This window comes from Enterococcus sp. 5B3_DIV0040 (genome assembly GCF_002140755.1).
Lineage (GTDB): Bacteria > Bacillota > Bacilli > Lactobacillales > Enterococcaceae > Enterococcus_D > Enterococcus_D casseliflavus.
The window spans coordinates 106,300-163,970 of sequence record NZ_NGLC01000002.1; the positions used below are offsets into that span (position 1 = coordinate 106,300).

Annotated in this window: 54 protein-coding genes (1 of these 54 running past the window's edge); 21 read left to right on the top strand and 33 right to left on the bottom strand. The window is 40.9% G+C overall.

The genetic code is table 11. From position 1 onward, the window contains the following. A partial coding sequence (locus tag A5883_RS19535) for a bacterial Ig-like domain-containing protein (RefSeq protein ID WP_254907864.1) occupies window positions 1-1,847 on the bottom strand: 1,847 nt, incomplete at its 3' end. A 1,104-nt stretch (window positions 1,848-2,951) separates the two neighbouring features. Between A5883_RS19535 and A5883_RS12825 the strand changes: the two genes are divergently transcribed. Beyond that, window positions 2,952-3,683 carry a MerR family transcriptional regulator gene (locus A5883_RS12825; RefSeq protein ID WP_086338789.1) on the top strand — a complete coding sequence of 244 codons (732 nt, stop codon included), beginning with the start codon at window positions 2,952-2,954 and terminating at the stop codon, window positions 3,681-3,683. Window positions 3,684-3,698: 15 nt separating this feature from the next. Beyond that, on the top strand, window positions 3,699-4,025 hold the full coding sequence (locus A5883_RS12830) for a YbjQ family protein (protein ID WP_086338790.1): 327 nt from the start codon (window positions 3,699-3,701) through the stop codon (window positions 4,023-4,025). A gap of 161 nt (window positions 4,026-4,186) precedes the next feature. On the opposite strand, the gene A5883_RS12835 is transcribed toward A5883_RS12830, so the two are convergent. From A5883_RS12835 to A5883_RS12895, 12 genes are all read right to left on the bottom strand, one after another. Further along, window positions 4,187-4,579: a hypothetical protein gene (locus A5883_RS12835; protein ID WP_086338791.1), complete on the bottom strand. Its 393-nt coding sequence runs from the start codon at window positions 4,577-4,579 to the stop codon at window positions 4,187-4,189. A 13-nt stretch (window positions 4,580-4,592) separates the two neighbouring features. Next, complete coding sequence (locus A5883_RS12840) at window positions 4,593-4,886, bottom strand: hypothetical protein (protein WP_086338792.1); 294 nt, start codon at window positions 4,884-4,886, stop codon at window positions 4,593-4,595. 175 nt (window positions 4,887-5,061) lie between these two features. Next, complete coding sequence (locus A5883_RS12850) at window positions 5,062-5,268, bottom strand: hypothetical protein (RefSeq protein ID WP_005230526.1); 207 nt, start codon at window positions 5,266-5,268, stop codon at window positions 5,062-5,064. A 113-nt stretch (window positions 5,269-5,381) separates the two neighbouring features. After that, window positions 5,382-5,873, bottom strand: coding sequence for a helix-turn-helix domain-containing protein (locus A5883_RS12855; protein WP_016608533.1), 492 nt, complete (start codon window positions 5,871-5,873; stop codon window positions 5,382-5,384). Between the two features lie 310 nt (window positions 5,874-6,183). After that, a complete protein-coding gene (locus tag A5883_RS12860) occupies window positions 6,184-8,745 on the bottom strand; it encodes a cation-translocating P-type ATPase (RefSeq protein ID WP_086338793.1) in 2,562 nt (853 codons plus the stop codon). 256 nt (window positions 8,746-9,001) lie between these two features. Continuing rightward, window positions 9,002-9,700 (bottom strand): B3/B4 domain-containing protein, encoded by a 699-nt coding sequence (locus A5883_RS12865; RefSeq protein ID WP_016608535.1) that lies wholly within the window; start codon window positions 9,698-9,700, stop codon window positions 9,002-9,004. 97 nt (window positions 9,701-9,797) lie between these two features. Beyond that, window positions 9,798-10,316, bottom strand: coding sequence for a GNAT family N-acetyltransferase (locus tag A5883_RS12870; RefSeq protein ID WP_034858711.1), 519 nt, complete (start codon window positions 10,314-10,316; stop codon window positions 9,798-9,800). A 13-nt stretch (window positions 10,317-10,329) separates the two neighbouring features. Further along, window positions 10,330-10,782 carry a MarR family winged helix-turn-helix transcriptional regulator gene (locus A5883_RS12875; protein ID WP_016608537.1) on the bottom strand — a complete coding sequence of 151 codons (453 nt, stop codon included), beginning with the start codon at window positions 10,780-10,782 and terminating at the stop codon, window positions 10,330-10,332. A gap of 310 nt (window positions 10,783-11,092) precedes the next feature. Next, on the bottom strand, window positions 11,093-12,562 hold the full coding sequence (locus A5883_RS12880) for a glycoside hydrolase family 1 protein (protein WP_086338794.1): 1,470 nt from the start codon (window positions 12,560-12,562) through the stop codon (window positions 11,093-11,095). A 63-nt stretch (window positions 12,563-12,625) separates the two neighbouring features. Further along, complete coding sequence (locus A5883_RS12885) at window positions 12,626-13,918, bottom strand: PTS sugar transporter subunit IIC (RefSeq protein ID WP_016608539.1); 1,293 nt, start codon at window positions 13,916-13,918, stop codon at window positions 12,626-12,628. Next, window positions 13,915-14,226: a PTS sugar transporter subunit IIB gene (locus A5883_RS12890; RefSeq protein WP_005233157.1), complete on the bottom strand. Its 312-nt coding sequence runs from the start codon at window positions 14,224-14,226 to the stop codon at window positions 13,915-13,917. Before A5883_RS12890 ends, A5883_RS12885 begins: the two co-directional genes overlap by 4 nt. Continuing rightward, a complete protein-coding gene (locus tag A5883_RS12895) occupies window positions 14,223-14,618 on the bottom strand; it encodes a PTS lactose/cellobiose transporter subunit IIA (protein ID WP_270288130.1) in 396 nt (131 codons plus the stop codon). Before A5883_RS12895 ends, A5883_RS12890 begins: the two co-directional genes overlap by 4 nt. 36 nt (window positions 14,619-14,654) lie before the next feature. On the opposite strand from A5883_RS12895, the gene A5883_RS19540 reads away from it, so the two are divergent. Next, window positions 14,655-14,783 carry a hypothetical protein gene (locus A5883_RS19540; protein WP_016608541.1) on the top strand — a complete coding sequence of 43 codons (129 nt, stop codon included), beginning with the start codon at window positions 14,655-14,657 and terminating at the stop codon, window positions 14,781-14,783. 1,361 nt (window positions 14,784-16,144) lie between these two features. Next, window positions 16,145-16,474, top strand: coding sequence for a hypothetical protein (locus A5883_RS12900; RefSeq protein WP_010748124.1), 330 nt, complete (start codon window positions 16,145-16,147; stop codon window positions 16,472-16,474). A 385-nt stretch (window positions 16,475-16,859) separates the two neighbouring features. Here A5883_RS12900 and A5883_RS12905 read toward each other — a convergent pair whose 3' ends face one another. Further along, on the bottom strand, window positions 16,860-17,063 hold the full coding sequence (locus tag A5883_RS12905; protein WP_086338795.1) for a hypothetical protein: 204 nt from the start codon (window positions 17,061-17,063) through the stop codon (window positions 16,860-16,862). 271 nt (window positions 17,064-17,334) lie between these two features. After that, complete coding sequence (locus tag A5883_RS12910) at window positions 17,335-18,231, bottom strand: LysR family transcriptional regulator (protein ID WP_086338796.1); 897 nt, start codon at window positions 18,229-18,231, stop codon at window positions 17,335-17,337. 116 nt (window positions 18,232-18,347) lie between these two features. On the opposite strand from A5883_RS12910, the gene A5883_RS12915 reads away from it, so the two are divergent. Both A5883_RS12915 and A5883_RS12920 read left to right on the top strand, forming a co-directional pair. Further along, window positions 18,348-20,009, top strand: a complete 1,662-nt coding sequence (locus tag A5883_RS12915) for a malolactic enzyme (protein WP_276525021.1) — start codon at window positions 18,348-18,350, stop codon at window positions 20,007-20,009. A 13-nt stretch (window positions 20,010-20,022) separates the two neighbouring features. Continuing rightward, complete coding sequence (locus A5883_RS12920; protein ID WP_005230514.1) at window positions 20,023-21,303, top strand: 2-hydroxycarboxylate transporter family protein; 1,281 nt, start codon at window positions 20,023-20,025, stop codon at window positions 21,301-21,303. A gap of 182 nt (window positions 21,304-21,485) precedes the next feature. Here A5883_RS12920 and A5883_RS12930 read toward each other — a convergent pair whose 3' ends face one another. Together A5883_RS12930 and A5883_RS12935 are read right to left on the bottom strand one after the other, a co-directional pair. Continuing rightward, a complete protein-coding gene (locus tag A5883_RS12930; RefSeq protein ID WP_034858718.1) occupies window positions 21,486-22,868 on the bottom strand; it encodes a lytic polysaccharide monooxygenase in 1,383 nt (460 codons plus the stop codon). Window positions 22,869-23,145: 277 nt separating this feature from the next. After that, window positions 23,146-24,669, bottom strand: coding sequence for a flavocytochrome c (locus A5883_RS12935; RefSeq protein ID WP_010748911.1), 1,524 nt, complete (start codon window positions 24,667-24,669; stop codon window positions 23,146-23,148). A gap of 478 nt (window positions 24,670-25,147) precedes the next feature. Here A5883_RS12935 and A5883_RS12940 point away from each other — a divergent pair, with 478 nt between their 5' ends. Next, entirely contained in the window at window positions 25,148-25,567 is a 420-nt protein-coding gene (locus tag A5883_RS12940; protein ID WP_074934197.1) for a phosphate-starvation-inducible PsiE family protein, read from the top strand. A gap of 15 nt (window positions 25,568-25,582) precedes the next feature. Here A5883_RS12940 and A5883_RS12945 read toward each other — a convergent pair whose 3' ends face one another. After that, on the bottom strand, window positions 25,583-27,388 hold the full coding sequence (locus tag A5883_RS12945; RefSeq protein WP_086338797.1) for a sensor histidine kinase: 1,806 nt from the start codon (window positions 27,386-27,388) through the stop codon (window positions 25,583-25,585). Window positions 27,389-27,441: 53 nt separating this feature from the next. On the opposite strand from A5883_RS12945, the gene A5883_RS12950 reads away from it, so the two are divergent. Beyond that, window positions 27,442-28,158: a response regulator transcription factor gene (locus tag A5883_RS12950; protein ID WP_005230498.1), complete on the top strand. Its 717-nt coding sequence runs from the start codon at window positions 27,442-27,444 to the stop codon at window positions 28,156-28,158. Here the strand turns inward: A5883_RS12950 and citG are convergent. From citG to A5883_RS12965, 3 genes are all read right to left on the bottom strand, one after another. Beyond that, a complete protein-coding gene (gene citG, locus A5883_RS12955) occupies window positions 28,135-28,998 on the bottom strand; it encodes a triphosphoribosyl-dephospho-CoA synthase CitG (protein ID WP_254907865.1) in 864 nt (287 codons plus the stop codon). The genes A5883_RS12950 and citG overlap by 24 nt on opposite strands. Continuing rightward, complete coding sequence (locus A5883_RS12960; protein ID WP_005230494.1) at window positions 28,991-29,686, bottom strand: GntR family transcriptional regulator; 696 nt, start codon at window positions 29,684-29,686, stop codon at window positions 28,991-28,993. Before A5883_RS12960 ends, citG begins: the two co-directional genes overlap by 8 nt. A gap of 116 nt (window positions 29,687-29,802) precedes the next feature. After that, complete coding sequence (locus tag A5883_RS12965) at window positions 29,803-31,149, bottom strand: CitMHS family transporter (RefSeq protein WP_010748906.1); 1,347 nt, start codon at window positions 31,147-31,149, stop codon at window positions 29,803-29,805. Between the two features lie 430 nt (window positions 31,150-31,579). Between A5883_RS12965 and A5883_RS12970 the strand changes: the two genes are divergently transcribed. From A5883_RS12970 to A5883_RS13025, 11 genes are all read left to right on the top strand, one after another. Beyond that, a complete protein-coding gene (locus A5883_RS12970; protein WP_254907866.1) occupies window positions 31,580-31,927 on the top strand; it encodes a hypothetical protein in 348 nt (115 codons plus the stop codon). Window positions 31,928-31,936: 9 nt separating this feature from the next. Beyond that, window positions 31,937-32,350, top strand: coding sequence for an acetyl-CoA carboxylase biotin carboxyl carrier protein subunit (locus A5883_RS12975; protein WP_086338800.1), 414 nt, complete (start codon window positions 31,937-31,939; stop codon window positions 32,348-32,350). A gap of 23 nt (window positions 32,351-32,373) precedes the next feature. Then, a complete protein-coding gene (locus A5883_RS12980) occupies window positions 32,374-33,489 on the top strand; it encodes a sodium ion-translocating decarboxylase subunit beta (protein ID WP_005230469.1) in 1,116 nt (371 codons plus the stop codon). Window positions 33,490-33,513: 24 nt separating this feature from the next. Then, window positions 33,514-33,639, top strand: a complete 126-nt coding sequence (locus A5883_RS19545) for an OadG-related small transporter subunit (RefSeq protein ID WP_008381833.1) — start codon at window positions 33,514-33,516, stop codon at window positions 33,637-33,639. 12 nt (window positions 33,640-33,651) lie between these two features. Further along, window positions 33,652-34,647 (top strand): [citrate (pro-3S)-lyase] ligase, encoded by a 996-nt coding sequence (gene citC, locus A5883_RS12990; protein WP_074934203.1) that lies wholly within the window; start codon window positions 33,652-33,654, stop codon window positions 34,645-34,647. Window positions 34,648-34,659: 12 nt separating this feature from the next. Further along, window positions 34,660-34,968, top strand: a complete 309-nt coding sequence (gene citD, locus A5883_RS12995; RefSeq protein ID WP_005230465.1) for a citrate lyase acyl carrier protein — start codon at window positions 34,660-34,662, stop codon at window positions 34,966-34,968. Beyond that, window positions 34,956-35,843 carry a citrate (pro-3S)-lyase subunit beta gene (gene citE / locus A5883_RS13000; protein ID WP_005230463.1) on the top strand — a complete coding sequence of 296 codons (888 nt, stop codon included), beginning with the start codon at window positions 34,956-34,958 and terminating at the stop codon, window positions 35,841-35,843. The genes citD and citE overlap by 13 nt, the downstream gene beginning before the upstream one ends. A 2-nt stretch (window positions 35,844-35,845) precedes the next feature. Then, window positions 35,846-37,378, top strand: coding sequence for a citrate lyase subunit alpha (gene citF / locus A5883_RS13005; RefSeq protein WP_086338801.1), 1,533 nt, complete (start codon window positions 35,846-35,848; stop codon window positions 37,376-37,378). Beyond that, window positions 37,359-37,913, top strand: a complete 555-nt coding sequence (citX, locus tag A5883_RS13010) for a citrate lyase holo-[acyl-carrier protein] synthase (protein ID WP_086338802.1) — start codon at window positions 37,359-37,361, stop codon at window positions 37,911-37,913. The genes citF and citX overlap by 20 nt, the downstream gene beginning before the upstream one ends. Continuing rightward, window positions 37,910-39,301, top strand: coding sequence for an oxaloacetate decarboxylase subunit alpha (locus A5883_RS13015; RefSeq protein WP_086338803.1), 1,392 nt, complete (start codon window positions 37,910-37,912; stop codon window positions 39,299-39,301). The genes citX and A5883_RS13015 overlap by 4 nt, the downstream gene beginning before the upstream one ends. Window positions 39,302-39,575: 274 nt before the next feature. After that, window positions 39,576-40,115: a DUF1697 domain-containing protein gene (locus A5883_RS13025; protein WP_086338805.1), complete on the top strand. Its 540-nt coding sequence runs from the start codon at window positions 39,576-39,578 to the stop codon at window positions 40,113-40,115. Between the two features lie 433 nt (window positions 40,116-40,548). Here A5883_RS13025 and A5883_RS13030 read toward each other — a convergent pair whose 3' ends face one another. The 7 genes from A5883_RS13030 to A5883_RS13060 all read right to left on the bottom strand — a co-directional run bounded on the left by A5883_RS13030 (window position 40,549) and on the right by A5883_RS13060 (window position 49,725). Further along, complete coding sequence (locus tag A5883_RS13030; RefSeq protein WP_086338806.1) at window positions 40,549-41,418, bottom strand: ROK family protein; 870 nt, start codon at window positions 41,416-41,418, stop codon at window positions 40,549-40,551. A 51-nt stretch (window positions 41,419-41,469) separates the two neighbouring features. After that, complete coding sequence (locus A5883_RS13035) at window positions 41,470-42,462, bottom strand: LacI family DNA-binding transcriptional regulator (RefSeq protein WP_002323463.1); 993 nt, start codon at window positions 42,460-42,462, stop codon at window positions 41,470-41,472. Between the two features lie 176 nt (window positions 42,463-42,638). Further along, window positions 42,639-44,123 carry a glycoside hydrolase family 32 protein gene (locus tag A5883_RS13040; RefSeq protein ID WP_086338807.1) on the bottom strand — a complete coding sequence of 495 codons (1,485 nt, stop codon included), beginning with the start codon at window positions 44,121-44,123 and terminating at the stop codon, window positions 42,639-42,641. Further along, complete coding sequence (locus A5883_RS13045; protein ID WP_002323465.1) at window positions 44,124-45,731, bottom strand: ABC transporter substrate-binding protein; 1,608 nt, start codon at window positions 45,729-45,731, stop codon at window positions 44,124-44,126. Window positions 45,732-45,779: 48 nt separating this feature from the next. Beyond that, window positions 45,780-46,664, bottom strand: coding sequence for a carbohydrate ABC transporter permease (locus tag A5883_RS13050; protein WP_010748894.1), 885 nt, complete (start codon window positions 46,662-46,664; stop codon window positions 45,780-45,782). 15 nt (window positions 46,665-46,679) lie between these two features. Further along, window positions 46,680-47,672, bottom strand: coding sequence for an ABC transporter permease (locus A5883_RS13055; RefSeq protein WP_086338808.1), 993 nt, complete (start codon window positions 47,670-47,672; stop codon window positions 46,680-46,682). A gap of 865 nt (window positions 47,673-48,537) precedes the next feature. Next, window positions 48,538-49,725: an MFS transporter gene (locus A5883_RS13060; protein WP_086338809.1), complete on the bottom strand. Its 1,188-nt coding sequence runs from the start codon at window positions 49,723-49,725 to the stop codon at window positions 48,538-48,540. Between the two features lie 208 nt (window positions 49,726-49,933). On the opposite strand from A5883_RS13060, the gene A5883_RS13065 reads away from it, so the two are divergent. Continuing rightward, window positions 49,934-50,782 (top strand): helix-turn-helix transcriptional regulator, encoded by an 849-nt coding sequence (locus A5883_RS13065; protein WP_254907867.1) that lies wholly within the window; start codon window positions 49,934-49,936, stop codon window positions 50,780-50,782. 876 nt (window positions 50,783-51,658) lie between these two features. On the opposite strand, the gene A5883_RS13070 is transcribed toward A5883_RS13065, so the two are convergent. The 5 genes from A5883_RS13070 to A5883_RS13090 form a co-directional block, all read right to left on the bottom strand. Next, window positions 51,659-52,969: an alpha-glucosidase/alpha-galactosidase gene (locus A5883_RS13070; RefSeq protein WP_086338811.1), complete on the bottom strand. Its 1,311-nt coding sequence runs from the start codon at window positions 52,967-52,969 to the stop codon at window positions 51,659-51,661. 70 nt (window positions 52,970-53,039) lie between these two features. After that, entirely contained in the window at window positions 53,040-53,651 is a 612-nt protein-coding gene (locus A5883_RS13075) for a YesL family protein (RefSeq protein WP_086338812.1), read from the bottom strand. A gap of 21 nt (window positions 53,652-53,672) precedes the next feature. Further along, the gene (locus tag A5883_RS13080; protein WP_005233037.1) at window positions 53,673-54,506 is read right to left on the bottom strand and encodes a carbohydrate ABC transporter permease; all 834 of its coding nucleotides are present in this window, start codon (window positions 54,504-54,506) and stop codon (window positions 53,673-53,675) included. Next, window positions 54,496-55,365, bottom strand: a complete 870-nt coding sequence (locus A5883_RS13085) for a carbohydrate ABC transporter permease (RefSeq protein WP_005233036.1) — start codon at window positions 55,363-55,365, stop codon at window positions 54,496-54,498. Before A5883_RS13085 ends, A5883_RS13080 begins: the two co-directional genes overlap by 11 nt. Before the next feature lie 29 nt (window positions 55,366-55,394). Further along, on the bottom strand, window positions 55,395-56,702 hold the full coding sequence (locus A5883_RS13090; RefSeq protein ID WP_086338813.1) for an ABC transporter substrate-binding protein: 1,308 nt from the start codon (window positions 56,700-56,702) through the stop codon (window positions 55,395-55,397). 558 nt (window positions 56,703-57,260) lie between these two features. On the opposite strand from A5883_RS13090, the gene A5883_RS13095 reads away from it, so the two are divergent. Beyond that, window positions 57,261-57,671 carry the 5' portion of a helix-turn-helix domain-containing protein gene (locus tag A5883_RS13095; protein WP_254907868.1) on the top strand. It continues 33 nt past the right edge of the window, so only the first 411 of its 444 coding nucleotides appear in the window; it begins with the start codon at window positions 57,261-57,263; its stop codon lies off the right edge, out of view.

Genomic DNA, 57,671 nt, shown 5'->3' on the forward strand with positions numbered 1-57,671 from the left:
GTATCTGCTTGACTAGCATCGACAATCAGATCTTGGAAATCTACTGAATTCCCATCCTTGTCTAATGCGCTATCGAAATTATCTTTCGCTTCCCAGTTATCTCCCACGTAGATCGTAGAATCATGAACATTAACGGCTGTCATTTTCTCTTTGACCGTGATAGTCGCTGTACTCGTTTCACCATCATACGTATACGTGACTTTAAAGCTGCCTGCTTTACTCGTATCTGCTTTACTGGCATCGACCGTCAGATCTGAAAGTGCAACATCGTTGCCATCTTTATCTAACGCACTGTCGAAGTTATCTTCTGCTTCCCAATTATCTCCCACATAAATCGTAGAATCATGGACGTTGACGGCTGTCATTTTTTCTTTAACTGTGACAATCGCTGTACTCGTTACACCATCATACGTATAGGTAACTTTAAAGCTGCCTGCTTTACTCGTGTCGGCTTTACTAGCATCGACCGTTAAAGCTGAAAAATCAACATCGTTGCCATCTTTGTCTAACGCACTATCGAAATTATCTTCTGCTTCCCAGTTATCCCCCACGTAGATCGTGGAATCGTGGACATTGACGGCTGTCATTTTTTCTTTGACTGTAACAATCGCTGTACTCGTTACACCATCATACGTGTACTTGACTTCAAAGGTCCCTGCTTTACTTGTGTCGGCTTTACTAGCATCGACCGTCAGATCTGAAAGTGCAACGTCGTTACCATCTTTATCTAACGCACTATCGAAATTATCTTCTGCTTGCCATGAATCACCCACATAAATCGTGGAATCATGGACGTTGACGGCTGTCATTTTTTCTTTGACCGTAATGATCGCTGTACTCGTTACACCATCGTACGTATAGGTGACTTCAAAAGTACCTGCTTTATTTGTTTCTGCTTTACTAGCATCGACCGTCAGTTCTTGGAAATCTATCGGATTACCATCTTTATCCAACGCACTATCGAAGTTATCCTCTGCTTCCCAGCTATCCCCCACGTAGATCGTTGAATCATGGACGTTCACCGCAGTTTGTTTTTCTTTGACCGTAACAATCGCTGTACTGGTTACACCATCGTACGTATACGTGACGTCAAAACTGCCGGCTTTACTCGTATCTGCTTTACTGGCATCGACCGTTAGGGCTGAAAAATCAACATCGTTGCCATCTTTGTCTAATGCACTCTCAAAATTATCCTCTGCTTCCCATGGATCACCCACATAGATTGTTGAGTCAGAGACATTTATGGCGGTCAGCCGAGGCTTAACAACTATTGTTGCATCCTTGGTTAGATTATTGAGAGTATAACGAACCGTATAAGTACCCGCTGTCTGTGTGTCTACTGTACCAGAGACAATCCCGCCGTTTGCCAAAAATTCCTCATAAGTTAGCTGTTTCCCTTCTTTTGATGAAGCCTCGATAAAGTTATCGATCGGTGACCATGTGTCCTGTGTATGAATAGTACTATCTTTAATCAAAATATCGGTATAATCAATTTGCACTTTCTGATAAACATAGGTAACAGTAAATTCACCACGTTGAAATACTCCAATAGCATTAGAAGGCAACTTACTTGTGTCTAGCTCATATCCTGGAATTTGTGGAATATAGTCGCTAGTTGAAACGTTATAGGGCTGATTTCTACTATCATCAATTCGACGTGAAGGGTAGATTTCATGACCTGATTCATCTACATACTGAATAGTTAAGTGGCTGTTTGTAAAACGGATATTGTATGCAGCTGTAAATAGGTCATTCCCGTTAGCATCTTTGTAAGGAATAACCACAGTAAACCCAAAATATTCATAATCATCAGGGCTCCAACCTTGAGTGAAATTACTCCATGACATTTGTAAAGTGTTCACTCCTATTACTGGATTGCTATGTGATGAACCTGTCATGAAATATTGCTGATCCGATTTGTACTCGTAAAAATTTCCGTCATCTCCACCTAACAGAAGACGAAAATATAGTTCATCCTGTATATATTTTTCAGGAATGGGTAAATCGATTACCAAAGATTTAAACTTAAGAGGATCATATTCGACTGTTAAATCATAAGTGAACGTTTCTGAAGCTTCCATTGGAGCCATAAGCATCTTTGAGTCTTTTTTATGTATTTGATTCTGGTCAGCATTATCTTTCATACTTTCACTCGTATTGGATTCAGATGACTGGCTTTCAGATAGTTCTTTACTGTTATCCGATTGCTCCTCATTCATAGCAGCATCATCTTCTAGACTGCTTGACGTTTCATTCTCCAAAAGGTTTTCATTAGCTTCACTTTCAGAAAATACATCTTTGTTATCAGGCGACGGTTCCTGATTTTCACTTTTTTCAAAGCTGTTCAAAGGTTCCGATAAAAGATTGGCAGCTTCTTGTTCCTGAGCGGGTGCTATTCCGAGCGTATCTGTCAATGCTTGTACTGGATTCATTACAATTGACCCAAACAATAATCCAACTAAAAAAAGGTGCATATGTTTATTTTTCATTTTTTCTCCTCATTTCGATTTAACAAACGGCATCTTAGCATTAAACTACGGCATTTTAATTTATTAAAAAAAAGCACCTAACAACGGTTATTACATAAAATTATTTGCTAAATGCTATGATTTATAATGTCTATATCACAAGTGCGTAACCTACAATTCAAGGGAGGCTTACTATCTATTATTTCTTCATCTTAACCATCTCATCCTTATAATTATATAATCCAAAACTATAAACGTACTTTTTCTATTATCCTTTTTTTTTGTGCATAGGAATTTCTATTTTTTTCATGGAACTAAAATATTAGAACTGCAGACTTTGGATGCTTCTCACTAGAGAACTGACATTTTGGTATAACAGTGTACGAGAATTGTGTTTTAGAAGAAGATATATTCCATATTTTTTCATAAGCTATTGACTGTGTGGTTACCCGACACGATATACTTATCCTCAGGAGGCTACTTATGAAATTACTTACAACAAGTGAACTAGCATCATTGTTTTCTATTTCGAAACACACCATTCGACACTATATTGATATCGAATTGCTCACACCAAAGGAACGGAATGAAAACGGGTATTTTTTCTTTGATGAAGAAAATGTCTACAAACTCTATCAGATTCTCGTTTTTAAAAATATTGGTTACTCGCTTCGTTCCATCAAAACCATTTTGACCCAATCAAACATGGCACCTTTTTTTACTGAAGCCGAACAAACGATCCAAAAAAAGATCGATGAATTGCTGGCTATAAAAAATACCGTACACGCCGTTATCGAAGCCCAAAATTCCTACAAGTTAAACGAAATAAGTTTCTTCGAGAGGTCCGATCGTTATTTTCATTCTTTTCCAGAATCAGTTGTGGAAAATGGCGAGGTGGATTTGATAAAAGCCAATAATATGAATCTATCCTCTCTCGATCAAATTTTTTATGTTCATCGTGAAAATGAAGATATCCCTTGTCTTGAAAGTAAAAAGGAAGAAGGGGAATTTGCTTTTACTAAAGGGACTTATGCAAGTATGAGTTTTATCGTGGAGACGGAAGATTGTATCAAACAAAATATCGACCTTTTTTTAACGGACAAACTGCTGTCTGTCAGAGATATTTCTCAAAATCAACTCTTATTTTTTGAAAACGTCTATTGCTCATTAGCCTATAACAACACCACTATTTTTACTGTAGAAATGAAATTGTGAAAGAAGGAATCTATTATGTATTTAGTAACAACCGAGACCATTGCAGACCAAAAAATCAGTGAAGTAAAAGGAGCTATTTTTAATGAACAAGTGATTTCCGTGAACATCGTAATGGATGCCATAAGTGGGATAAAAGGGATATTTGGTGGAAAATCTACTACCTATTCTGATGAATATTCTAAAGGAAGAAAGTTAGCTCTCGTGGAATTGAAAGAACAAGCGCATCGCTTATCGGCAAACGCCATAGTCAATACGCGTATCAGCTACAATCAATTTGTAAATTCAGATATTATGTTAATTGTGGTGACAGCCAGCGGAACAGCCGTTGTTGTTGAAGACTAGAGAATTCTGTATGTTTCTATAAAAAGCGGTTCAAAATAAAGAAAGCACGGTGCGGATCACCGTGATCTGATTTATTTTCATTGCGCTTAAAAGATCATTTATTTCATTAAAAAAGCGACCGCATAAAAACGGTCACTTCTGAGGTCAAATGAAAAATTCTACTAAGCCTTTTGTTTTTTCCGATTTAAACGATGCTCATTTACTACAAAACCAACTATCCCTAGCAATATAGCTACAACAGAAACGATTAAATCATAGACAGTCAAGTCATGAAATCTAAGAACCGGCGCTACCAAAGTAACGAGGCTAAACAAAAACACCCGTTCACTTTTATGAAGATTTGGTTCATAAGTCATACTTGTCCAAGTGACACCAATAACGTTGTGACGAAGCAAAGACCCCCATAAAATGACCAGTACGAGGAAAGTGAGAATGATCATAAGTATCGCCGTTATGCCATAGTACTTCACTTGTCGTATAAGTGAGGACACTATAGCCAAAAGTAAATAAAGACCCACCAATCCTAACCGCCGCTTCTTTTTGATAGTATTCATAGTCACACCCCCTCTAGACAAGATTTAAATAAATAACCAGAAAAATGACGAAACAAGTGACGGTCAGTTCGATTATATTTTCTGTACGTCTCGTACGGTTCTTTAAAAAAATACCCGGAGCAGTCGAAGAAAATTGGGAGCGATATTTTTGGGGGATAAAAAATCCTACTAATATTCCTACTAGGACCAAGTAGAAGGGCCAGTTCGGTGAGATCCCGCGATTAAGAAAAGCCATGGCGAATGCAATCACGTAAATCACTACCTGAATAACCGTAATACTGTAAACCTTTTTTAAATCTTTCGACATCGTTGTGCCCTCCAGTAGAAGAAAAAAATCTTGATTGTAATAGAAGTGCTACGGCGTAACCGAGTTTTATAAAACTAACTGACCAGATTACAACATCCTTTTCAACCGCATAAGCTGTCAATGAAGCGAATCTGCCTCGCATTTGAAAGGCTGTTGTTGGCTGATCACCTATCCGCTATCTCTCGGTTAACTCATCCCTGAATTTCAGGAATAGCTCTTTCGCTTGTCCTGTGCTCATGTTTGTCAGATCTTTGATTTTCTTGACCATGCCAATATCATTTTCGTTTTTTGAAAGCATTTGTCGTGCCATTTCTTCTTTGATTTCTGCTTCTTCTTCCTTCGTTAAATTTCTGACTTCTTTCTTTTTACCAAATAGTCCCATCCTGCTCTCTCCTTCTTGTAAAATTTATGCGCTTTTCACACCAGCCAGACTGAGTACTCTTTTTTATCTAAAATGCTGTTTTTCTGTCCATGACTTGATTCCTATAATCTAATCTACCATTTCCGTCGAAATCGAGGAAATGGTTCGTTCTCTTTTTTATTTTTAGGGAAGATATAAAAATAAAACACGGAGCCAATGATAATCGCTGGCGGCACAGAGATACTCAATAGTTTTAAAGCGGTGGTTAACAATACACCAAATTTTTCTTGAATAGAAAGATTCATAATCGTGCTGAAGTCTTGATTGAACGAAGTTATGATCATCGTGGCAAAAAAGATCAAGCAAAAACTAATCACCCCATACTTGATACTTACTTTTAAATCATCATTGTCTTTCTTAGTTTCTTCCAAAAGTAATGTTTCTAATGAGATATCCAATTCTTCGGCTATTTTGATCATATTTTTTTTGCTAGGGTACGTAGCACCTAACTCCCATTTTGAGATCGTCTTGTCACTTACTTCTAATAATTCTGCGAGCATACTTTGCGTTAGCTTGTTTTTTTCTCTATATTCTTTCAGCTTCATTGCTAATATCGTTTCTTTCATTCCAACCACTCCTCATCCATTTCTACCCTTCATTTTGACATAAAACCTATCATTTAACAGGAATTCTTGAAAAAGAGAGTAGAATAGAGGGGATTTTATGGCTATTTCTGGCGATTTGCCTGAAACATACTACCGAATCCTTCCTTACAACAATAGTTGCTGTGCATTCTGATATCTTCTAAATACTATCAAGCCAGAAATTATAAGCATCTGTAAATAATTAAAGGAGCAGCAAAAATTTCCGAGTTTTTGCCCTCCCTCATTTCTCAAGAAAATTTGTTAATAGAAGATTTTCTATCTATCATTCTTATTAGAAGAAACCAAAGTATTTTTTCACTTCAATATACACTAAAGGAAAAATGGATAATCCGATTACCCATAGCCAGTCAACTGCACGAAGAGAGACAAAGCCAAAAATGGTTTGCGTGAATGGAATCGTTACTAACAAGATAATGATCAATGCACCTATGAAGGTTGTCATTACTAACAACGGATTGCTCAAAAAACGCAGCTTCAGGATAGATTCTTTACTTCTACAATTAAACATGTGCACAATAGTTGATAATCCCAATACAATAAATGTCATTGTCTGCGAAACCTCTATCGATTCTAGACGTCCAATTAGAATCGCGCCTAATGTGACGACTGTAAAAACAATTGAGATTTCTACAATTTTTACCAATAATCCTTGCGCAAAAATGCTTGTGTATTTAGTGATAGGGGCTTCCTTCATTGCTTTTTTGTCGACTGGTTCAATGCTAAGACTCATTCCTGGGATTCCATCTGCAACTACTTTTATGATTAACAATTGAACCGCTGTAACAGGTGCTCCCCACCCAACGAGCAAGGAAATTAAAACGATCGTCAGTGCAGAAATATTGCAACCAAGCATCGCATATAATGATTTTCTGATATTGCTGTATACCCGTCGTCCTTCTTCAACCGCCTGCACAATCGTCGCAAAATTATCGTCTACTAAAACCATATCAGAGGCTTCCTTTGCTACTTCTGTGCCACCTCCCATTGCGATCCCTACATCAGCTGCTTTTAATGCAGGTGCATCATTGACACCATCGCCAGTCATAGCGACAATCTCATCGTTTTTTTGGAATGCTTTTACGATTCGAATTTTATCTTCTGGGGAAGTACGAGCAAAGACTCGATAGTCATCAATCACACGAGCTAATTTTTCATCGCTCATTTCATGTAAATCCGCTCCGGTCATTGCTTTTTTCCCATCGGTGAGAATTCCTACATCCTCTGCGATTTTCTTTGCTGTCAGTAAGTGATCCCCTGTGATCATTACGGTTTGAATCCCTGCTTGTTTTGCAATAGAAACAGCCGTATAGCTTTCGGGTCGAGCCGGGTCGATAATCCCGACAAATCCTGCAAACTCTAGCTGACTTTCAAGAATTTCTTCAGTAAGACGTGTAGGTTTTTCATCGTATCTTTTATAAGCAACGCCCAAAACACGGTATGCTTGATTGGCCAACTCATCATGCTTGTTCACGTAGGTGGGGTTGTTCGCATCAATGAGATCCAAGCGATCAAAAGCCCCTTTTGTGACAGAAACATACTGGTTGTTTACTTTATATAAGACAGTCATTCTTTTTCGTTTTGAATCAAAGGGAACTTCATGAATCTGTTCAAAGGTTGAAGCGATTTTACCTAGTTCCTCTTTAGTGAAGATCGATGCCAGTTTTTTTCTGATCGCCAACTCTGTTGGATTACTAGTTACTGTTGTATTTTCTTCCATCGAACTAGCAAGATAGAAGAGAAATAAGAGATTTTTTTCCTTCTCTTCTGTTATTTCTAAGCAAGAAGTCAGTTTATCCTTCATCGTGGCAACTTCTTTCACGGTCATCTTATTTTCCGTAATCGTTCCAGTTTTATCTGAGCAGATGATTGAAACACCTCCAACGGTTTCCACTGTTGAAGGAGTCCTAACGATGGTTTTCTTCAGTGCCGTATTCCTCATCCCAACTGCTAGAGAGATTGTTACTACGACTGGCAAAACCTCTGGAATAGCAGCAACAGCCATGGATATTGCGGTCATGATACTGGTCTCTAAAGACAATCCTTTGCTGATTCCTATAGCAATCGCTAGAAAGCCAGAGAGAATAGCGATTAGTCCTAGAACTTTCCCAAGTTTTTGCATTTTTATTTGTAGAGGTGCTACGGTTGTTTCTTCCTTGCTTAATAAGCTCGATATTTTACCAATTTCCGTATTCATTCCTGTCTTTTCAACTCGAACGTTTGCTTTTCCTGTGACGACCAATGAGCCAGAAAAAACCAAGTCTTTTCTGTCCCCTAAAGAATCTTCACTAGAAGAAATATAGGTGGGATCTTTTTCACTTGGTTCACTTTCACCAGTTAGAAACGATTCATCAACAAAGAAATTACTACTCGTTAAAAGCGTAGCATCTGCTGGAATACGGTCCCCTAACGCCAACTGAACAATATCACCAGGAACAATGTTCAAACTTTCAATCTCTTTTAACACCCCATCTCTGAATACTTTACTTACGGGAACACTCATCTTATTTAATTCACTCATTGATTTTTCCGCATTTTTTTGCTGTCGAATCGACAAATATAGATTAAGAATGACAATTGAAAAGATGACTATCGGTTCCGTAAAATCATCCGGATGGTTTTGAAAAGCAACATAACAAGATAAGAGCGTTGCAACGATTAAAATCAAGATGGTAATATCCTTCATCGACTCTTTCAAATAGTCATAAAAGTGCTTCTCATCTTTGCTTTCTATAGAATTAAATCCATATTTTTCTAGCTTCATTTCTGCTTCTTTACTGGAAAGTCCCGACTGGTTAGGGCCCTTTCCGTATTCTTTCAATTGTTCTTTTAACATCTGCCTATACCTCCTAAAACAAAAAAGAAGTCAGACAAACTAACCATAAAAGCCTAAGGTTAGTTTTTCTGACTTCAATAAGATTTATTCCGGCGAACAAATCTAATGTCATTATTTAAATTCCACCTAATTATTGCACATCCGAGTATTTGGGTCAAGATTTTCACGATGACCGAGCAATCAAAATGAGAGAATCGTATGCAAAATCGAGAAAAAGTAGGTGCACAGCCTGATCCAAGAGACAAGAAGCTCGCCTCTACAAAATGATTTCAGGACTTTCTTTACTTAGCACATAATCATCACCTGTTACGTTAAAATATTCTTGAATCAACAGACTTAACTCTTTGATTGCTTCATTTGCACGAGCCCGTTGCGTTTCATTGATCGACTCGATGAATAAAACAGCACGGGTGGTCTCTTCTGTTAGCATCGTACGTTGGGCTTCCCGCCAATTCAAGCATCGACAAATTGCACCTTTCTCATCATAGTAAATGACTTCATTTTCTAAAGCTGGGGAATCAGTATCTGCACCTAAGGGAAAGAAAGATTCGCCACCTTTTGCAACGCCTAAATGAAGGTCGCCAACGATTGTATCGAGGTCTTCTCCGCCTAAAGGGACACCATATTTCAAGGAAATACTATTATAGATATCTACTAAGGGATTGATGGGATAAAATTCTCTCTCTTGATTCACCCGTTTCAACAGTGCTTCGATGGAAGAGCGTACCCCTTTTTTCGTTTTAAATTGCTGAAAAGCACTTCGCCATTCTTGGATCACCTGGTTTTCACTGAAGGTGTCGGTCGTTAAGTAGCGCTTTGCTTGCTCTTTACTACTTTTTAGCAAGTTAGTAAAAAACGTCTCTTGTGCGGCATCGGCAACATTGTTTATATTTTTTACAACAAGGCAGTTGATTTGGGCTTCTGGAAATAGCGCCCAAAATTCTTGATCGATCATTATTTTCTTCACTTTCTCTACACTCCTACTTAGTTTATTTGAACAAATTCATGTCCTTTATTTTTCAGGATATCTGTTTTTTCAGCAGCCATCATCGCTATATCCTTTTTAACAAAATATCATCTACCTGTGCTTCTTTTCCCATGTAGAATGAATGTTGCCCTACTTTGTGAAAGCCCATGTGCTCGTAAAAAGAACGTGCGTTGAAGTTCTTTTCCCACACACCTAACCATATGTATGATTTGTTCCATTTTTTTCCTATAGATTCAGCTAACTGGATGAGGTATTTTCCATATCCGCTTCTTTGGAATTTCGATCGAATGTAAATCCGCTCAACTTCCATAGCGTTCTCTTTCATGCTTTCTGTTTGAGCATTGCCCACGTTTAGCTTTAAATAGCCAATGGTTTCTTCCGATTTTTCTATCAAATAAAAATGGCTTTCATCCTCAGTGATCTCTTCCCTTAACTTTTCTGTTGTATAGCTTGAATTGATGTAGTCCATCAAATTTTCTTCTTTATTTTGATCTTTAAATGTATCCGTAAACGTTTCAATACTTACCTGTTTCAGAATATCAATGTCACGTTCTGTGCATTCAACCAAGTGTAAGCTTTCCATCTGCCTTCTCCCTTCAATAGTCTCTTTTGATCCCATTCTTGACGTTGACCCAATCAACTTCTACCGAAGATTTTATTTTTGCCAGCATTTCCGCAAGATTTTTTCTTTCTAAAGCAGATAACTGTTGAATCGCTACTTTATTTGAATAGTTATTTTCTCTTATGATTAATTGAACTGCCTGTTTTCCTTTGGAAGTTGTGTATAAGTGTTTGATTTTTTTATTTTCTTTATCTGACTCTTTTAGGATAAAACCATTTTCCTCTAACTTTTTTACCGCCCGTGACAAAGTTGTGCGATCAACTTTGATCCGTTCGGCTAATCGTTCAGGAATAATTCCTTCATTTTCAAATATACGAACTAAGTAAATGTATTGCCCTTTACTGAGTTGAAGCTCTTTAAATTCAATATTAGCAATTGATTCCAACATTCTACTGATCGAACCTATCTCACGAAGTATATCCTCCACGAACTATCCCCTCCCTATCTAGCACTATAATAGCCCATTATTGTTGCATATGCAACAATAATGGGCTTGATTTACTTTTTTACTCACTCTTAGAAAATGGGTGCATGGCATAAGCTTGTTGTTTCTGTTCTCAAAAAAAGCAGGAGAATACCGAGAAAAACTTCTCTGTACTCTCCTTTTACAATCATTCCAAGTAGAAATACTATCCGAATTTCTCCTAATTTCAAAACCAAATTCATAAAGACTGATTGCTTAGACCAACAGAGAAAGAAAGGAAGGTTTCCTAGCCTGCGAAATTCGTCTTAACCCCCTATGCCAAATCACTCCCATTTGACGCAATCACCTTTTTATACCAATCAAAGGATTTCTTTTTCTTCCGATCGTAGGTGCCATTTCCTTCATCATCAGCATCAACATAGATAAAGCCATAGCGTTTACTCATTTGCGAAGTCGAGGCACTGACGATATCAATGCAGCCCCATGAGGTATAACCCATCAGTTCAACGCCTTCTTTTAGAGCTAAATTGATTTGTTCAAAGTGGGCTTTGAAATAATCAATGCGATATTGATCATTGATTTCTCCCTTTTCATCGATTTCATCTGCTGCGCCCACGCCGTTTTCTACAATAAACAAAGGGATCCGATAGCGATCATAGAGAGAAAGCAATGAGATTCGGAGTCCGACTGGGTCAATTTGCCAGCCCCATTCTGTCATCGGTAAGTAGGGATTTTTCACCCCTGTCGCAATGTTGCCACTGACTTTTTCTCGCTGTTCGGCATCTTTTGAAACTACTAGGGACATGTAATAACTGAAGGAAAGAAAATCTACTGTGTATTCCTTGATTGTTGCCAAATCCCAGTTTTCCATCGCCACTTCAATGCCTTTTTCCTGCCATTCTCGCAAAAGCCATTTCGGATATTCTCCCCAGACTTGTACATCAGAATACAGATGATTTTCTCGGTTGGCTTTTTCTGCTAAAGCGATATTCTCGGGATGACAATCTTCTGGATAGGTCATGAGCTTGGTAACCATCGCCCCGATTTTTGCTTGTGGGTTTGATAAACGCCCATACTTAGTTGCCAACGAACTTGCCACAAATTGATGATGCAAGGCTTGGTAGATGGCGGCTTCTGCGGCTTGTTTTGTTTCATAACGCTCTTCGACTACGCCCACGGTCGTAAACGGATGACGAAAAACACTATCGATCTCATTGAATGTCAACCAATAGGTCACTAGATCTTTGTATTCGGCAAAAACGACCTTGCAAAATTTGACAAAGAAATCAACGACTTCTCGAGAGACCCACCCTTGATAATCGGTGACTAGATGCAGCGGCATTTCATAGTGAGAAAGCGTCACTAATGGTTCAATACCATTCTCTTTCAGCTCAGTTAAAAGGTCTCGATAGTATGCTAATCCTACTTGATTTGGTTTTGCTTCGTCGCCCCGAGGAAAAATCCGCGTCCATGCGATCGACACTCGCAGTACCTTAAAGCCCATTTCTTTAAACAGTGCGATATCTTCTTTATATCGGTGATAAAAATCAATGCCCCGACGTTTTGCATAATTACCGGTTCCTTTTTCGGCAATCGCTTCAGCAATGGCTTGTTCATCGACATGCCACTGCTTCTTATAGTCTTCTACAGAAACGTCAGGCTTGTATAGTGCTACATCTGCAACTGACATGCCTTTGCCGTCAACATCCCATGCCCCTTCTGCTTGATTGGCTGCGATCGCACCGCCCCATAGAAATCCTTCTGGAAAATAACTTTTTGTCATGAAACTCCTCCTTCGTTCTATTCCCTTGTATTCTTAAACAGACTCATCTTGAGAATCCTCTTACTATTCAGCTAACTCACTTTGGCGATTGCTCAAGAAAATAAATGGTAAATAAATGAACACCCCGACTACAATAATCAGCAATTGTAAAATGACTCCATTGATTCCCCATCCAAGAAAGGCACCGACAATGATCGGTAAGCCGAAAGGTACATCCACAATGTTCGAGCCAATTAGTCCAAACTGATTGGCAGCTAATAACATCGCCGCCGGGAGTCCACTTCCTAGAACAAAGGGAATCGCAAAAATCGGGTTCAATACTAGCGGCAAACCGAACACAACGGGTTCACTGATACCAAATAAAGAAGGAACTAAGCCAATTTTGGCGACGGCTCGCAGGTCATCTTTTTTCGAAAACATCAGTAATCCGATATTGAGAGAAAGAATCAATCCCGCACCGCCGGCTACTAAGAATGTTACCCAAGAGCCCATCGTGATGACTTGATCTGGCGTTTGTCCTGATTCAAAGGCAGCAATATTGGCGGCTAGTGCTGCAATCAAAATTGGGTTTCGAATCGGAGAAATAACGAGTCCGCCATGGATTCCGACTAACCAAAAAACTTGGGAAATAATCACTAAACCAATAATCCCAGCTGGATGCTGCAAAATCCCTTCCAACGGGGCTTGCAAGAAGCGGTACAATGCTTCGTTGATATAGAGACCTGACGCCAATTCAAACAATCTTCCAGCAATAGCGATGACAAACAGCGTGATGAAAATTGGTATCAGCACACTAAAAGACTTACTGATGGCGCTAGGAACACTCGGTGGCATTTTGATTTGCAGACGCTCGATCTTATTCAGCTTGCAAAAGAATTCTACGGTAACCATCGTCAAAATCATACCAATGAACAGTCCGCCAGCATTCAAAGTATCTACTGGCAGACCTGCAGCCATTCCTGCCACTCCATCAACGACCGTTTCAAGCCCTTGGGGTACGACTGAAACATAGGCACTCAAGGAGACCACCGCACACATGATACCGTTCTCATTGTTTCGCTCACCTAAAATCCACCCCAAAATGACGATCACGGCTAATGTCATGGTATTCATCGTCGCAAAGTTGATGGCGGTAAAGGCTGGTTCCATAACGGCTAAAAAGCTTAGGGCAGAAAACTGTGCCAGCCCTGTGGTTTCGCTCGTTAACAATGAATTACCCAATGTTGCAAAAGAGCCTACGATAATGAAGGGCATCAAAACTGTAAAGGTATTTTTTACGACACCTAAATATTTGTTATCATCTACTTTTTCTGCAATGATACTGACCCCGTCAGCGAATTTGTCGAAAGCACTCATCCTTGTCCTCCGTTTACCAACTCTTCCGCATGCTTCAAGACAGCTGCTCCATTGCCCCGACCGTAGTCGACTGCTTTGATGACTGCTACTGGCACTGTATCATTGACGATCTTTTTCACTTTACGCATCGTATGTTGTACTTGTGGTCCTAAAAGCAAGACATCGAAGTTACCTAATTCTCGTTCAATCAAACTTTGATCAATCGCCCAAATTTTGTAGTCTTTTCCTTGTTCTTTTGCGGCTTCCTCCATTTTGGCAACTAAAATACTAGTGGACATTCCCGCTGCACAAGCTAACATAATTCTCATGATGAAACTCCTCCTTGCAATTCAGAAATTTTTTGGTATAAGTAAAGCCATTCTGCTGCTTGTTCTGTGGCAGTCATTGCCATTGCTAAATGATCTTGAGCATGTATCAATATAATAGATAATTCCGTTTTTTCTCCTCTAGCTTCCGCTTGCACCAAATCGGTTTGACATTGATGGGCTTGCTGAAGCTCATTTTTGGCTTCTTCTAATAAACGTTGTGCTTCTTCAAAGGTTCCTTCGCGTGCTGCCTCAATCGCCATCATGGCAGCTGATTTTGCATTTCCCGCGTGTAGAATCAGGGTAAAACTCACTTCGTAGTTATCCATATTCTCTCCTTTAGCTGTTTTGACTTTTTTGTGAGAAGATTGTTCACACTTACGAATAGAAATCAAAAATTTCCTTTTTTATCTAGAATAAAAGGCTGACCCATGAACGCTTATTTTGACCATTATTGGCAATGGTATTTCTTTTTCTCCATTCAACGTCGTTCTTCGCCTAAAGAATCAACTATGACTGCCTATTTTTCTGCCAACTTCTGGTCGTTGTCCTCGTATTAGCTAGATACTTAGACTTAGGGAGCGGAAATGGTACTGCGCAGGTACCATTTTGTGGAACCGATAGTTTTTAGGAATACGCTCCCTTGCGCTCGCCTAGTACTGTTCATCATCTACTCTGTCTCACTCCGTGAGTCAATCGTAGTGATTCACAGCAAAAAGGCATTGGACGGATTTGTCCAATGCCTGTGAGATAGCTAAATAAGCGTTAGGCTTCTTGTGTTTTTATCGAAAAAAATGCATACTCCTACTAGAAATGAAGGCGTTTTTTCGGTACAATAAACACGTTGATGCCTACGGGTATCAACTATGGCAACTTGATTGGTCATCCGTGTAAAGATTGTGACTGATCAGGGCTTCGTATTGGTGCTACCAACACCGATACGAAGTGCCTATTTTTTTGATTTCTATTCGCCTTCTAGTTTATAGAAAGCGGTTTACTTTTGCAAGGGGAACTAAATTATAAATGAATGAATACGCATGAATATCATAATTTTGTATATTAAATCAATAAAATAATCGATAAGATTTATACTTTTTCTTCTTTTGTCATTTTTATGATATAGACGTGCCTCAGGGAGATGAAACTAAGACTCAAGTTGTCTTCTTCAATTTTTGAAAAAACATATTTGAATAGTTTATGTTATGTAAACTAAAAAAAGGAATTACAATCATTTAGCACACATTAGATATGCATGTCTAAACTGTCGTAAAGTCCCTTTTTTAGTTGTGAATTTAGTTAGAAACTAAACTCGATATTGTTACTGACACTATTTTTATGATAGAGTCTGAAATACTTCCCCAAGTAGTCATTCTAGAATCTCTTCAAACATTCATGCACGTTACCTAACACATTATGCTATAAAATGCATTTATGCAAGTGATTCATATAGAAAACAATACGAATTTATCGTGACTTAGGTATTAAAAATCTATAGATTCAGTTCAAATCCTTAGCAATTCTTTATAATTTATGACTGTTTTTTCTGAGGTATCAGTCACTGCTGCAGTCGATATTGGGGATGTTCTTCATTTCCTCTTTTTTTAACACATACGTTCTCACCTCTATCGATTTTGAGAAGGTCTTAGACTACCTTTTGTCAACTTAATTCATTGGTTATAAATAATTTAATGTTTAACAGGTCGTTCTAATAAAACGTTTTATTTTAATTGTATACATCATTTTTATTATTGAAAAACGTATTAATTTTGCTTCAAACACTATTTTCATGACACTTAGTATTTACCTAAAGAAGCAATATCCGTTTTTATCTCACTGTGTAAATTGATTCATCCTCATGATATTGAAATCTCTTTCGTTAATTTAAATTTAGCGTTATACTATAAAAAAAGGAGATTAAACTATGACGAAAATATGTTTTATGCTAACTTCCAATTCTGGTATAGGAACGACTACAATATTTGCTACCCACGCTAAACGTAATATAGATGATTTATTAGCTTATTTTTCTAATTATTATAATGTAACAGCAAATTACCCAGAAGATAAAGATACTGTCGATATACTTGTTATCCCAGATTCCTTTGGCGCATTCATTAATGAACGTAATCTACCTGTTATTAAGGTACCTACAATTTTATTTTTAGAGAGAAACTTTGAGAAAATCAAGGTTTATATTGATAATTATTTTTTGGAAATTTCAAAAAACAAAATTCAGATAGACAAAATATAATTCATTATTTAACAGTAACTCTATTTCATGTCTCAGCATTTTCCATTGTTCACTCAGTTTCTTCATGCGCATGAAAGGTATTTCAAGTACCTGATGGATTAAGAATACCGAGAAAATGGATGGTTAAATTTCGGAACAATGGTGGTACTTAGACCTTTTTTAAGAAAGAAAAGCGATCTTTTTTGCCCTCCACGACTTAGGAGGGCAAAAAATAAGACGTGCAAGGCACGTCTGTAGCGTCAATGTTTGATATCTTACCGAAATCTTGCTATAATTACTATGTAAAGAGGAGTTGCGTCAACAACTCCCCTACAGCACCGTTTAAAACGGTGGCCAGTTTTAATTAATTGTTAAAAAATAATCGTCGCCTGGCCAAAGAGGACGGTTATTTTTTTGCACTCTTTTTTCGTTTCTTCTTGCTTTTACGCTTAGAAGAACGAGTGTTTATAATCGTATCTGCTAGTTTCACACATGCTTCGATTAAACCAATAAAGGCTAATAAAACAGGCGCTATTGCTAACAAAATGCCGATTATATCTACACCTTGCAAAAGACTGCTCCTTTCTTCAGATTTCGATAGTACATTCATAATGCACCACCTCACTTTCAAAAAAAGCGCCACCGTCACAAACTTTACTGTCCTACTATTATACCAAAAATCCACGCTAAAAACCGATATTTATCAAGGTTTTTAGCGTTTTTCATGCGATAAAAAGGGCTAAAATAAATGAAGATTTTTCTCGTTTCATCGTTTAAAGGAACCATTCACTCGTTTTATCTACTTTGAAAGATTTTTCTTACCTCAAGAACACATGCCGACACCATTTTTCTCTGACCTTACCGCCAGAAATCCCCATTCCTCACCCTTCCTCCTCCCAAGACAGCTCATCCAAGATCCTAATCAACTTTTGGACCTCTTGATTCAACAACGCACTCTTTAGATAGGCATATTGAATATAAAAAATTTCCTTATCTTCAGGGACTAGCGGTATTTTCATTAAGCCTTCCATTTCTTGAAACACGGGAAATTCCGTCATCAAGGTAATGCCGATATTGGAACTGACCAGCTGACCAATCGTCTGGACGTCTGAAAAATAAAAGGGGACTTCTGGCTTCTTCTTTGATTTCTCACTTAAATTCTGAAAGGCGCGCATATGGGTATAGCCTTTCTCCAGTAAGATAAAGGGATATTCGGCAGCTTCTTCAAACGAGATTTCCTTTTTTCCTGCCAATGGGTTTTCTTTTGACACAAAGATAAAAAACTCTTGCTGATGCAGCAACTTCACCTGTAGATTCGGGTGGACGAGGGGATTGACGCTGCCCAGCAAGCTAAAATCGATTTTTCCTGATAATAGTTTTGAAAGCAATTCATTGGATCCCCCAGATACTAAGTGAAACTTCGAAATAAAGCGGATGATCTCTTTTTCATCTAAGAGTTTCGAAAAGACTTTGGAACGAATGATTGGCGGCAAACCGATGTGGGTCCGATTGTTTTTAGCATGGTCGATGGCTCGGTCCAAGGTCACAAATTCATCTAAGATATACTGTGCATGAGCCTTCAAAATTTCCCCCTCCGTGGTCAATGAAATGGAGCGATGAGAGGCTTCTCGAGCGATCAAATCACAGCCATAATGCTCTTCCAAGCGTTTGACAGCGTAGCTGACGGTTGGTTGACTGACCGCAAATTTATGCGCCACTTGCGTAAAAGAAAGCATATCTGCCAAAGCGTTAAAGTATTCTAAATCTCGTATATTCATCGTCTGATTCCTCCCTTAACCGGTTTAAACTAGCAGCGGTTTTGTTATAAATAATTTTTATTATACCACCGATAGTTGACTATAATTCTGTCCGAGGATTAAAGTAGCTAATGGAAATGAACGAGTACTCAAAATATATCCATTGGAGGAACATAATGAAAGCACATGACATTTTAAATAACCCATTTTTAAACAAAGGAACCGCGTTTACGCAAGAAGAACGAAAAGAACTAGGGTTGATCGGTTTATTGCCCCCTCACGTACAAACGATCGAAGAACAAGCAGAACAAGCCTATTTACAATATGTCACCAAAGAATCCGACATTGAAAAACGTCACTTTTTAATGGAGATCTTTAATACCAATCGGACATTGTTCTACTATTTGTTCAACCAACATATCGTTGAATTCAATCCGATCGTCTATGATCCAACGATTGCTGACACCATTGAAAATTACAGCCGCCTATTTGTGGATCCTCAATATGCAGCGTACTTAGATATCAATCATCCAGAGAATATCGAAGAAACGTTGAAAAATGCCGCTGGCGATCGGGACATTCGCTTGATCGTAGCCACTGACGCTGAAGGGATTCTTGGGATTGGTGACTGGGGTGTCCAAGGTGTCGATATTTCTGTCGGTAAATTGATGATTTATACAGCTGCTGCTGGGATCGACCCTGCTTCTGTTTTACCAATCGTGATCGATGCCGGTACCAACCGTAAAGAATTGTTAGAGGATCATTTGTATCTAGGCAATCGTCAAGAACGTGTCTACGGTGATGCCTACTACCAATTCATCGATCAATTTGTTCAAACGGCAGAATCATTGTTCCCTAAACTTTACTTGCATTGGGAAGACTTTGGCCGTTCAAATGCTGCAACGATTTTGGACAAATACAAACAAACAATTCCAACTTTTAACGATGACATCCAAGGAACGGGAATCGTTGTGCTGGGCGGTATCTTCGGTGCACTGGATATTACAGGTGAAAAATTAACGGATCAAGTCTACTTATGTTATGGCGGTGGTTCCGCTGGTGCCGGGATTGCCAGCCGTGTCCATGCGGAAATGGTCAGCGAAGGTCTTTCAGAAGAAGAAGCCTACAATCATTTCTTTATGGTTGACAAACAAGGGCTTTTGTTCGATGATATGTCCGATTTGACTCCTGCACAAAAACCATTTGCCAAAAAACGAGCTGACTTTGCCAATGCTGGCGATATGACGCAATTGATCAATGTCATTAAAGTCGCAAAACCAACGATTTTGGTCGGTACTTCAACCAATGCGGGTGCCTTTACCAAAGAAGTTGTGGAAGCGATGTGTGAAAACACTGCTCGTCCAGTGATTTTCCCTATCTCGAATCCAACCAAAAAATTAGAAGCAACGGCTGAACAAGTAATCGAATGGTCTGATGGAAAAGCCTTTGTAGCAACCGGTGTCCCTTCAGGAACGATCCAATACAAAGGGGTCGACTACCAAATCGGTCAAGCAAACAACGCCTTGATCTATCCTGGTCTAGGATTAGGTATGTTGGCTTCAGAAGCCTCTCTCTTGACCGACGAAATGATTGGTGCCGCTGCTCACTCATTAAGTGGTTTGGTTGATTTGAGCCAACCTGGTGCACCAGTTCTTCCACCATTTGAATACGTTGCGGACGTTTCTATCAAAGTGGCTGAAGCAGTTGCCAACAAAGCCAAAGAACAAGGGTTAGCCCAAGCGCAAGAAACCGATATGGCAAAAGCTGTCCAAAATCTTAAATGGTATCCAACATACTAGGAAGGTCTGAAAAATGAATAAATTAAAAACGATGACGATTTCGGGAATTAGTCTTCCCTTGTATCTCTTTTTCATGGTTGTCATATTCAGTGCGATTGCCTTAGACAAATTACCATTAAATATGGTTGGGATCACCATTTTACTGGTTGCCTTAGGACACCTGCTGTATTTCATTGGGGAAAAACTCCCGATCATGAATTCTTATCTTGGCGGCGGGTCAGTTTTTACCCTGCTTGGTGCCACCCTTTTAGCCTCCTTCCATCTCGTACCCACGAAAGTCATTGACGCGGTCAGTGACTTCATGGGGGGCGGTTTTGGCTTTCTTGATTTCTATATTGCCGCTTTGATTTGCGGCTCGATTTTAGGTATGAACCGTAATTTGTTGGTGAAAGCTTCTACGAAATTCATTCCCGTTGCTTTGATCACTATGGTAGTAGGCTTTTTCTCCGTCGGCCTTGTCGGTATGCTGCTAGGCAATGGCTTTGCTGATTCGGTGATGTATGTCTCTCTACCAATGATGTCTGGCGGGATGGGAGCGGGAATCACCCCACTTTCACAAATTTATGCCGATGGCTTGGCAAACGGCAATCAAGCTGCCATCTTTTCTCAATTAGCGCCAGCAGTTACTTTCGGGAATATTCTTGCCATTATTGGTGCTTTATTTATCGCCAAAGCTTTTGCTAAAACCAAATACAATGGCCATGGCACCTTGATCAATGCCACGAAAGAAGAATTAGAAAAACCAAAAATTACGCTTGATGCCCAACAAATCGGGGTCGGGATGCTCTTTTCCTTCTCACTGTTGGTCGTTGGTGCGATTTTAAGTGACTTTTTCCCTAAAATTCACGAGTATGCCTTTATGATCGTGATTGTCTTTATTCTGAAAGCCTTGAACATTGTCCCTAAGAAACTCGAAGATTCTGTGGTGATGTTCAACAATGTTGTGATGACGAATTTGACCCATGCGGTCTTAGCGGGGATTGGTTTGGCATTGATTGATCTGTCAACATTGGCATCTGCCTTTACTTGGCAATTTGTCGTGCTTTGCCTAACCAGTGTCGTATCTATGGGGGCTGCCAGCTGGTTCTTCGGGATGGTATTGGGGATGTACCCCGTTGAAACCGCAATTGGCGCCGGTATGATCAACAACTCCATGGGGGGAACAGGCAATATCGCTGTATTGTCTGCCTCTGATAGAATGGAAATGATTGCTTTTGCCCAAATGGCCAACCGTTTATGTGGTGCGATCGTGCTGATTTTAGGTGGGATCTTGATCCGTTTCTTCTATTCTTGATCTAAAACAAAAAAACAGGTGCTGCTGCGCATGACGCATAGCAGCACTTTTTTGCATTCCTCAAACGAATTCGTCCAATTGGTTGCACGAATCAAACAAAGGTTCAATCATTTCCTCCTCATAAAAGAGTCAAAAAGAGCAGTGCCACCGCACTGCTCTTGCGTTACTGATTCATTCAAGGGTTACAGCTTCTGAAACAAGGTTGGTGCTTGATCAGGAGACCATGTTGTGTCCCCGTAATTTGAGTGGGTGTTGATCACGACATAGTTGCTGCCTTTATGGCTCACGATTTCACCGCTTGTATACACTTCTGGTGCAGAGAAAGTTCCTAGTTTCCACACACGGTATTCTGACTCCCCGCCTCCAGGTGTTTCCGTTTCTTCTTTGGCATTGGTTTTCACGCTCAGCTGGTTACTAAAGGCGGATTGTTCGCCCGTTTTACTGATTGCTTTGATTTGGTAATTGTAGGTTGTATCCGCTGCTAGATTCGTGTCTTCATAGGTTGTTCCTTTGGCTGTAGCGATTTTGACGCCATTGCGGTAAACGTCATATCCAGCGATCCCATTTGTATGAGTCGATGCTTGCCACATTAAGGACACGCTGCTGTCTGTCACGCTCATTTGGTGTAGGTTGCCTGGTGTCGAAGGGGTTTCGACTTGATTGTCTGCTGAGGTAGTCACTTTCACTGCAGCACTTTTTTCTGAAACTAACGCCGTAAAGCCGACTGCTTCTACTTGATAGTTATAGGTTGTGTTGGCTTTTAATTGCGTGTCGGTAAAGGTTGGCTCAGTAGTCGTTGCCACTAAGGCACCATCACGATACACGTTGTATTCTTTCGCATCGGTTTGACCGTTCCATGCTAAAGCCACCGTGCTGCTAGTCACTCGTTCTGAGCGGACATTTGCTGGTGCTGCTGGTTTTTCAGGAATGACCGTTGAACCAGAAACGTTAACGTCGATCACGTTATAAAAGGCATTTGGCGTATCGGCAACATCCCAGACCGCTAAAATGACATGGTAACCAAGACGATTTTCTGGAATGGTAATGGTATGGCTTGGACTATTGCTGGCAGCCGAACCATCGTGATTTACAGTGGCGATCAATTCCAAGCTATCTCTTGAAAGTGGCGCGTTTTGATCCCATCCTGGTTTCGTGATATAGTAATGCCATTTTGTGGTCTTATGCGGCGCTGTATAATGCCAGTTGACCCGCAATGGTCCTTGATTGATGTCTTGTTTGGTCCAACGACTGGTTCCTTGTTCATCAAGAACAAAGTCCCCGATTTGTCCGAGTCCACCATCTGCTGAAGCGATACGACCATCTACTGGTCCTGCTTCTGGAAAGCCTTTTTTGGTTTCCAATGATTGTGGGTTTGAAATGACATTGCCATATTTTTCAAACGCAGCGCTCCACCCTAACGTATTGCGATCCAAAGACCCTTGATAGCCCCGACTGACAGGTGATTCCACATAACCATGAGCAAATACTTGTTTTCCCGTGAAGAACAAGGTCCCTCCAAGTAAGATTGCCACCCCGACCGACCATTTTACCAATGCGTTTTTCATACTCTGCCTCCTAAAATTTTTTATCATCGAATAAACCAATCTTATCCGTTTATTCCTTGATTCCGATTCATTGAAAAGCAAACCCTACTGACAAAAACATTTTGTTTATATGTGAATTATAAATTATCAAATCATTATAAGATTATAATGACTAGTTTCCCGTCCTTTCAGTGAGAAATACAAAAAAACTTGAAACGATTCTCCTCCTAATCGCTTAAGAGGATTCGTTCCAAGTTTCTTTCTTTATATACGGTCTTTTTTAGGAAAAAACAGCCGCTTATTTCCCGTTTTCTTTCACATAGTCAGAGGATTGCGCGCCTGCTTGGCGACCAAAGACCATAATGTCGGCTACAGCATTGCCGCCGATTCGATTTTGTCCGTGGATACCGCCGGTCACTTCACCTGCTGCATACAAGCCAGTGATTGGTGTGCCATCTTCTTTCAATACTTGGGTCTTCGTATTGATTTTGACGCCGCCCATTGTGTGGTGGATCCCAGGTGCGATTTGAATCGCATAGAATGGCCCTTCCGTCAGATCATAGTCCATCGCCGTTTCACGACCGAAATCTTTGTCGGCTTTGTCTGCCACTGCTTGGTTCCATGTATCTAAGGTTTTCTTCAAGGTTGCTGGATCGACATCGATTTTTTCAGCTAAGGCTTCGATGGTGTCGGCTTCTACAACTACGCCTTGTTCTTTGTAGTAATCGACTTGTTTGGCTCTGCCTGCTAACGCATTGTCAAAAATCAAATAGGCATAGCTTTCTGGCAGATCCGTGATAGCAGCTGAAACATTGTCGCGGGTTTCTAATTCATTGTAGAAACGTTCCCCTTGTTGGTTCACCAAGATGGCGCCTTCTCCACGAACGGTTTCACTGATCAACATGCCTGTATCTTGAACCACGGTTGGATGGACTTGGATTTGATCCATATCAACCGTTGCGCCGCCTAATTCTTCGATCATCTTGATGCCATCGCCTGTACTTCCTTCAGAAGTCGTGCTGACATAGCCTTTCAGATCTGGACGGTATTTTTCGATCAGTTCTTTGTTGGAGCCAAAACCACCCGTAGTAACAACCACCGCATCACCAGCGATTTCTTTTTCTTCGCCATTGATTTTCACGTTGACGCCAGTGACTTTGCCGTCTGTTTCATTGATTTTTGTCACATCAGCATTTACAAACAAAGGAATTTCTTGCTCATGAATGTTTCTCAACAAACCATCCACCAAGTACGTACCGACTGCTGAACCGTCGTGAGGACGATGGATCCGTTTTACACTGGCACCACCGCTATAGCTGATATTGTCTAAAGTGATCCCCATTGAATCCAACCAATCAATCGCTGAAGCAGAGTTATCTACTAAATAATGCAGCAATTCTTGATCGTTGGTTCCTTTACCGCCTTTTAGGGTATCTTCAAAAAATAGTTCATTGGAATCTTCAATGCCTTGGGCTTCTTGGAACTTGGTTTCTGATGCGTTCATTCCGCCAGAAGATTTCAAGGTATTTCCGCCTGCGATCGGCATTTTTTCTAAAATGACTGGATTCATTCCAGCATCTTTAGCCGACAAGGCTGCTGCCATCCCTGCACCGCCAGCACCAACGATGACGATATCATATTGATCTTTTAACTCTGCTGGATCGGTATACTCTTGTTGGGAAGCACCTGAAGTGACTTCACTTTCTGAAGAAGAGCTTGCCGCACTGCTGCTGGCTTTTGTTCCGCCATCGGCACCACATGCACTAAGCAACAATAATGAGGCTGCCCCAATCACCCATTTTGACCATCCACTTTTTTTCATTTGTTTCCCTCCGTTTTTCTTGCTCTTTTCTCCTCACTGATCCCCGTCATATACGATAAGAAAAGCAGCATTTTTCTTGCGAACTCCGCCCAACTTGTTACTTTATTAACAATGATAAACATCTTGCGATCGGACTATTTTTCTATTCGATAGCGATAAAAACATTGTTTAAGCAACATTCCAACAGCGTTCTATTTTATTTAACCATTGTAACAAAAAAAGAAACTAAGTGTCTCGTAATAATTTGTGTATATTTTAACTATCCATTCTCATCTTATTCTAATTTTTTCGAAAAAAGATAATATATTTTTCTCGCTACTTTCTGCTATTGAAAGCTATCACAAAAGACACGCTCATAGAAGGACCGTTAAGCTTGTGGTCAAAAAGATATGGCCGCGATTGTTCTTTCTCTGTTCTTTTACCTTTGTTCTGCGTCTTCTTTTGTATAATAAAAGAAAAAGCAGAAATGGAGTGGCGAATGGAAAAATTGACCCGAATGTTCGAGCGAGTGATCAGTATTTGCATTGATAGCATGTTGGCGATCTTAGTCGTTGTCGTCTTGATTTTTATGGGAAAAGCGATTTTTATGATCAGCACGACGCTCTTTCCCTTAAGTGAAGCGCCCCACCTGTCCTTTTTGATTGAAGAAATTGCCACGTTATTCATTTTATTAGAAATCATTTTGATGTTGCTGCGGTATATGAAGGACGGACACCATATTCCCGTCCGTTACTTGATTCTGATCAGCATTACTGCGATTTTGCGCGAGTTATTGTTGACGCAAGGTATGGCGAACGATGCCCTATTTTTTGCTTTAGCGATCTTTGTTTTGGTACTCGTCTTGCTAGTCCTGCAAAAAATCAATGCCTTCCAACATACCCAAGAAAAAGACCACTGAAACCACCCCATTGGATCAGTTGGTTTCAGCGGCTTTTTCGGGATCAGTTAGAGGGATACCAATATAGAAGGTGGTTCCTTTAGGCGTACTTGTAACATCAATCAGCCAATCGTTTTTTTCCACGATCGAAGAGACAGTGAAGAGTCCTAGACCAGTACCGCCAGTGGCACTCTTGGTCGTGAAAAAGCGGGTAAAGATTTTTTCTTGGATCGCTTCTGGTATGCCTGGACCGTTGTCGGCGATTTCGATCAAAGCAAACTCCTGTTGCGCGGAGAAAGCTTGCTTACGAAACAGAAAGGTGGCGCTTTCTGTCGAAGTGCGGCTCAATCGAATGCTGCAGTCGGCATTTGCTTGGTATACATTCATCAACAAGTTGTAAATAATGACTTGCAGATCGATCTTCTCGTAGACAGCATATCCTACTTCTTGGATATCATACGTAAGGGAAAAGGCTTTTGGCAACAGTGCGCGCATAGTAGCGATGGCCTCTGTCAAGGTGGCGGCGATCGACTGCACAGTTTTATCGGCACTTTCGAGTTTTGAAAAACGCAGCACATTGCTAGATAACTCTTTGCCTTTTTCTGCTGCTTTGCAGACTTCTTGCAAGTCCTCCATCAAGACTTCATCGTGTTGGTTTTCCTCAATCAGCAATTGCAGATGACCAATCATGGGCGTCAAAAAGTTGTTTAGGTCATGAACGATCGAGGTCGTTAATAAGCCAATGGTTTCCAGTTTTGATTCTTGCAAAATGTTTTTTTCGATTTCGTGCTTTTCTTTTAACAGCCGTTGTCGTTCTTTCAATGCTTGGTTTTCGACATAGGCTTGATTGCGTTTCATGTAGTTTTTGATCAGGACCGTCAATAAAATCATAATGACAAACAACAAACCTAGTAGGCCGATCAAAATCAAGTTGTCTTGTAAAAAGAGACCGCTTTGCTCCAAAAAATCAGCATTGCTGGCGACGATCAGGCGACTGTCGCCGATGGTGATCCATTGATAAGCAGCCAATTTCAGCACTTTTTGCAGTGTTTCTTCGTTCCACCAATAAGAATAATAGACGGAGGTGCCCTCTTCATTGTCGCTTTGTTCTTGCTCCAAGCGCTCAAGATCGGTGAAATCCAGCTCTGGAAATTCTTTTTTGCGGCTTTCAACGATGGAAAAACCAATTTGTTCGTCCGATGGGTGCATAACGATCCGCATCTCGGCGTTTTTGACCATCGTATAGCCGGAGACATTGCGATCGGTGGTAAATTCATGTTGATACATGCGCTGTAGATTCAAAGGCATCACAAGAATCGCTTCTTTGTCGTCAAGGGTTAAGGACTGATACACATTTAGATAGGCCTGCTTGCCATCAAAATAGACTTGCCCATTTTGTACCTGCCGTCCTGCCAATACCTTGTCTAAGGATGGGTCTTTGAATAACAATTCTTGCACCGGCGGGTCTTCTGGTTTATTGACCGCCGTTGCAGTATTTTGAGCGATGACCTGACCTTGTTGGTCGATCAAAAACAATCCGACCATGGCATTGTTCGCAGAATTGATCACTGGTAACGTTAAGGGGCGCTGCAAATCAGCTAAGGCGGCGCCTTCGAGGCGGTCATCGGCATAATTGGTAAGAGCCATGTGGTACGATTCGATACTGCGGCTGATCAGCTTGATCGCCGCTTGATTGACCGTTTCCAACTGCCGCAACCCGACGGTTTCAGCTTGTCTTTGTGCGCTTTTATAACTTGTAAAGGTAAAAATAAGCCCAATCAGTGTAATGAATAAGGTAGCGACCACACTTAAATACAGCCAAAACTTTGATGGCGGTTTCATTGTAAACCCCTTTCATATTTACTATAATACTATTGATACAGGAGGCGGATATTTTGCGAGATGAAAAAATTTTAATCGTTGATGATGACCCTGCCATTCGGCGGCTGATTTGGAAATCTTTACAGTCGACGGGTATTTTGATCTACCAGACCGATTCCGTTGAAAAAACGATTGCGATCAACTCTCGTGTCAGCTTTGATCTTTTTTTACTGGATATCAGTTTAGAGCATGAAAATGACGGCTATCATTTGGCACAACTGATTCGGGAAGAAAACCCCACGGTGCCGATCGTTTTTTTGAGCGGAAAAAGTGACGAAAAAGACATGATCAACGGCTATGAGATTGGCGCCGATCACTACATTACGAAGCCTTTTTCACCGGCACTCTTAAAAGCACAAATCGTTTCGATTCTTGATCGCCGCAACGTGCTGCGAGAAAAAGGGATCGCCAAACCGGAAGGCGATCTGTGCAGCGGCATGTTTCGTTTTGACCAAAAACGCTATCAGTTTTTCAAAAATGATCAGCCCATCAAGTTGTCTTCAAAAGAAATCATGCTAATGCGCTTTTTCATGGAAAATCCAGATCAAGTGTTCTCGAAAGAACAGATTTACAGCAATGTCTGGCAAGATGGCCAATTCGATGCCAATACCGTGATGGTTTTTATCAATCATCTGCGAAACAAAATTGAAGATGAGCCGAAGCACGCCCGCTTTTTAAAAACCGTTTGGGGGATCGGCTATACCTTTTTACCAGAAGGAGACGCCTTCTAGCTGCAAGAAATAAAGCGCCAATGCTAAAAGATCCGCCGATCCGCCGGGACTCAAATGGCGCGCGATCAATACTTGATCATAGATCGTTAATTCACGAAGCAAGTCTGTATCTGACAGATTGGCTTGGTGAATTTTTTGCATCTCCTGCTGCACGGTCTTCATCGCATCGTAACCTCCTCGATGGACGAGGTTGCTGTCTTCGGTTTCACTCATTAGATAGACTAACCCGCGCAACAAGGAAACGGAGGTTTTTTGCGGTTGCTGCCGCAAGTACTCCAGCAGTTTTTTGACCGTTGGATACCCAGCTGCAGCTTCTCCACGAATCCCCATCGTGCCGTAGGTCAAATAATTTTTTTCTCCATAAGACAATTGGTCTTTGTGGGTGATTTGCTGCAGGTCTTGCTTGACCAAATGCTGGCAGATATCAGCGGCAAGCTGCAGGATCTGATTGGTATCTTCAGCCGTCAGCTCCGCCTTGCCATTTTGTTGATAATAGACTCCTGTCGCCCCCAACAAAACTGCAAAGGAAAAATTTGCCCCTTTGTGGGTATTGATGCCTTTGGTTGCCCGAAGCATCGCTTCTTCTGCTTCTTGACCGATCCCTCGTAACTGGTCAAACAGCTGGATCAGCGAGCCTGTATGGGCAAAGCCCGCTTGGCTATAGCGCTGAAAAAAAGGCGCCAAACAAGTGATACTGTTGATAAAGGTAAACACATTCATGTCCTGATGCGCACCAGAGGAGCAAGGATCTACTAAACCAGGCTTGGGTGCTAACGCTACCTCATAATGCAGCGCATTGACTGCATAGCTGCTGGCGGTAAAAAGACGGGAATCAGTCAATTTTTCTTCGCTCCATTTCAGCAAGAATAAATTGCAGGGAGTGATCCAAATGTTCATGAGTCAACAACGTGATCTGTTCCGTGTCATTGGTTCTCATGCCGCGATAAATCAGCCAATGTTCCGCCAATGCCGCATCCCTTCTTCTAGAAGAGCGAATCGCAATGTCACGAAAATACACGAGGTACGCTTGCAGATCTAGCACGATACTTTTTAACCGCAGCATTTGACTTTTTTCGTAAATAAACGCATTGAAGTCCGAAAAGTTTTTCAAGACCCCATCCACATCATCCTCACGATTCAGCTGTTCGCCATGTTCTAACAAGCAGCGCATCTCCTGGAAATCTTCCTCAGTCATCAAGTCCATCGCTTTGATGGTCGCTAACGTATCCAATGATTTGCGGATATCGTAAATCTCATAAGCATCTTTGATACTGATCCCTTTTACGACGATGCCGATTTTTGGCACATGCTCCACCAGTTTTTCAGCCACGAGCTGAGTCATGGCGTAACGAATCGGGGTTCGGCTGATATTTAGCGTATCGGAAAATTCTTTCTCATTGATGCGAGAGCCTGCGGGAATATCTCCTAAAATGATGGTTTTTTTGAATGCTTCATAGATCAGATCTTTTAATGGTTTATTTTTGGTCAGATCCAGATTTTTATTTACTGCATCAATAATTGGATTCATGATTTACTCCTATCATACTAAAAACAAATGAGATTTTTGGGAAAAAATAAGCTTATCGATAAACAAGGAAAACTACCGAGCAAAATGGCAGCCTGCTCGATAGTTTCTGTATGAAATTACTGTGGAATATAAAACGGCATGTGACCTAATAGCACGATCGTAACGACGAAGATCACGAAAATCCCCAGTGCGTATTTCGCAGCTTCTTTTTGCCATTGTCCCATATCTAAGCCCGTCAAGCGCAACAGCAAGTAGATAAAGGCAACCAATGGACTTAGCAAGTGGAACGCTTGGCCCATTAAAGAGGCTAAGGCCATCTGCATATTGGTGAAGCCATACGAACGACCTGCTTCTGCTAAGACTGGCAGGACCCCAAAGTAAAACCCGTCATTGGAAATAAAGAAGGTCCCAGGTGCAGAAATCAGGGCGATGACTAAGCCCCAGAAACCAGCCAATTGTTTAGGGATGATTTGCGTGAAGCTATTCGCCAAAGCCGTTGCCATCCCTGAGCCTTGGAACAAGCCCATGAAGACGCCTGCTGCAAAAACTAAAATTACGACTTGCACAGCGTCGCCGCCGTTGGCACCGATCCGTGACGACTGGTCTTTCAAGATTGGGTAGTTGACCATCAATGCGATACACGTACCTACTAGGAATAACAAGATTGGTGGTAAAGCGATACTAGAGATAAAGGAACTTGCTACTAACCAGCCAATCAAGACGATCGTTAAGATACCGTTGAAGACAAAGTTTTTCGGACGGCGGATCGCTAATGTATCAGGATCAGTCACAGTTGTCATTTCTAAAATCTCATCATTCGTCAGCTCGGTAACTCCTAAACGTTTCCGTTCTTGGATCCCCATTCTGCGAGCTACAAAGAAAACCACATAGAGCAGAGACAAAATCATTCCTGGCAGCAGATAAGAAAGAATATCCGCATCGACTTCCAGCACGGCCATTGCCCGAGCAGTCGGTCCGCCCCATGGCAACAAGTTCATGATGGTGTTTTGCAAAATGATCAAGACACCAAGGTTCATCATTTTCATATTCAACTTCTTATAAATGGGAATAAACGCAGAACAACAGATCAAGGTCGTGGTCGTTCCATCACCGTTCAAAGAGACTGCAGCGGCAACGACTGCCGTTGCCATCAAGACTTTCATCGGATCGCCTTTAGCAAAATAAATCATTTTTTTCGTGATTGGATCAAACAATCCCGCATCCAACATAATGGAAAAGTACAAAATCGCAAACAGCAACATGATCCCTGTGTTGGCTGTGGTGGAGATTCCCTCAAGGACAAAATCACCGATATTGCCTTTTTCTGAAACACCAGCAACCATCGCAACGAGGGTAAATAGTAATGGGATAATTACTAAGGATGTAAAGGGTGACATTTTTTTCTTCATGATGACGAACATGAAGACAATAATCATAGCATAGGATAAAATCGTTAAGAACATTTTCTTCTTCCTTTCATGCATCGAAATGTGTAAGCGTTATCAAAAAACATTTTAAAAAATTACAGGCCCGTAATTTGTTAGCGACAAGCGTCACTAGTTTGTGAATATTTTTCTTTTCTTAAAGGAAATAATGTTATTGAATGCTTTACACGTCTAAGAATAAACAATCAAGAAATAGAAAAAAAGACCCGTTTAAAAAAAGAACAGCAAAAAAACAATTTCTCTTTTCAAATCTTATTTTTCGTTTAAAAAGTTCTTAATAGAATATTAACGCAAGAAAAACCTTGATAAATCAACGTTTACCAAGGTTTTTCGCTCTTTTTTCAAAAAAGGAACACTGAAAAAACAATTTTTAGCCGAAATAAATCTCGCTGATTGAACGGGAATTTCTATAATGAAAGGGAACGAATCATTGAGAAAGGAGAAACCCATGAATCTTATTAAAAGATTGTTCAAAAAAACGCATGATGAACCTGATGCGCCTGTCAGCTCCCCTTTGAAGCCCGAGGAAATGATAACGGATCCACCCGCGTCTGATTGGCAAGAAGTGTTGAGCTATCAGCCAGCGCCTGCAGAAGATTATCCATTAGTCAGTCTGATAGCCGCCGCACTAGGGGCTGAATGTTACCCTGAAAGTCAGTTTATCATTCGAAGAATTGAGAAACGCAATCCTGAATTTAAGCGAGTCGCCCTGATTGCTGCCAGTATTGCCGCAGGAGAGCTGCCTGATTCTCAGTTCACAATCAAAAAAATAGCCAAAAAAAATGAAAACAAGTGAGGGAAAAACATGTTACGTAAATTTAAAATAGCGATCGATGGGCAAGAATACCTTGTCGAAATGGAAGAAATCGGTGCGCCGCAACCTACCGCTCCTGCTCCAGCAGTGCCAACACCGGCTCCCACAGCGGTACCTGCTCAACCAGAGGCAGTCAGCACACCAGAACCAGAAGTAGCACCACAGCCAGCGCCAGCTACGCTTCCTGCTGATGGCGAGCCGATTCATTCTCCGATGCCGGGAACGATTTTACGTCTCTTGGTCAATGTAGGTGATACTGTACAAGAAAACCAGTCGTTGATGATTTTAGAAGCCATGAAGATGGAAAATGAGATCGTGGCACCAAAAGCAGGAACCGTGGTTGCCATTGCAGTCAATGCGGGCGACATGGTCAACCCAGGAGAACTGCTGATTACGATCGGCTAATTTATTGAAAAGGAAGTGACGTAGTGGAAACGTTAATTGAAGGTGTAGTCGGGTTAGGATCGGAGCCGGGACGGATCGTTATGATGTTCATCGGTGGTCTATTGATGTATTTGGGAATCAAGAAAGAATATGAACCGACCTTATTAGTACCCATGGGATTGGGCACGTTGTTAGTGAACTTCCCGAACTCAGGTGTGTTAAGTGCTGGCGGAGAAGCTGGCCCGTTCCAAGTATTGTTTGATATGGGGATCTCAACTGAATTGTTCCCCTTGCTTTTGTTTATCGGGATTGGCGCGATGATCGATTTTGGTCCCTTGCTGCAAAATCCATTTCTTTTGTTGTTTGGCGCTGCTGCGCAATTCGGGATCTTCTTTACGATCATCGTTGCCGTGTTGCTTGGTTTTGATTTAAACGACGCAGCTTCCATCGGGATCATCGGCGCTGCTGACGGTCCGACTTCGATTTTTGTCGCAAATACGCTGAACTCGAAATATATGGGTGCGATCATGGTAGCAGCTTACTCTTACATGGCGCTAGTACCGATCATTCAACCGGTTGCCATCAAAGCAGTGACGACCAAGCATGAACGAAAAATTCGTATGTCGTATCGTGCCGGCGAAGTTTCGCAAACGGCCAAAATTTTGTTCCCGATCGTGATCTCGATCGTAGCAGGGTTAATTGCACCTGTTTCATTGCCACTGGTTGGATTTTTGATGTTTGGAAATCTCTTACGGGAATGTGGTGTCTTGGATCGTTTGTCCATCACTGCTCAAAACGAACTAGTGAATATCATTAGTATCCTCCTAGGTTTATCAATTTCTGTGAAAATGCAATATGAAGAATTCTTACAAGTCGATACATTGATGGTTATTGGTTTAGGGCTGGTTGCCTTCATTATGGACTCGGTCGGCGGCGTGTTGTTTGCGAAAGTGCTGAACTTGTTCCGTAAAGAAAAAATCAATCCAATGATCGGTGCCGCTGGTATCTCTGCGTTTCCAATGTCTAGTCGGGTCATCCAAAAAATGGCGACAGATGAAGATCCGCAAAACTTTATTTTGATGCATGCAGCCGGTGCCAACGTTTCAGGACAGATTGCTTCGGTCATCGCCGGTGGCTTACTGCTGGCACTGATTGCTTAGGTCACTAGAAAGGAGAGGAAAACTATGAGTCAAGATTTACTGACTTCATTTGAATTGTTGTTATTCGGTTGGGGCGGCGTCTTTGTCGTGATCCTGATCATCTACTTCGCATCCTTGCTTTTGTCGAAGCTCTTCCCAGTAAAAAAATAAAGAAGGCATTGTATGTATACCCTAAAAAGAATCTGGCTGCAAAAAGATCCAGAAGTCTTTTTGCAATGGCAAAAATTGATCACCCGTGCTGGCTTAGCCGTCGGTGAAGAAGTAGCCTATACCGTCGGCATTTTTGACCAGCAAACCTTGATTGCTACTGCTTCTTGCTATGCCAATATCATCAAGTATGTGGTGGTCTGTGAAAAAAGACGCTCCGAACAGCTGTTGACGCAATTGATTTCACACCTTAGCGATCATATCAAAGACGAAGGCTTCACCAAGTCCTTCGTCTATACAGCACCGAAAAACCGCCTGTTTTTTGAATCCCTCGGGTTTCGTGAAGTGCTGGCAGCACAAGACATCTTGTTCATGGAACAAGGCGTTCCTTCTTTTGAAAGCTATGCCCAACAGCTGCAACGGCAGCGAATTGGACAAAACAACGGCGCGATCGTCATGAACGCTAATCCTTTTACTAAAGGACATTTGTACTTAGTCGAAACGGCTGCGAGTCAAAAAGAACAGGTTTATGTGTTCGTTTTATCAGAAGACCGCTCGCAATTTTCTGCCAGCGAACGGCTGCAGATGGTGACGGATGGTGTGGCTCATCTGCCAAATGTAACGGTGCTGCCGACCAACAACTATCTCGTCTCTTCGGCGGTCTTTCCCAGTTATTTCTTGAAAGAGCAAGCACCTGAGGCGATCGCCAAAAAACAAGCCGCCTTTGATGCAACCCTCTTCAAAGAAAAAATTGCCCCGCTGTTGGCGATCACTACGCGTTTTGTAGGCTCAGAGCCTTACTCGCCCGTGACCCAACTCTACAACGAGGCCATGGCTGCCGTTTTTTCTCCCGAGCTTGAACTGATCGTGATCGACCGTCTGAAGATCAACCAATCAACCGTTTCGGCTACAAACGTTCGGAAAGCGATTGCAGAAAAAGATTTACTTTCTTTGCAGCAATTTTTACCAGAAACAACGTTCTCATTTTTAATGCAGCATAACTATATTTAGAGGTGATAATAAGTGGAAATCAAAAAAAGTGCGGTTGCTGGCTCTGTTGAATCCAGTGATATCTTGATCGCGATCGAGCCTACCACAACCCAAACCATCGAGCTGACCCTCGATAGCAGTGTCGAAAAACAATTCGGCAAACAAATTCGCGCCGTCATCCTTGAGACGCTGAACCATCTAGGCGTGACACAGGCCAAAATCACCGCCACCGATAAAGGCGCCTTGGACTGTACCATCAAAGCCCGAACTCTGACCGCCGTTCATCGGGCCGCCGAACAAGAACAGTATGCTTGGAAGGAGATCGACACATGGAACGTTTAAGAAGAACGATGATGTTTGTACCAGGAGCCAATGCTGCCATGCTACGGGATGCACCATTGTATGGCGCCGATTCCGTTATGTTTGATTTAGAAGATGCGGTCTCCTTGAATGAAAAAGACTCCGCTCGGACACTGGTGCATTTTGCCTTAAAAACCTTTGACTATTCTGCCATCGAAACCGTCGTACGCATCAACGGCCTCGACACGGTGGGTGCCCTTGATATCGAAGCGATGGTCCTAGCGGGGGTCAACGTCATTCGCCTACCGAAAACCGAAACCGCCCAAGATATCATTGACGTTGCCGCTGTGATCACACAAGTAGAAGAAGAAAACGATCTGCCTGTAGGAACCACCAAAATGATGGCTGCCATCGAGTCTGCCGAAGGCGTTTTAAATGCCCGAGACATCGCTACAGCTTCCGATCGTTTGATCGGGATCGCTTTAGGGGCAGAAGATTATGTCACCAATATGAAGACTCGTCGCTACCCAGATGGGCAAGAATTGTTGTTTGCCCGCAGTATGATCTTGCATGCAGCTAGAGCTGCAGGGATCGCCGCCATCGATACCGTCTTTTCTGATATCAATGACACCGATGGCTTTATCGCTGAAACGACTCGCATCAAGCAGCTTGGTTTTGACGGAAAATCAGTGATCAATCCACGGCAGATTCCCCTAGTCAATGGGATCTATGCGCCTTCAAAAGCCGAGATCCAACAGGCCAAAGAAGTGATCTGGGCCATTCGCGAAGCCGAAAGCAAAGGTTCTGGTGTGATCTCCTTGAATGGCAAAATGGTCGATAAACCAATCGTTGAGCGAGCGGAACGCGTGATCGCCCTTGCCAAAGCAGCGAAATTGATTACCGAGGAGGAAGTGTAATTATGGTGTTAAACAAAGCAGGAAAAGACATCCCTGAATGCTATGCCAACCAATACGGGGTCTTTGAAAATGAAACGGCCAATATCCATGCCTACAAAGAAGCGAGTCGCAAGATCGAGCCAGTCCTGCCAGGCAAAAGCAAGGTCTTAGGCAGCATACGTGAAGCCATTGAAAAAACAGGGCTAACGGACGGCATGACGATCTCCTTCCACCATCATTTTCGCGAAGGGGACTTTATCATGAATCTCGTTTTGGACGAGATCGCAAAAATGGGCATCAAGAATCTTGCGATTGCCCCTAGTTCCATCGCGAATGTCCATGAACCATTGATCGGACATATCAAATCTGGGGTCGTGACCAATATCACCTCCAGCGGTCTGCGGGACAAAGTCGGTGCCGCAATCTCCGAAGGCATTATGGATGCCCCAGTCATTATCCGTTCTCATGGCGGTCGGGCTCGTGCGATTGCCGCCGGCGATATCCACATCGATGTCGCTTTCTTAGGAGCGCCTAGCTCAGATGCGTATGGCAACGCTAATGGCACCGTCGGAAAAGCAACCTGCGGCTCATTGGGCTATGCGATGGTCGATGCAAAATACGCCGACCAAGTCGTGATCATCACCGACACCCTGGTGCCGTTTCCAAATACCCCAATCAGCATTCCCCAAACGGATGTCGATTATGTTGTGGAAGTCGACGCCATCGGTGATCCTGCAGGGATCGCAAAAGGTGCGACCCGCTTTACCAAAAATCCAAAAGAATTGCTGATTGCTGAGTATGCAGCCAAGGTCATCACCAGCTCGCCTTACTACCAACATGGCTTCTCCTTCCAAACTGGAACGGGCGGTGCCGCATTAGCCGTTTCTCGTTTTTTACGCGAAGCAATGATCCAAGATGAGATCAAAGCCAGCTTTGCCCTTGGCGGCATCACCAATGCCATGGTGGAACTGTTAGAAGAAGGATTAGTAGAAAAACTGATCGATGTCCAAGACTTCGATCACCCTTCTGCACAATCGTTAGGAAAAAACGCCAATCATTATGAGATCGATGCCAATATGTATGCCTCACCGTTAAGCAAAGGGGCGTTTATCAATCAATTAGATACCGCCATTCTTTCCGCACTGGAAGTTGATACGAATTTCAACATCAATGTCATCACCGGTTCTGACGGTGTGATCCGCGGTGCTTCTGGCGGCCACTCAGATACCAGTATGGCGTGCAAAATGAGCTTAGTGATCGCTCCTCTCGTGCGGGGACGGATCCCAACGATCGTCGATACCGTCAACACGATCGTCACGCCAGGCGCCAGCATTGATGTCGTCGTCACGGAAATCGGGATCGCCATCAATCCTGCTCGCAAAGACCTGATCAGCCATTTTGAAGCATTGGATATTCCCCAATACACCATTGAAGAATTAAAAGAAAAAGCCTACAGCATTGTCGGTCAACCCGAACCAATCAAGTACGGGGAAAAAACCGTCGCTTTGATCGAATACCGCGATGGCACGATCATTGATGTGGTCAAAAATGTCTGATGCCCTATTTTCAGGAACCCCTGTGACGCTAACCGACATGCTGCAGGCGCGAGAAAATAGAAGCTCCCTTCAACGGGAGCTTCTCGCTGCGGATGAAAAAGCGGCATTACTTGTTGCCACCATGAATATTCCTGGTCCCGTGAAAAATTCTGCCTCATTGACCGCAGTTTTTGAAGAACTCATTACGGAAATCGAAGAGGTCGTCAAGGAACTAATTCCACTGGCAAACCTCTACCGCAGTTTGGAGACCGGACCAGAATATTATCTCGTACTGCCCACAGATCCTTATGAACTAAAACGAATGATGGTTCAGATTGAGACCAATCATCCTTACGGCCGGTTGGTGGATCTTGATGTCTTAACCAAAACCCAAGACCAGCTTTTACCTATCAGCCGCACCGAAATTGGACTGCCTGCAAGAAGCTGCTACGTCTGTGAACAAGAAGCCAAAGTTTGTGGCCGTTCTAGAACTCATAGCGTAGCAGACATGCAGCAGCAGATCCGTAAAATCATTCAGGAAAGAGTGAAAGAATGAAAAAAATCCAATTTACCGAAACCGTCTTGCGGGACGGCCAACAAAGTCTGATCGCCACGCGAATGCCTACCAGCGATATGCTGCCGATTCTAAAAACCATGGACCAAGCAGGCTATCATGCCCTGGAAATGTGGGGCGGCGCGACCTTCGATGCTTGTCTGCGTTTTTTAAATGAAGACCCATGGGAAAGATTGCGGGCGATCCGCAAAGAAGTGAAAAAGACCAAACTGCAAATGCTCTTACGGGGACAAAATCTCTTAGGCTACAAAAACTATGCCGATGACGTCGTCACCGACTTTGTGACCAAATCGGTCGAAAACGGCATCGACATTCTTCGTTTGTTTGATGCTTTAAATGATGTCCGCAATTTAGAAACCGCCATCCGCGCCACAAAAGCAGCCGGTGGACACTGTCAAACGGCAATCTCTTATACTACTAGCCAGATCCATACCGTGGATTACTTCGTTGACCTTGCCAACAAAATGGCAGACCTCGGCGCAGATTCTATCTGTATCAAAGATATGGCAGGCGTTTTGACGCCGCAAACCGGCTACGAGTTGGTCAGCCGAATCAAAGACGCGGTCGATCTGCCGCTGGAAGTCCATACCCATGCCACCAGCGGCATTGCTGAGATGACTTACTTAAAAGTTGCGGAAGCCGGTGCAGACATCATTGATACCGCCATTTCCTCTTTTGCTGGCGGCACCAGTCAGCCAGCAACCGAATCTGTGGCAATCGCCTTAGAAGATTGCGGCTTTGCTACGGGACTTGATTTGCAGAAAGTCGCTGAGATCGCGGAACACTTCAATCCCGTTCGTGATCGTTTCCGCGAAGAAGGACTACTGAACCCGAAAGTCAAAGACATCGAACCCAAAACCTTGATCTATCAAGTACCTGGCGGCATGTTGTCGAACCTACTCAGCCAATTGACGGAACAAGGATTGCAAGACAAGTATGAAGAAGTTCTAGCAGAGGTACCAAAAGTCAGAGCGGACTTGGGCTATCCACCGCTAGTGACCCCATTGTCGCAAATGGTCGGCACTCAAGCCTTGATGAATGTGATTTCAGGAGAACGCTACAAACTTGTCCCAAGTGAGATCAAAGATTACGTCAAAGGATTTTATGGACAATCGCCAGCACCCATCAGCGAAGAAATCAAAGAAACAATTATCGGAGATGCTGAAGTGATCACTGTCAGACCAGCTGATCTACTGGCACCACAACTGCCAGCCTTTCGGGAAGAAATCGCTGAGTATGCCAAAAGCGAAGAAGACGTGCTGATGTACGCCCTCTTCCCTCAGCAAGCCCAAGACTTTTTAGGCCGACGAGAAGATCCCTTTTATGATGTCCCCGTACAGACAGTGTCTGTGAGGATTGCGGTGGATTAACAATGAAGCCAGAAATAGAGAAAACAACTTAAAGTGCCCCTCACAAATTCGCTTGCTTTAGCAAATTTGTGAGGGGTATTACCATCTATAGGTTGTTTCTTCGTTTTTACTAATCTGCAGTGCAAAAATACGTACGCCACAGCCACTCCACCAATAAGCTTGCATTAATCGCTTCTCGCTCACGTATTTTGGGTAGCTGAGAAGCCAGGATTGTGCTTCTTCTCCATCCATTCTATAATCAGCTAAAAGAAGCGTTTTAAAGGAGGGTCTAGCCATGCAACGATACATCGCTTTATTAAGAGGCATCAATGTCGGTGGGAATAACAAAATTTCTATGAAAGAATTGAAAGCCGGTTTTGAAGAACTGGGGTTTAGCAATGTGGTCACTTATTTGAATAGCGGCAATGTGATTTTTTCTAGCGAAGATGATGATCCACAAGCCCTTGCCGAAATGATTAAAGCAATGATCAAACGGTACTTTTCCTTTGATATCGCTATTTATATCATTCGCCAAAGAGACCTGCAGGAACGCTTGACCCATATACCTGACTGGTCAGGAACGGAAGATAAAACCATCTATGACAACCTGATCTTTTTGATGCCTTCACTGACCTACGAGGTGTTATCTGAAAAACTCGGGGCTCCAAATGCCGACCTTGAACAGGTTTTCCCTTACAAAGACGTCGTCTTCTGGTCCTACATCCGCAAAGACTATCAAAAAACCAATTGGTGGAAAAAAACAGCCAGCACCAGCGTCGGCAAACAGATTACGATTCGGACTATCAATACGGTGCGGAAGATTGCGGAGATGTGAGGAATAGCAAGCCTTCTAATAATTATAAAAACCGTCAGGTAGACTCTCCTGACGGTTTTCTTATAACATTCTAATGTCTAATTAGTTCTCGTTACTACTATTCGTGATGCGCTTTAATTGACGTTAAGTTTCTACGCAATCATCCCGACTAGAAGCAATAAACTACCGAGAAGAATAATAGATTTTCACATCGTTTATTTCTATACTGAATATCTATGATAAAACAAAAATCAAGCATTAAGAAGCAATTTGAGTCAACTAGACAATAGTATAGAACGAAAGAAAAAATTCTTATTTGCAACATTCGATTACGCAAAAGATACATATGAACATCTATTATTAGCTATCCTTTTTTCTAGCTCTCATTATAGTTAACCTTTTTTATCTATCCTAACTGTTTTAAAAACTATTACACACGTTCTTTGACATGCTGTTATTGTTCCAACTTCTTTATTGCTAAAGCTAAGCAGCCGATCAATCCTGCATCGTCAGCAAGCATTGGAGTTAGTAGGTATTCTTCGAGAGTAGGGGTATCCACATAGGAACCCATTTTTTCTTTAAACGCTTGGCGAATCAACTCGAGTAGTTGCGGCTGTTTCATTACACCCCCGCCTAAAATTATTACTTCCGGTGCATATAGTAACGTTGTGTTATACACACACTGAGCAAGATAATCTGCCTCAATCGCCCAATAAGGATGATCAAATGAAATGGTTTGGGCTTTTCTTCCAAAGCGCTTTTCAATCGCGGGTCCTGAGGCTAACCCTTCCAAACAATCATGATGAAAAGGACAGATTCCTTCAAATTGATCTTCATTATGACGTTGTAGGAGCATATGTCCCATTTCAGGATGACTGAAACCTGCGACTATTTTCCCACCCACTACAGCTCCACCACCAACACCAGTACCAACGGTGTAATACAGAACACTATTTTTACCTTTTCCATAACCTGCCATATATTCTCCATAACAAGCAGCATTTACATCGGTAGTCCAATAGATGGGAACCGACAAGGCGTTTTCCAAAGCTCCTACAAAATGATAATTTTGCCAAGCTAACTTCGGTGTGTTGGTGATATATCCGTAAGTTCTTGATTCGATTTGAATATCAATAGGACCAAATGCTCCTACACCAATTGATGCGATATTTCCTTTGTACTTATCAAAGAAATCAAACACTTGCTTCATCGTTTCTTCTGGTGTTGTGGTAGGAAAACTTTTCCGTTCTATCACTTGTAATTGTTCATTACCAATCCCACAGACAAACTTTGTTCCACCAGCTTCTATCCCGCCATATAACATTTTATCTACACCTTTCATTCACTCATTTTCAAAAAAAGAAACGTATTTGCACTAAGCAAAATCGTTTCTCACTAAAGGTTTCGTTGTGCCACCTTCGCCAAATTCAATCGGCAATACGGTACGTTTTTCTACTGTCTCTCCATTAATGACAGCAATTAATTTTGCCACTGCCACTTCCGCCATTTGCTTTGTAGGTTGGGCAATCGTTGAGACTAAATAAGGATCTCCTTCTGTCATCTTTTGACCATCAAATCCAATAACTTGGACATCCTCTGGTACGTTTTTCCCTATTTTTTCAAGCATACCAATGACAGCTAATGCCATCGGATCGTTGATCGTAAAAATCCCATCGATATCGGGATTCTCTAACAAAAAATTTGTTACACGTTCTGAGAGATGGTCTAAAGGTTCTAACATATCTAACGCTTTATAGGAAATCCCCAGTTGACGGCACTCGATCTCAAAATATTTTCGACGACTCTTCGTTTCATTCGGTGTTTCTTGGTACCCACCGATATATGCTACATTCTGACATCCTCGGCGATAAAGTTCATTTGCAGCCAAACGTCCACCGGCCGCATTGTCAGCGGTCACATAAATCACCTCTTCAGTGAAATAACGGTCAATACTAACAAAAGGCAGATTACTCGAAATGTATTCATCGATATCTGAATAAGTAATTCCAATGATGCCGTCTACTTTATTTTGGCTGACCATCTGGATATATTCTTGTTCTTTTTCACTATTACCACTGGAGTTACACAAATAAAGCTTGTAGTTTTGTCTTTCTAATGCTGTTTCTACATGGTAGGCAAATTCGCCAAAAAATGGATGCCATACAGTGGGTAGAATCAAAGCAACCGTATTCGTATGCTTCATCTTTAACCCCCGGGCATAAAAATCTGGTTGATAGTTTAACTCTGTCATTGCTGCTTCAACTTTTTCTCTAGTAGAAGCTTTAACAGAACCGTTATTCAATACCCGGGAAACAGTTCCTACTCCGACACCTGCTAATTTTGCGACATCTTTCATTGTTGCTTTCATAGTTGATCCCTCACATTTCTGCACAAGTTTAGTATAATGAATTTTGTCATAAATTACTAATTTTTTCAAAATACTAATAGCAAAGTCATGGGAAATCTAGCTATCTGTTCTTTTCTAAAAATATTATCCTTCAAAACCTATTAAATAATTGATACACCGCCTAAGCAATCAAACATTTATTTCACACTCGCTGTTTCAAAAGCTTGAATACGACTTTCTCCAATCGAATGAAACAAGATATCTCGAGCTTTTTCCAGCTCATAGAAAGTAGCCGTCATAACTTCTAAACCATTAATAAAGACTTCAACTGATGAGGTATCTCTAAAAATCTCAAGAACGAGCTGATTATCAATCAAAGGTACTTCAACTTTTCGGACATTCAGAGATTCTTCTTCCGCCCCTGTAAGCTCTCTTCCTAGTTTCTGACGATCCAATTCAAAAACCTGTTTAGCAGTGTCATAAGTTAGTTTGAGACAATCCGTCTTAGACCGCAGTAATTCAATTGTAAAAACTTCTGCTTTCTCCAAATCTGCGACTAGATGTAAATATGAAGAATCCGACAGTGCGTTTCGAAATACGACTGATGTGTCAGTCACTGCGATATTTTCACTGCCTTGTTGATAAACTAAATGACTATATACAGTTGAGATGGGTTTTTGTACCAATCGATTTTTTTTCACTCTTAACTCTCGGGGCAAACTCATAGAGCCTGCCCAAAGATGGCCTAACTCATGTGTAGGCAATGTACGATCCCACATCTGCATCCAAGCAATCATCACCCGTCCACCATTAGGATCTGTTGTTGTTTGTGGTGCATAAAAATCCATTCCAAAATCCATTTCATGGAAATTATCAACTATCATCTGACCTGTTTCCCAGTCTACCTCACCAATACAAGCCATGGTAGAACTGATATTATGATATTCCAGTCCGTTCTTCTTGATTTGTATCGGTGACATGATTAAGACATCTCGTCCGTCTAAATGGAATAAATCAGGACATTCCCACATTATTCCTTGCTCTGAAGTCCCTTCTAGCAACACAGAGTAAAAGTGCCAAGTATACAAATCTGACGATTGAAACATCACTATTCTACCAGTAGACTGTGTAGATTTAGTAGCTACTACCATATAGTAAGCATCGTTGTGAACAATTACTTTAGGATCACGAAATTCTTGTATCAGCCCATTCTCACCTAGCTGTTTTTCTGCTACCACAGGATTACCACTGTATTTGCTAAAATGAATACCATCTTCAGAGACCGCCAAACATTGATGCTGATGGCTAATACCATCAATTTCTTGACAGCCTGTATAAAATAAATATAGTTTTCCGTCTCTTTCAATTGCACTTCCTGAGAAACACCCGCCGCTGTCATAAGGTTGATCTGGGGCTAACGCTACTGGTAGATCTTCCCAATGGACCAAATCACTACTGCGCGCATGCCCCCAATGCATGGGCCCCCATCGACTATCGTAAGGATAGTATTGATAGAAGAGATGGTAATGCCCTTTGTAATATATAAATCCATTGGGGTCATTTATCCACCCGATGGGTGCGGAAAAATGATAGTTTTGTCGATACTGAGGGTTAACTTTTCCTCGCATCATTTCAATAAATCGATTTGCTTTATCCAAAATCGCCGTTTCTTCTACTAACACTTATTGTGCTCCCTTCAAAAAATTATCATAGCCAGTTTGTTTTATTTGAATCCATTCTTCCAAACCTACACGTTCCAATTCAGCAAGGTATTCTTCCCATTCTTCATCGATTTTACCGCCGGTGATCCACTCTGCTCTTTTGCGATAGATGTAATCCCACATATCTGTTTCAATTTTTGCTAATCGATCTGTTTCTTCTTTTTCTAAAAAGACACGTGGATAGATATTGTCTTCTGTAATATATGGCAAATACGTGTCATGCATCAAATCTAAACGCCACTTCGCATCATCTGGCATTGTCGTGACTGTGCCGTAATAAGAATCAAGAACTGCTAATGGTCCTCCAGCTTCGGTTTTTTGTCTTAGTTCCCCCGGTGCTGTCCCCTCTAAAGGCAAATGTTTTAACATACCATCCTTTAATTCAAAAATATTCGCCTGTGCTTCATCACCGTAGGTTCCCCAGTTATTTTGGACAGACTGTAACGGTTCATACATTTTATCTATCCACCTAGCTGTAAGTTCCAAGTTTTTATTCGCACTAGTAATTACGAAACGATCTCTTGAGAAACCCATGCCATTCGTACGAGTAACGTGTTTCGTTCCATCTGGTCCCGCTAAGACTGGCAAGACGTCATAACTATCATCTGCACCCGTGATATTTGCTTTATCCCAAGTAAAATACACGCCATACTTATGTTCTTTCCCTTTGGCAACATACGTATTCCAATCTTGTTCGAAAGCCTCTTTATCAATAAGACCTTTATTATTCATTTCATTGAAATATTTGATGGCTTCTTTATACCCTTCTTTGTTAGCAGTAAATTGTACCTGGCCATCGTTATCAACGACTAAGTGGTCATCATTATCACCTAGACCGAATGCCCCCATTAAAAATTTTAAGTCTTCGTTTCCTCCATTGTTAATAAAGCTAAAAGGAATTTCATCTGCTTCACCATTACCATTTGGATCTTGCGTCTTGAAAGCCTCCAACACAGTCATCAACTGATCAGTGGTTTGCGGCATTTCAAGACCCAAATTATCCAACCACTCCTTGTTGATCCAAGCCATCCCATTTACTGTATGAATCGACTCTTTTCCTTCGCCTAATTCTTCAATCCAAGGCATAGAGTAAATGTGACCATCAGGTGCAGTAGACATTTGTCGGTATTCGGGGTTTTCATCAAAAATTTTCTTCAGATTTGGCATATAATCTTCGATCAAATCTTCAATCGGTACAATAACGCCACTTTCCGCCCAGTTTAATAAATCATAGTCACCTGCAGCGGCGTTGAAGATGGCATCTGGTAAATCCCCACTAGCGATATCCAAATTTCTTTTTTCGGCAAAATCACTACTGTAGTTTGTCCAATCAATATGGAGATTGGTCTCTTCTTCTAACCGTTGGAAAATCAATTTGTCATTAGGATCATTGGGAGCCAAAGGGGCACTTTGAGACATCATTTTTAAAGATACTTTTTCTTTCAATGGAAAAGAGACATTTTCTAGTTCATAATCAGGGCTTGATGTACTCTTTTCTTTTGAGCCTCCACAAGCCCCCAAAATTAGTACGGAAGTAAAAACGATTGGCAGCATCCATTTTGCTTTCATCTTAAAATCTCCTTTATAATTTTTATTCATACAAATAGTGAACAATACTTATCCTTTAACAGAACCAACTAAAACACCTTTATCAAAATATTTTTGGAAGAAAGGATACATTATGATTAATGGCAGACTAGAAATGACGATCGTTGCGTATTTGATCAACTCAGCAATTTGTTTCATTTCTGCCATGGCTGTATTGGCTCCCACCATGTCTTGTGAGGGTTGGTTTTGGATCAAAATATTTCTTAATACGAGTTGCAACGGCTGTAAGTCGGGATCTTTGATATAGATCATGGCATCAAAATATGAGTTCCATTGCCCAACAAAGGCATATAAAAACAATACGAACATAATTGGTTTAGCTAATGGAAGCATGACTTTGAACAGTATTTGCAAGTCATTGGCGCCATCGATAGTAGCAGCTTCAGAAAGTTCTTTTGGCAAAGCACTAAAATAGGTACGCGCTAAGATAATATTCCACACATTTATAGCACCTGGTATGATAATCGCCCATACACTATCTAACATGCCCAAGTTCTTTACCAATAAATAGGTAGGTATCAAGCCGCCACCAACGAACATTGTAATGACAAAAAAAGTCATAATAATCTTTTTCCCAGCCAAGTTAGGTCGAGATAAAGGATACGCAGTGATCATCGTAATAAATACAGTCAATAAGCTGAAGCTAAAAGAGTAAAACAACGAATTTACAAAACCGCGTAAAATGGAATCATCTGCAAATACCCGTTGATATCCTTGTATTGTCCAATCTTTCGGATTGAAGCTTATACCTTTATTGATCAAAGTAGCTGGGTCCATAAAAGAAGCTACCAGTACATAAATCAGCGGAACAATGGTGATGACGACTAAAAAAGTTACAATCACTCGATTCAACCATAAGATTTGACGGTCGATTTTTGATAAAGCACTATTCATAATTTTCTCCTTTCATTACAAGCCTTGACCATCGTTTAGCCGCTTGGTTATATTGTTGACAATCAGTAATAAAACGACATTAATAATCATATTGAACAGACCAACAGCAGCAGAGTAGGCATAATCACCTGATTGCAAGCCGACTTTGTATACATAAGTGGAAATGATTTCTGAGGCAGGGATGTTCATTGAAGTTTGCATCAAGTAGGCTTTTTCATATCCTACATTCATAATACCGCCGGCGGCCAAGATGAAGCTGATCACCATTACAGGCCTCAATGCCGGCAAATCGATATGCCAAATCTTTTGTAAAATATTTGCCCCATCGATATTTGCTGCCTCATATAAATCGGTACTGACTCCCGCCAGCGTCGCGGTGTAAAGAATGGATGACCAGCCGATTCCTTGCCAAATTCCCGATAAAATATAAATCGTTCTGAAATAAGCTGGATTAGACATGAACATAATTGGTTGCCCCGTAACCTTTTCTACTAACCCATTAATAGGTCCATTTGCGGATAGGAACAAAAACAGCATCCCCACGATAATAACTACTGAGATAAAATTCGGCGCATATAGAATCAACTGGATTTTCTGTTTTATTTTTTTATTGATAATTTGATTCAAGCTCAGTGCTAAAATAATTGGTGGAAAAAAACCTAACAATAAACCATAAATGCTAATTTTTAATGTGTTGCTCAGCAAAAGCGTAAAATTTGGTGAACTGATAAATTCCCTAAAGTGATCTAGTCCTACCCAAGGACTTTCCAAAATTCCTAGCATAGGATTATAGTCTTTAAATGCAATCACAGCACCGTACATTGGCACATACTTAAAGATAAACGTCATGATGATACCTGGTAAGAGCAACAAGTACATCCACTTATCACGCCGCAACTGTTTCTTTAATTTTTTCCACTTCGAGATATTTTTTTTATCCCGTTGTACCGTCCTTATCTCACCACCTGGTCCCAATGTCTTTTCCAATTCAATCTCCTCCCAATACATTTTAGAAACGTTTCCATTTTTGTTTAAAAAAATAAAAATTTAACGAAGATGCTTTTTTGGAAACGTTCCCACTATTTTCGTTTATAGATTACCATAGCCATTTTTTTAAGTCAATATTTTTTTGTAATTATTCTTTCACTCACACTAAGCTTCCTTCAATTCATTTATGGTTTACGAAAATTGTTAAAAATTAAGGATCTCGATTATTTCATTAATCCTATTTTTTCTCTACTTTTCTAGCATTCTTCTTTTATGAGTTTACTTATCACAACTTGCATTCCCTAATCTATTTTCTAACAATCATTCACTGTTTAACCGTTCCAATCGGAAGATTATCTAGTTAATTATTTAAAAATAGCTCGGATTCACATTTATTTTTTGCTTTTTAACTAACTAAAAGCGAAAAGATAAGAGTTAAATTTGTAAATGTATATAAGGTTAAGAGCTGTTAGATGAGCTTTTTAGGGGAATCTCGGAAAACTAAAGATATTCAAAAAAATTGTGAGTTTACTCCAAATCAATACAAAGCTTTTCTTTCAAGTAATCAAGTTTTCTATAGAGACGCTTGCGCTTTCCTCCTATAGCAGTCCCATACTTAGTCAATCTCAACATTCAGCTACGAAATGCTTTTGCATATGAATGATCTGTGATCAGCTACTGATCAAATCTACAATAATCATTGTATTCTCGATGTAAGAGCGTTTAGATCACTACGCAAAAAGCTAGTCAGGGACTGTTCCTAACTAGCTGTGATTACTTTTTCATCTTCCTGTACGTGCCTTTACCTAAGCTAACCGTTAAAGCTAGTTTTATCTTATAGAACTTAGTAAAAAAGAGTTTCTCTTGACTACTATCTCTCTTACTTTTAACTAACTTTAAGCTTCCCTGCAATCAGCCCCACTAGAAGCAATAAACTGCCGGAAAGAACAAACACCCACCGTACATCAAAAACATCTGCTACCTGTCCCATCAACAAGGTGAATAAAGCAAAAACACCGGAATTTAAGATGCCTGAGGCAGCGTAGATGGCAACCAATCGATCGGCTGCTACTTTTTGTTGGATTAATGAGGCTTGTGGAATATTTTTGATCTGGGAAAAGAGCCCGATTAAAACGGATAGTCCTAGAATCAAAAAGCGGTCGCTTGATAGGGCAACGGCAACGGTGATCAGTCCGCCCAAGACAGCGCCCATTACAATCGCTGTTCGTTTGTTTTTATCAAACCGCTCGGAAAATCGCATCACCAGCGCACTTCCTAGCAACGCACCAACAAAATAAGTGGCGTTGATATAGCCCCACCAAGCATCAGGTGCCTGCATCACTTCTCGGACGAATACTAACACAATCGCGGACACCCAGGCTGTATTGGCGATACTTTCCAGCATGTCCATACCAACGATCACCCGAACCAGAGGATCTTTCATAATCCAGCGCCAGCCAATAAACAACTGGTGTCCTAATGGCTGCTTTTCGTTTTTTTCTCGAGTCGTTCTAGGCAAAAACGCTAATACTATCGAGGAACTTAGAAACAGAAAGCTGTCTAATAAAACCAACTGATGAACAGAAAATACTAGCAGCAAGGAGGTTCCGATCGCCCAGCTGCCGATGTTGACTGTTTGAAGCATCGAATTGAATATTCCATTGGCTTTGACGAGGCGATGCTTTTCCACATATTTCGGGATCAAGGCACGACTAATTGGTTCTGAACAGCCGTCCAAAAACGAAATCAATGCGACAAGGCAATATAAAACCAATAGATTCATCGTTTCAGCTTTCAGATAGAGATACGCGGTCATAAAAAAGAGTAAGGCTGTTTTGCACATCTGGCTGACCTTCAGCACTTGTTCTAAGCGAAAATAACTCGTGATGACCGGTGAGAGAAAGCCGGAAATGACACCACCTCCTGTTACTAGCACTGGGACAAGCGCCGCTGCCAAAGCAGAGTCCGTCCAGCTAAAAATAGAACTGATAATTGCCACAATATAAATGGTATCCCCGACATTCGCCACTGTTTGGCCAATGATCAATTGAGTAAATCCCTGATTCTTCTTCATTTGTTTTCCACCTTTACTTAGAAATAACGATTGCTCGTTTTTCTAGTTATTGATCGCCATTTGCTAAGTAAAGGATTTTATTTTGTATGATTCATTTGTGGGCCTCCTCTATCTGGTGTTGCCTAGCTGTCTAATAGTTCTACTATACCAGATTGACGGGTAAAATTATCTTATGTACACTATAATCACATTGCTCAAGGAGGTGCCTATGAATAATTTAGGAACCACGTATCGTAAAATCAGAAAAAGCCGTGGCATCACGCAAGCGCAAGTTTGTAAAGACCTGCTTTCAAGAACCACCTTATCTAAATTTGAGAATGAAAAATTAACGCCCTCCGTTACCCTTTTTATCGCACTTTTAGCGCGAATCGATTGCGGTTTTGAGGAATTTTTTTACATCGCCCAAGGATACCGTTTAAATGAAAAACAACAAATCTTGCATCAATTTTTCTCTTTGTTTTCCAACCAGGATCTAAAAGCATTGCTTGCTTTGAAAGAACAATGTTTACTTTTCCAAAGAACATCCGTCAGTAAAACCATTGACTTATTGTTGTATGTAATCGACTCTCTCACAGCGCTCTCAACGAATGCAGAAAAAGAAATTCCTTGCCTGCCCAAAGTTCTTTTGACGGTTCCCTGGGATGCACTTCAAGCTTATTCCGACTGGACCCTTGATGATATTAAGCTGATCAATTGTCTTTTATACCTCTTTCCAGTTGAAATCGCCCACGCCATCGCCCGCCAATTGATCCAACAACTAAAAAAATACGAAGCACTAGAAAACACTATGTCTTTACAGTGTGCGATTCATTTGAATGTCGCCTTGCTTTATCTGCAAGAGCAGCAACACCAAGAGGCGAAAGAAGCCGCGGATCAAGCCCTGCTATTGGCAAAAAAGAGCAAGCGCTATGATTACTACTCGTTAGCCACTGCTCGAAAAAGTTTTGCGATCGGAGATACGGATTTGTTTGAGCAAGCAAGACAGATGGCATCGTTATTTGAAGATAAATGGACTTGTGAGTTGATTGAGAAGGAGGGACGACAGTTTTTGGGTTGATAGCAGGTTTATTGGAGGATTGCATTGTTTATAATGAGGGAATTGGTGATGAAAGTTTGTTTTGAGCTGAGAAAGTGACTAGCCCCTCCATCTTTTTTGGAGGGTGATGTTGTGATGATTCAGTCGATCGTTAATTGAATGCTGTTGATGCTCCATTATTTTAGATTTAGATAAGATCACACGGTTGTTACTAGCGGTCAACAAGTAGCTTTAAATTCCATTATTTTAGATTTGAACTAGGATCTCCCATAAGTTGTTTTGGTATGTCTTCGATTTACATTCCACTCTTTTAGATTTGAACCGCTTTTCTATAAATATCAAAAGCTTGATCTCTTTTATTTACATTCCACTATTTTAGATTTGAACCCCGCATCTACTACACATTGAAATAATAGGCTTTATAGTCCTCTTTCTGTCGATGTCAAAAATTAGGAGTGATTCATCCCCTTAGATAACATTATATATCAAAAGAAGCTTATATTCTAAGTACTTTTCGTCATCTGTCGTAACTAGGGGAAATTTGAGTTATTCGACATCGACAGACGAATCATTTAAAGCATTCTGTCATCAATTTTGGACTAACAATACCACCACACTTGTTTTCGGATCTTTTCCGATTTGTATTAAAAGAAAGATTCGGTCCAAATTTTCTCAGGTCTTCTGTCGAACGGACTTTTTGTGTTGGATCATTTTCTACGCAAAAACAAAAAAGAAGCGAACTAAAAAATCATTTTACAATTTTTTGGTTCGCTTCTTTTAATAGATTCTCGAAATGAATGATGAAAAAGCCGCCACTACATCTTTTTTAATTTGTATCTATGCTTTAATGTAGCCCTACTTCCAGCACCATAACAATAGACTAAAGCCGAACTTTTTCTATTTGTACTCTGGCAAATAACCTGCATGGGCTTCAATTAATTCATCCACTAGGCAAGTAATTGCTTCTAGCGAGAGTTCTGAAGAGAGATGCGGATCTAGGTAAGCTGCTTGATAGATTTTCGACCGGTTCAATGTCAATGCAGCTTCGACTGTTAATTCTTGTACGTTGATGTTTGTTCGATTTAACGCTGCTAACTGGGTAGGCAGTTGACCTACATAGGTTGGTTGAATGCCGTTCTTGTCCACTAAACAGGGGACTTCAACACAGCAGTCTTCAGGAAGATTGGTTATGAGGCCTTTATTCAAAACATTCCCTGCTATAACAGAAGGAGTACCAGTTACAATTGAATCCATAATGTATGACGCATATTCATTACTGCGAGTATGGGTTAATTCCCCATTCATAACAATACTTTCCCTCATCTGATTCCAGTCACTAATTTGATTTTCACAGCGGCGCAAATACTCATCTAGCGGAATATCGAAACTATCGATTAATTCTGGGTACAAATTTTTAATAAAGTAAGGATGATATTCTGCATTGTGTTCACTGGATTCTGTGATGTAATAGCCAAAACGTTTCATCAGTTCAAAACGCACCGAATCTTGATGAGGATGTGGTTTGGCTGCTGCTAGTTCTCTGATTTTTGGATAAAAATCTTTCCCGTCTTTTGTCAATTCCAGTAAAAAAGCCATATGGTTGATCCCGGCGATCTTCCACTGAAATTCATCAGCATTATATTGTTCTGAAATCCCAAGTTGCTTAAACAACTCTGACACACAAACTTGCACACTATGACAGAGTCCAACAGTTTTAATTTTCGTTCCTTTCAAAATCCCCATCGTCAACATCGCCATTGGATTGGTGTAATTTAATAACCAAGCTTGAGGGCAGACTTCCTCCATTTCTCTTGCAAACTCTAGCATCACTGGCAATGTCCGTAGGGTGCGGAAAATCCCACCGATCCCCATGGTATCACCAATGGTTTGTCTTAGACCGTATTTTTTGGGAATCTCAAAATCAATCACTGTAGATGGCTGGTAGCCGCCTACTTGGATTGCATTGATGACAAAATCTGCGTCGGTTAAAGCTTCTTTGCGATTCTGATAGGTTCGGATTTTTGCCCGATCATGATTGGCATTTTTATTGATCGTTCTCAACATTAGCTCCGATTCTCTAAGCCGCTGTTCATTGATATCGTATAATGCAATATCAGCCTCAGATAAACTTGGGGTCAGCATCGCATCCCCCAACACATTTTTTGCAAATATCGTACTTCCTGCACCAATAAATGTAATTTTAACCATGTACTTGCTCCTCTCAATCTCTTCCATATTTTCTCGAAAAATCAATCTTCTATTTTCCTATTGGCAACATTTACTCCATCGATTGTTTGTCTATTTTTATCTGTAGCAAGACATAATTTTTCAACACTAGATACATTGATACACTTCCAGAAAAGAACAACAGAAACATCGGAAAAAGAAACCCTATACACGCTATGAGAATAAGCAAAGCCAAGACCTTAGCTGTTTGAACTGGAAATGCCAGTGCAAAGCATCCTGCTGAAAAAAAGGTCTGATACATCGATCTTCCCCAATAAACACTGATAGGAAACACATAGACAAGCATGGATAAAGTACCAATAATCGCTAATAGTATGGGAATGCGTAAACCGATAAACAGCGGCTCTTCGGAGGTTAAAACTATGTGAAAATTGATCCCTAAGCTGCCGAGAATCAACCAACAGATGCATCCTAATTTATTACTACGAAAAAATACTTTTTTATAGCAAATAAAGAAGTCCTGCGCTGTCCATTCGGTTTCACCATCAACGATGAAGCTCTTTAACAGAATGAAGCTAGTCATCGTAGCTGGAAAAAATCCAAAGAGACCAACCCCTAAAAGGGTAAACCCTAACCAGAGAATGTTGAGGTACGCAAATTTCATTACCCACTCTAGATACTGTGCCAGTTGATTGATTTTCACTTATTAATCATCCTTTTTTATCTATCCCTTGATCCCTGTCAATGTGATTCCTTCGATAATATAGCGTTGGGCAAACAAATAGACCAGAATAATTGGAATTACCGAAATCGTGGCACCTGCCATCATGTAAGACCAATTTGTCACATAGAGTCCTTTAAAGTTATTTAGCAACAAAGGAACCGTGAATTTTTCAGGCGTTGAAAGATAAATCAATGCATCCATGAAGTTATTGTACGTGCCCATAAAGATAAAGATCGTCATGGCTGCAAGCGCCGGTTTGATCAATGGTAATATGACACTCCAATAAATACGCGGGATGCTCGCACCATCCATCACTGCCGCCTCTTCTAATTCTTTGGGGATTCCTCGAATAAATTGTCTCAATAAAAAAACTGCAAAGGCGTTAAATAAAGCACCAGGAATGATCAACGGCAAATGCGTGTTTAACCAGCCGAGCTTGTCCATAATCAAATACAATGGAATCATGGTGACTTGCTTAGGAATCATCATTGTCGCTAAAAATAGCAGAAACAGAGCCTCGGAACCTTTGAATTTCAATTTTGCAAAAGCATAAGCAGCCATCGATCCAGTGAAAAGCTGACTAACAACGACGATGATCGTAATGTAGAAGCTGTTCCAATAGGCGCGACCAAAAGGCATCGCTTGCAATGAATCGAGGTAATTTTGCCAGACAATCGGATTCGGGAACCAAACAGGTGGTATTGCAAAAATCTGTGTCATATTTTTTAAGGAACTGCCGATCGTCCAGAGAAAAGGAAAGACCATCAAAAAAGAACCGATTGCTAGTAATCCGTGTAAGCACAATTTGCCTACGCTAATTTTCTTATTCTTCATAATGAACCCACCTTTTTTGCGCATAAAATTGAATCAATGTAAGAACCAAAATCGCTACAAACAGGATAACCGCGCCTGCTGCACTTGACCCAAAGCGAAAATCAATAAAGGCCTGCTGATAAATGTGATAAACAAGTGTATAACTGGCTTTCCCCGGACCACCTCGAGTAAGAACAAACGCTTGGTCAAACACTTGAAACGAACTAATGATCGCCATAATGGATAGAAAGAATGTCGTTGGTGAAAGCATCGGTAAGGTGATTTTAAAAAATTGCTGCAACTTACTGGCACCATCCATTTCCGCGGCTTCATAATAGGATTTGGAGATATTTTGAATACCTGCTAAAAAAATTACCATGTTGTACCCTAGTTGCCACCAGATGCTTAACATAGCGATAGATAGCATCACGATCCGAGTGTCCGTCAGCCAATTAGGTCCTTGGATACCGATCATCCCCAATACCTGATTCAATATCCCAATATCACCATTTAAAATCCACATCCACATGACGGACACAGAGACTGAGCTTGTCACAACCGGCATGAAAAAGAACAATCGATACACATTTTTTCCAGTACGTTTATTCAAAACGACCGCTAATACCAGCGCCAAACTCAGACCGATCGGAACAGTGAATAAGGTATAGAGCAATGTATTGTATGTTGCTGTCCAAAAATCAGGATTGGCAAATTGATTGATATAATTCTGAATCCCTACAAACGTCCGAGCACCAAATCCATCCCATGACATGAAGCTCAAGCCAATTGCTATTGCCACTGGAATCAGAGAAAAAATGATGAGCCCTACTAATTGTGGCGTTAGAAATAACCAGGCCCATTTTGTTGTGCTTTTCCTCATCCTACCACCTCCTCATCTAATAAGTATTGCTACGGTTGATTGGCTTCGATCAATTCATTGGCTGTTTTTTCCAAGCGTACTACAGCTTCATCAAGCTCTAACTGCCCTAAGAAGAGTAGATCCAGAATACTTTCTAATTGATCACTTAGTCCTGGAACCAATGCCTGTTTGTCTTCTACTTTACCGATATCTCTTGCATCGATTAAATAGTTGGCATGCTCAGGTATCGTGGCATTTTCAATGATGTCATCTGCTGCCGTCACAGAAGGAACAGCATTCCCCTCATCTTCTAACCGATCCCGTTGTCCTTGCTCCGAAGTATAGTAGGATAGAAAGCGCAACGCTTCTTCTTTATTTTTTGAATGATCACCTACTGCTAAATACGCGGTTGCAATAAAGCTAGGCTCGATTTGTTCACCTGTATTAGTAGGATATGGAATGTAATCAAACTCTAATGCCTCATTTTCGCTGAACATTGGTGTAAACCACCGCCCCGCTGACACAAAGGCTGTTTGGTTGGACATAAACATGGCATCCCCACCTTGCCCCTCTGGCAAAGCCCCGGCATAGGTGAAATTCCCGTCAATTACATTTTTCGTCAAATAAGCAAAGGTTTCTATTCCTCGTTCATTTTCAGGTAAAATAAACGAACCATCGTCCCCATACATTTCTCCACCATTTGACCACAACCAACTGAAGTAGTGATGTGCACCATTTTCTAGGACATGACCATATTTTCCATTAGCAGTGACCGTCTCATTTATCTTTTGGAAATTATCCCAAGTCCAATTTCCAGATTCATATAATTTTTGCGGTTCGTTAGGATCAAGTCCTGCTTCTTCTAGCACTTTTTTGTTGTAATACAACAACATTGGATTGGAATCGACAGAAACACCGTAGATTTGCTCCCCTCTTCGAGCAGGTCCCCAGATTCCTGAGGCAAAGTCATCAACTTTGACATAGCTATCCTCTGATTCCAAGAAATCTGTTAATTCAATCAATCGTCCAGTCGCAATCAGTTGCGCCATTTGTACCTCCCCTACATAAAATAAGTCAGGAGCTTGACTTCCTTGCAACTGCGTGAGTAATTGCTGCGCATACGTATCCCCAGGAGCAGGAATAAGTTCGATGGATACGTTTTCATTTTGTTTCATATAGGCATCAATCGCTCGCTGATATACTTCTTGTTCTGCGGGATTTCCCCAGGCTGTCATGGTTAGCGAAACTTTTCCTTCATTGCTGCCAGACTCACTATGATTTGATTCATTGGAACAAGCCGATAGAAACAGGATACTAACAAAACAAACTATCCCTAGCAAACACAATCTTTTTCTCACATAAATTCCTCCTTATAATTGTTTGGTTGAAAATCAACTAAAGCCTAAGCCTTTCTCGCAAACTTTGTCTGGAAATCAAGTGGTAACGTTTATAAAATTCCTCCTTTCTCTTTCACTTACTATGATCGATCAAAGTTTTATCATTGGTGCTGTTAGGAAAGTCTTAGGTGTGTGATGAAACTCTTCTCCAGTTCGTGACTATGAGCATATTCTATTGAACTTTACCTTAATCATGAAGTTCCTTGGTAAGTTTAAAAATTAGTGTTGTATATGGACTTGCATTATCTGATTGATTTGACAACTCATGATAAAAAAGTAACTGGCAACAGCTGATTCCCATGGAAATAGATTGAACGAATGTATTTCCCAGCACATAGTCTCATTTCCATTTTTCAACCTATAACAGTTTTAATTAAAACCGTATCTATTTTGTATACAACTCATCTTATCACAACAAAATAGATATTTAAACAGTAAAATCTATTTTATATACAAAACATACCTATTTTGTATTCTGTGATACGCTTTTATAAAACAGGTATGAGAGGTGCAGAACTTATGTCCCAACAAGAGAACTTATACGAACCCTCAAGAATAGGGGAAAATGTGGTTAATCTCAGAGAAAGTAAAAATTATTCTCAAGCGCATCTAGCAAAGCTAATGAACCTTAATAAAAATGTTCTCGGCAGAATTGAACGAGGCGAGCGACCGTTAAGAGATACCGAGATTTTAAAACTAGCAGAAATATTTCATGTGTCTACAGATTTAATTCTTGATAATCAAACCGAAGCTATCCCTGATTTACAAAAGAATTTCTTAGACTATCGAAATAGCAGTCAAAAAGATATTTCTAAACAAATGGTAAAGTTTCTTGATTTTCTAAAAAAAGAACCTAACTTAACCTTCTCAGGAAAGGTGCTTTCTAGTGAAGAGCGAAAGAACATCACTACGGCGTTTGAAGTGACAAGT

What these genes read in the sequence shown, in the direction of transcription:
- A5883_RS12825 (WP_086338789.1), top strand. Translation starts at nt 2,952, where the DNA reads ATGAAATTACTTACAACAAGTGAACTAGCATCATTGTTTTCTATTTCG.
- A5883_RS12885 (WP_016608539.1), bottom strand. Translation starts at nt 13,918, where the DNA reads ATGAGTGCTTTCGACAAATTCGCTGACGGGGTCAGTATCATTGCAGAA.
- citC (WP_074934203.1), top strand. Translation starts at nt 33,652, where the DNA reads ATGTATACCCTAAAAAGAATCTGGCTGCAAAAAGATCCAGAAGTCTTT.
- A5883_RS12960 (WP_005230494.1), bottom strand. Translation starts at nt 29,686, where the DNA reads ATGAATCCAATTATTGATGCAGTAAATAAAAATCTGGATCTGACCAAA.
- A5883_RS13065 (WP_254907867.1), top strand. Translation starts at nt 49,934, where the DNA reads ATGAATAATTTAGGAACCACGTATCGTAAAATCAGAAAAAGCCGTGGC.
- A5883_RS13025 (WP_086338805.1), top strand. Translation starts at nt 39,576, where the DNA reads ATGCAACGATACATCGCTTTATTAAGAGGCATCAATGTCGGTGGGAAT.
- A5883_RS13070 (WP_086338811.1), bottom strand. Translation starts at nt 52,969, where the DNA reads ATGGTTAAAATTACATTTATTGGTGCAGGAAGTACGATATTTGCAAAA.
- A5883_RS12865 (WP_016608535.1), bottom strand. Translation starts at nt 9,700, where the DNA reads ATGATCGATCAAGAATTTTGGGCGCTATTTCCAGAAGCCCAAATCAAC.
- A5883_RS12945 (WP_086338797.1), bottom strand. Translation starts at nt 27,388, where the DNA reads ATGAAACCGCCATCAAAGTTTTGGCTGTATTTAAGTGTGGTCGCTACC.
- A5883_RS12870 (WP_034858711.1), bottom strand. Translation starts at nt 10,316, where the DNA reads ATGGAAAGCTTACACTTGGTTGAATGCACAGAACGTGACATTGATATT.
- A5883_RS12930 (WP_034858718.1), bottom strand. Translation starts at nt 22,868, where the DNA reads ATGAAAAACGCATTGGTAAAATGGTCGGTCGGGGTGGCAATCTTACTT.
- citX (WP_086338802.1), top strand. Translation starts at nt 37,359, where the DNA reads ATGTGGTCAAAAATGTCTGATGCCCTATTTTCAGGAACCCCTGTGACG.
- A5883_RS12830 (WP_086338790.1), top strand. Translation starts at nt 3,699, where the DNA reads ATGTATTTAGTAACAACCGAGACCATTGCAGACCAAAAAATCAGTGAA.
- A5883_RS13015 (WP_086338803.1), top strand. Translation starts at nt 37,910, where the DNA reads ATGAAAAAAATCCAATTTACCGAAACCGTCTTGCGGGACGGCCAACAA.
- A5883_RS13080 (WP_005233037.1), bottom strand. Translation starts at nt 54,506, where the DNA reads ATGAAGAATAAGAAAATTAGCGTAGGCAAATTGTGCTTACACGGATTA.
- A5883_RS12970 (WP_254907866.1), top strand. Translation starts at nt 31,580, where the DNA reads ATGAATCTTATTAAAAGATTGTTCAAAAAAACGCATGATGAACCTGAT.
- A5883_RS12840 (WP_086338792.1), bottom strand. Translation starts at nt 4,886, where the DNA reads ATGTCGAAAGATTTAAAAAAGGTTTACAGTATTACGGTTATTCAGGTA.
- A5883_RS12915 (WP_276525021.1), top strand. Translation starts at nt 18,348, where the DNA reads ATGAACGAGTACTCAAAATATATCCATTGGAGGAACATAATGAAAGCA.
- A5883_RS13055 (WP_086338808.1), bottom strand. Translation starts at nt 47,672, where the DNA reads ATGTATTGGGAGGAGATTGAATTGGAAAAGACATTGGGACCAGGTGGT.
- A5883_RS13050 (WP_010748894.1), bottom strand. Translation starts at nt 46,664, where the DNA reads ATGAATAGTGCTTTATCAAAAATCGACCGTCAAATCTTATGGTTGAAT.
- A5883_RS19540 (WP_016608541.1), top strand. Translation starts at nt 14,655, where the DNA reads ATGAACGCTTATTTTGACCATTATTGGCAATGGTATTTCTTTTTCTCC.
- A5883_RS13085 (WP_005233036.1), bottom strand. Translation starts at nt 55,365, where the DNA reads ATGAGGAAAAGCACAACAAAATGGGCCTGGTTATTTCTAACGCCACAA.
- A5883_RS12835 (WP_086338791.1), bottom strand. Translation starts at nt 4,579, where the DNA reads ATGAATACTATCAAAAAGAAGCGGCGGTTAGGATTGGTGGGTCTTTAT.
- A5883_RS13035 (WP_002323463.1), bottom strand. Translation starts at nt 42,462, where the DNA reads ATGAAAGCAACAATGAAAGATGTCGCAAAATTAGCAGGTGTCGGAGTA.
- A5883_RS12860 (WP_086338793.1), bottom strand. Translation starts at nt 8,745, where the DNA reads ATGTTAAAAGAACAATTGAAAGAATACGGAAAGGGCCCTAACCAGTCG.
- A5883_RS19545 (WP_008381833.1), top strand. Translation starts at nt 33,514, where the DNA reads ATGAGTCAAGATTTACTGACTTCATTTGAATTGTTGTTATTCGGTTGG.
- A5883_RS13045 (WP_002323465.1), bottom strand. Translation starts at nt 45,731, where the DNA reads ATGAAAGCAAAATGGATGCTGCCAATCGTTTTTACTTCCGTACTAATT.
- A5883_RS12965 (WP_010748906.1), bottom strand. Translation starts at nt 31,149, where the DNA reads ATGTTCTTAACGATTTTATCCTATGCTATGATTATTGTCTTCATGTTC.
- A5883_RS12940 (WP_074934197.1), top strand. Translation starts at nt 25,148, where the DNA reads ATGGAAAAATTGACCCGAATGTTCGAGCGAGTGATCAGTATTTGCATT.
- A5883_RS12890 (WP_005233157.1), bottom strand. Translation starts at nt 14,226, where the DNA reads ATGAGAATTATGTTAGCTTGTGCAGCGGGAATGTCCACTAGTATTTTA.
- A5883_RS12910 (WP_086338796.1), bottom strand. Translation starts at nt 18,231, where the DNA reads ATGAATATACGAGATTTAGAATACTTTAACGCTTTGGCAGATATGCTT.
- A5883_RS12850 (WP_005230526.1), bottom strand. Translation starts at nt 5,268, where the DNA reads ATGGGACTATTTGGTAAAAAGAAAGAAGTCAGAAATTTAACGAAGGAA.
- A5883_RS12920 (WP_005230514.1), top strand. Translation starts at nt 20,023, where the DNA reads ATGAATAAATTAAAAACGATGACGATTTCGGGAATTAGTCTTCCCTTG.
- A5883_RS12975 (WP_086338800.1), top strand. Translation starts at nt 31,937, where the DNA reads ATGTTACGTAAATTTAAAATAGCGATCGATGGGCAAGAATACCTTGTC.
- A5883_RS12900 (WP_010748124.1), top strand. Translation starts at nt 16,145, where the DNA reads ATGACGAAAATATGTTTTATGCTAACTTCCAATTCTGGTATAGGAACG.
- A5883_RS12935 (WP_010748911.1), bottom strand. Translation starts at nt 24,669, where the DNA reads ATGAAAAAAAGTGGATGGTCAAAATGGGTGATTGGGGCAGCCTCATTA.
- A5883_RS12905 (WP_086338795.1), bottom strand. Translation starts at nt 17,063, where the DNA reads ATGAATGTACTATCGAAATCTGAAGAAAGGAGCAGTCTTTTGCAAGGT.
- A5883_RS13060 (WP_086338809.1), bottom strand. Translation starts at nt 49,725, where the DNA reads ATGAAGAAGAATCAGGGATTTACTCAATTGATCATTGGCCAAACAGTG.
- citE (WP_005230463.1), top strand. Translation starts at nt 34,956, where the DNA reads ATGGAACGTTTAAGAAGAACGATGATGTTTGTACCAGGAGCCAATGCT.
- A5883_RS13030 (WP_086338806.1), bottom strand. Translation starts at nt 41,418, where the DNA reads ATGTTATATGGCGGGATAGAAGCTGGTGGAACAAAGTTTGTCTGTGGG.
- citF (WP_086338801.1), top strand. Translation starts at nt 35,846, where the DNA reads ATGGTGTTAAACAAAGCAGGAAAAGACATCCCTGAATGCTATGCCAAC.
- A5883_RS12880 (WP_086338794.1), bottom strand. Translation starts at nt 12,562, where the DNA reads ATGACAAAAAGTTATTTTCCAGAAGGATTTCTATGGGGCGGTGCGATC.
- A5883_RS12855 (WP_016608533.1), bottom strand. Translation starts at nt 5,873, where the DNA reads ATGAAAGAAACGATATTAGCAATGAAGCTGAAAGAATATAGAGAAAAA.